Here is a 57,671-nt window from a genome sequence, read left to right as displayed (position 1 = left end):
TTGATGTCAAAGGACACGAAGAAGAACGATAGATCAAAGAGACCAACCGCTGGAAGGTACACCCCTCCTAAGCCAAAGTCCGCTCGAAAGAGTCCGAGATGGTATCTATGGCTTATATTTGCGCCACTATTGTTGGGAGCCCTCCTAATCGTGGTGAACTTTCTCTCCATCCTCCCGGGCGGAGAGTCCACCTGGTATCTCCTAGCCGGGATGGCACTGATGGGCTTGGGGTTTGCTTTTGCCACTAAATATCGGTAATGCCGACCTCTAGCGGCATCAGCGTCATCTGCTAAGTATTCATCACTATCCAAGTCGTTCTACGATGTAGGCGTTGGCCATTCCGCCACCTTCACACATCGTCTGAAGGCCGAATCTCTTTCCTGTTCTCTCTAGCTCGTTGATAAGAGTTGCGAGGAGTTTGGTGCCTGATGCCCCCAGGGGATGGCCTAGCGCAATAGCTCCACCATTCACATTAACTCGAGCCATATCTGGATGTAGCTCTTTCTCCCATGCAAGAACTACGGAGGCGAACGCCTCGTTTATCTCGACTAGGTCGATATCGTCTAGTTGCATCTTTGCCTTTTCAAGGACCTTCTGGGTGGCTGGGATCGGACCGGTCAACATGGTTATAGGATCTACACCAGCCAATGAAAAGGCGTGGAATCTGGCTCGCGGGGTGAGGCCCAGCTGGTTAGCTCTCTCCTCGGTCATAATCAGTGCTGCTGAAGCACCATCTGTTATCTGGGAAGAGTTGCCTGCGGTGACCTTTCCACCTTCTTTGAAAGCTGGCTTTAGTCCTGCAAGAGCTTCCATGGTTGTTCCAGGGCGGATACCCTCATCGAAGGTTAGCATCTCACCGGTCAAATTACCCTCGTCATCTTTTATCTCGATAGGAACGATTTCGCGCTCAAATCGACCTTCTTGTGTAGCCTTTGATGCACGCATCTGGCTTTCATATCCAAATCGATCTAGATCCTCACGGGTTAACCCCCACTGATCAGCGATCAACTCAGCGGATATGCCCTGATTTACAAGCCCTCCTCTGTCTCTATAACGTTCTTGGACTTTAGGCCCAAAGGGTTTTCCGAGACCTGGTACAACCGAGGATCCCATAGGTGTCCTCGTCATTACCTCGACACCAGCTGCAACTACGATCTCGTGCACCCCAGACATAACCGCTTGTGCGGCGAAAGCAACGGCCTGTTGTGACGAGCCACACTGCCTGTCGATAGTAGTGGCACATACAGTCTCTGGAAATCCAGCTGCAAGTACGGCGTTCCTACCGACGTTTATTCCTTGTTCTCCCACCTGCATTACACAGCCCATTATTACGTCTTCGATAAGCGCTGGGTCTAGGTCGTTACGCTTCACGAGGGCTCGGAGTGTCTCTGCTGCTAGATCGGCGGAGTGCCAGTTCCTAAGTGATCCGTTTCTCTTGCCTCCAGGAGTTCTTACAACGTCTACTACTACTGCATCGGCCATGATGTTCTCCTTATCAAGTACCTATTTATCTAGATCAAGCCCTTGTAGCTCTTTGTTCTTAGGCTAAATTATTCCACAGTGTCGAACCAGAAGTAAGTCGCGAAAGGTCGCAACACCCCTTTACCTACCTAGAAAAGGGTCAACGAGTTCAAACGATCGCACGTCGACTAAACCTAGATCGGTCAGTCTCAACTCTGGAATTACCGACAGACCGAGGAAACTAAGGGTCATAAAGGGCTCTTGCACCTCGCTTCCGAGGGTCTTGGATGCAGCCAGCACTTTACTCATCTCCTCTGCAACCTCTGGGGCGGTTTTATCGCTTATTAGCCCTGCAATAGGGAGCGGAAGGAATGCTAGGATCTCACCTCCTTGGACTACAACTTGTCCGCCTCCCTCTTTTGCTAGGAAGTTTACGGCTGTAGCCATGTCTGCGGAGTCGGACTGCGAAAGACCCCCGACCACCATTATGTTGTGTGCGTCATGAGCTACGGTAGAGGCGATCGCCCCTGAAGCAATCCCAAATCCAACCGTGTAGCCTCGACCGAAGCGTCCAGTTTTTCGGTGTCGCTCCACTACTGCGAGACGATTGACGCCCCTTGAGCGAAACTCAGAAGCTGTTATAATCTGCTCTGTGGTTGTTATGGAGCCGTCTTTCACTCCAATAACTCGTACCAGATCTGAGTCGTCGCTGGGTGGGAGCACTAGCTCGTCTCCTGTAACAGGAGACTCTAGGTGTACGGTACTTTTCATCGATTTTGGAGGGTCGAGTCGTTCGAAGAGACCTGGTACGACCTTTCCTTCGAATGCAACTAGTTGTCCAGCGCGATACACGTAGGTAGGCTCCAAAGTTTCGATATCGTTGAAAACCAGTACGTCGGCCTGATAACCAGGGGCTAAGGTTCCCAGTTGATTGAAGCCATGGTACTCAGCAGCGTTGGCTGTGGCCATCAGGAGAGCATCTTCTAAAGTGATGCCACTTTGCAATGCCACGCGTATACAGTCGTTGATGTGTCCTTTCTCAATTAGAACTCGAGGCTCACGATCGTCGGTGCAAAGTGCGCATCTATAGGGTCCAAACTCACGTACCATCCTTGACAGCTCGGCTATGTTGCGTGCTGCAGAACCCTCTCTTAAAAATATCCACATACCTTTTCTACGCTTCTCCAGAGCTTCTTCGTAGGTCGTACACTCGTGATCCGATTCGATACCAGCGCATAGATATGCATCAAGATCTGATCCGCTAACGCCGGGGGAGTGGCCATCTACACGTCTGTCAGCCGCCGCTGCAATCTTTGCAAGTACCTCCTTGTCACCGTGTATCACGCCTGGATAGTTCATCATCTCTGCGACTCCGATGACATGGGGATCCTTGAGCAGTTCGGCTACATCGTTGGCGTCTATCTCTGCTCCGGGGGATTCAAAGTGGGACGCTGGAACGCAAGAGGATGCACAGACCCCAAACGTGAAAGGGAGTTTGGACGAGGCTTCGATGAGCTCCTTTACCCCAACGATTCCTAGAACGTTTGCTAGCTCGTGTGGATCTGCTGCAACTGCGGTGGTGCCGTGAGGGAGGACCGTGGAGACGAAGGTGTCAACCCAAAGTTTTGTGGATTCAAGGTGCATATGAGAGTCGATAAATCCCGGTGTCAGATAACATCCAGTTACATCTACTACCTCTTTAGCGTCCCTGGAACCCCAACCGACTATGACACCGGAAGTGATTGCGAGGTCGAGCTCTATCCACTCTTTGGTAGACGTAGAAAATATCCTCCCTCCTTTCAACAAAAGATCTGCCGGCAGATCTCCACGAGCTACTGCGATTATGTTGGAATTGTTTCTTAGTTTTGCCACACCGAGAAGCTTAGATTCTAAGTAATTTTGTAGGGTCAACTAATCTCTAGTTGGGTGGCCTCGATCTACTTTACATATGATGTCAGATTTCAAGGGTAATAAGGCGCATCTTCCTCGGAAAACCTGCAAGGTCTGTGGACGAGAGATGGTGTATCGAAAGAGATGGAGGGATACATGGAACGAGGTTCTCTACTGCTCGGAACGTTGTCGGCGTGATCGTCGAAAAGGGTTGTGATCTTTACAGTTAGGAGCTTAGAAGTTGACAAAGGTGGGACTTATTGGTCTTGGTCTGATGGGAAAACCGATGGCAAAGAATTTGCTCAAGGCGGGTTTTGATTTGACTGTTATGAGCCGCTCAGAGGGTCCGGTTATCGAGCTTGAGACACTTGGAGCCAAGCGTGCCGAGAGTTATAGCTCTCTTGGTGCTGTATCAGAGTTTGTGGTGACGATGCTTCCAACGCCCGCCGTCACCAAAGAGGTGGTTCTTGGCCCAGGTGGCGTACTAGGGGGGATGAAACCCAACTCGATCCTTATAGATATGGGTACCGAAGATCCTGCTCTAGCTCGTGAGATCTACGAACGTGCCAAAGAAATTGGGGTCTCTGCCCTTGATGCTCCGGTTTCTGGAGGCGATGTAGGGGCTATAGCTGGAACGCTCTCGATAATGGTGGGAGGAGATAGAGACGTCTTTGAGCGCAGTGCAAGTGTTCTAGGGGCCATGGGCACCAACATCTCCTACGTAGGAGGTGCCGGGAGCGGGCAAGCCGTTAAAGCAGTGAATCAAGTTATGGTGGCAGGGATCCTTGCGACTATCGCAGAGGGACTAACACTTCTGGAAAGATCTTCGGTCGATACCGAGGCCGCTCTCGAAGCGCTCATGGCAGGCAGAGCGGGTTCCAACTTACTGAAAGCAAAGGCTCGTCAAATTCTTGATCAAAGTTATGCGCCGGGCTTCAAGGTTGATCTTCACCTAAAAGATCTCGGTATCGTGGAGGCCTATGCGCGCGAGAACTCCGTGGTCATGCCCTTCACCCAGCTAGCTAAGAGCTATCTAGAGGCAGTGTCGTACTCAGGTGGTGGGGAGTTGGATCACTGCGCTTTGGTTGAGGTGGTAAGAGGGTTAGGCGACCTTTCACTAGGCTGACCGGTGTTTCACAAGTCAAGAGGTTATTAGTCTCAACTATAGTGGTCAATGAATTCAGCGAACCGACAGTTGCCTATCTTGGGCCTCGGGGTACCTTTACCGAGGAGGCGCTTTTTAGCCTTGATGATCTAAAAGGTTACAGAGCCGTGCCCTTAGGGAGTTTCAAGGAGGTTCTTGAACGAACGGAGGCTGGGGAGTTCGATCTTGGTTTTTTACCGATTGAAAATTCCATTGAAGGTACAGTCCTTGCGACGTTAGACCCTATGGTATTCGAACATCACCTTCTCATCCAGCGAGAGGTTGAGTTGGAAATTCACCAAAACCTGCTCGTAAAGCCAGGGACTGAAAGAACTGAGATTAAGACGATCATCTCTTACTCTCACGCTACAGCCCAGTGTGCGAATTACATAAAGCATAACTTACCCGGGGTGACAATTAGCACAGCTGACTCTACCGCTCAGGCTGCACAGATTGTAGCTGAGTCCGACGACCACACCCTTGCGGCGATCGGACCGCTTGTTGCGGCCCAGATATATGGACTATGGGTAGAGACTGAGCAGATCGAAGACTTCGCAAATAACAAGACTCGATTTGTGCTTCTCTCAAGGACTGGGGTTCCAGAGATGACCGGGTGCGACAAGACGTCGATCGTCTGCTTTCAGCTTGCGGATCGACCGGGTTCTTTACTTGGAATACTTGAGCACTTTGCTAGACGGTCGATCAACCTCTCAAAGCTGGAGTCTCGACCCGCGAAGTCGGTTATGGGTGAGTACTGCTTTATCATCGACTTTGAGGGTCACATAAGAGACGAGCCAGTGGCGGAGTGCCTAGAGGCCATCTCTGACTCTCAAGCGGGTGTCAAGTTTCTGGGGTCCTATCCAAGAGTGCCGGTTTCTTCTCTAAAGGATATCGAAAAAAATAGCGTTTCTCGGGTAGGATATGTGGGAAAAGGGTGGGTTCGTGAACTGTTGAATCCGCTAGGCTGATCTATCTACTCCATAAGGAGGGGTGGCAGAGCGGACAAATGCGACGGTCTTGAAAACCGTTGGGTCACAAGCCCCGTGGGTTCGAATCCCACCCCCTCCGCCAGATTTATGATGGGTAACTCAACTGCCTCTCCGATGGGTTTTTCGGCATAACGTGTGCTAAGACATGGATGTTTCACTTAGCTGTCATGGTGATTTGCCAAGTGAGATAGGTAGCGACTACCAGGAGAGAGTTGCTACGGAGTTAAGTAAGTGAGGCGATGTGTAGTTAGCACATCGCCTCACCTATATTTCTATGCCGTATAGTGACCTAAATGGTTGCCAGTTCTTCCTCTGTAGGAGCAAGTCTTTCTTGTTGCGTTGGCATATTGAAGTAAGGTCTTCCCTTAGCCCAATATATTGCCATGGGGATAAGACCTAGAGCCATGGCGCCTAAGCCCACGATCAATGTAGTTTGATTCAAACCAGGAATGGTTTTGACGAACATGATCGCCATGAACACGGCTCCAGAAAGGGGCCATAGTCCCATGAATATGAAGTTGCTAATGCTCTTGGTAATCTGCTTGCGATACAAGATGACGACGGATAGTCCTGCAAGGCTGTAATAGATGGCAATTTGAAGACCTATTGCGTTGATTGCGTCGGTAAGGATATTTCCGATCGATCCGATGTAATTAGATCCCACGAACAGCCCAACAGAGATAACTGCAACTACGAACGTTGCTATGTAAGGAGTTCTCCATTTGGGGTGGACCTTGCCAAGAACCTTAGGTAGAGTTCCGTCCCTCCCCATTGAGAACATAGTCCTGGTCACCTGAATTATAGTGGTCTCAAGGGTTGCTACGGTGGAAAGTATAACTGCGACTACGATTAACTTTCCGCCAAGTCCCGGCCAGACGATCTGTCCAAGCACTCCTAGAATATCGCCGGAGTTGTTGTTGATATCCTTGGCGCTAAGGACGAGATTTGATCCAACTGTGAATACCTCAAAGAGAGCAAATACGACTAAGACCCCGATTATTCCTCCTATGCCTGGCGTCACCTTCGAACCCTTGGTCTCCTCGTTCAGGTTTGCAGTTACGTCCCAGCCCCAGTAGTAGAAGGCGGCTACTAATGCGCCAGCGAAGAAACCTGAGGAACCGTGAAATATCCCAGGCGAGAACCAGCTCCATGAAAATGCGTGTGCATTGTGTCCATGGAGAAGCATCAGAGCTGCAAACAGCAGAAGTAGCGCGAGTTCCACGGTGGACATGATGACCTGTAGCTTTGCTGTTATGGTAACTCCAGCAGCCACTGCCCCAACCATAATTAGGAAGAACACCGATCCCAAGATGGTGACGGCCAGCGTGTTGTTGGCGAGAGATGTAGAGAACAGCCCTAGCGTTATGGATCCAGCAGGAAATGAACCAGCGACCATAAAGATCAGGGCCGATACAACTAGAGCCCAGCCCGCAATGTACCCTAGAGCCGGGTGCAAGGCGTTTCGAACCCAGGTGTAGCTAGCACCAGAGTTGGTCTCCACTCTTCCGAGGTAGTTAAAGGCCCAAACGATGCCGAACATTGCGATACCACAGTACAACAGAGCAGCTGGTCCTCCTAGAGCTACCGCTCCAAACAAGGTGGCCGTACTTGCTGCGATTGAGTATGCGGGAGCTACACCGGCTACCCCCATTACCGCAGGGTCGAACAGCGTTAGTACGCCGCGCCTTAGACCATGTTCTTCAGAACCGGCCGCCGTATTTGTGTCAGTCACCGAACCCCCTAAGTCTTACAGATTGACGATTTAAATTATCCTTTTTATCTCTAGCGGCTGTTCGGCTCTTTGAAAGATTGTTTTGTGTTAATTTACAGTAAAGATGAAAGGTGTTTGTTTCCTCAGATGAAATTCAGGGAGCTGGCCGTCTCTAATGCATGAGCAGACGAGGTTCTTGGTCCTCGCCAAGAGTCTGAAACCAGAACTCCTCAGATGCTCCTTGACGCTTTAGCTCCTCTGCCTCTGTTGCAAGGCGTTTCATCGGCGAACGAGACCCCCTTCGGTGAGATACCATGGACACCAGGTAACCCGCTTTCCGGTACTCTCGTGAGGTCACTAGTGCGACGTCGAGTTCGATCTCTGGGTCAAAAATTAGATATAGTCTCTTTGCACCTTTGGGTCGTTCGAGCCTCATCTCATCCATCATGGCGAGAATTCGATCAAAGCCTAAGGAGATTCCGCACGCAGGGGAGTCAAGACCGAATCTTGACAACATATTGTCGTATCGTCCGCCTCCTGCGATCGAACTCTGAGAAGCGGGGTGGGATACCTCAAACACCGTCGAGGTATAGTATCCAAGGCCGCGAACGCAGAGCGGATCAACTATGACTCTCATCCCTTTGACGCTATGGGAGCTATGTTGCAGTATTGTTTGTAGCGAGAACAAAGGGGCCTCCTCTGCTCCGAGGTCTGACATAGCGTCAATGGCTTTATGGGGTGGGATCTGCGTTAGCTTTCCAACGATGCCTTCGGCTATTGGGGAAGATACTCCTCGTAAGTGAAGCTCTTCGACGACCTGTTGAGGGGGAAGTTTATCTAGCTTGTCTAGAGCGATCTGTGCTGACTTTATCAGGTGTTCTTCGATGCCGGCCTTAGCAAGGATCTGATCCAAGGCTCTTCGGTCATTTAGTCTGACTGAAAAGTCTGTTAGTCCTAAGGTGTGGAGAGCGTGTCCGGACGCAGTAATGAGTTCGATCTCTGCTAGCTGGGTGGGATCGCCGATGATGTCGATATCGGCCTGTGTGAACTGGCGGTATCGTCCTTTTTGAGGTCTCTCTGCTCGAAATGAAGGCCCAATCTGTATGGATCTGAAGGGCTTTGGTAGTCTATGCATGTTCTCTGCGTAGAACCTGCACAAAGGAACTGTGAGGTCGAACCTCAACCCTCCGTCACAAAGATCATCAGCTGTGGTGGACTCGTTTATCTCGAGTTTCTCACCACGCTTTAGGAGCCTGTACGTCAGCTTTTCGTTTTCGCCCCCACCTGATCCGAAAAGAACATCTAGTGACTCAACGATGGGAGTTTCGATCTCGAGGTAGCCGTGCGCTCGATAGACAGCCCTTACAATGCCCATAAGCGTGTTGCGTCTCTCGACCTCGCCCGGTAGCACATCTTTCATTCCCCGAAAAGGCTTAGATGATTTCACTTGGTCACCTCCCATACCTCACACTATGATCCTAGACCCAAAAATGACCGATGGCATTGGCCGCAACAAAGCTTTGAGGCTTTGTCAAGAGCCCCTACCTTTCCTAAGCGTCATGAAGCTCAAATGCGCAACTCACTGATTAGGGGTTGAGGTGCCAATGGTACCTGGCGTTGTAGGCTGAAGAGGTGAGAAACCAAGGTTTGAACGTAGAGTCAAGCAAAGAGGTTGTTGCGCGAGTAGATCTCCTGCGAAGCAGGCGAATTGGGATGCCTGAAGCCGTTTACTGCCAGTCCAAAACGGTGCAGGAGATATTGGCGATACTCAAGCATCACAGAGACACATCTAACGAGGCTGTGCTGCTTACGAGGTGCAACAACGACGTTGTTGGAGCAGTTTCAAAGCTTTATGAGTCGATGACGCACCCGCTTTATGTCTTTCCCGGTCTCGAGATCGAAGCAGACTACAGAACCATAGTGGTGGGCACTCCGACGAAGATAGACGCCAAGGTTGGTGTTCTTACCGCCGGTACGTCGGACCTAAGGGTGGCTCACGAGTGTATGGGAACCTTGTTTGCGCTAGGAATCCACGGAGAGATCTACGCCGATGTGGGTGTAGCTCATGTCGATAGAGTCCTGGAGATACTACCCAGACTTGAGGACTTTGACGTGATAGTGGTTGTGGCGGGTATGGAAGGGGCATTGGCGTCGGTGGTTGGTGGACTTGTTTCGCAACCCGTGGTAGCTGTACCGACGTCGGCTGGTTACGGTTCATCCTTTGACGGACTTACTGCGCTGTTGGCTATGACAGCTACCTGTGCTCAAGGAGTCTCTGTTATGGGTATAGACAATGGTTTTGGTGCGGCCTGCGCTGCCTTTAGAGTCGTAAAGAGATATACGTCTCGGGCCAAGAGACTATGAGACTACACTTGGATCTCTCCAACGGCGCTGCCGGTGATATGATTATCGCTGCGCTGTGTGATCTCTTTGAAGACCTAAGAACCCCAGGTGATACTCTGGCGATGATCGCGCAGGCTGTTGGCGCAGACGTGGCGTTTGAGCGGGTCAAACCAGCGTCCCTTTCTGCGATGAGATTCGAGGTAGTAGGCGGAGATCGCCCCATGACCCTTGATGAGATGATCTCTGGTCTTGCTCGGGTTGAGGTGCCAAAAGAAGCAAAGCGGTGGGCTCGGTGGGGGCTCGAGCTTCTTGGTGAGTGCGAGACGAAGGTGCATGGATCCGATGGAGGTGTGCATCTGCATGAACTTGGAACAGCCGACACCTTCGTAGATCTGTTGGGGGCCTTGACGCTCTTGCACACTCTTCGCCCCGAACAACTCTCCAGCAACAGCGCCACCGTTGGGTGCTCTCAGGTAGAGATCGCACACGGAAGATATCCAAATCCGGTGCCTGTTGTTGCCACTCTTCTCATCAGAGCAGGCGTTCCAGTCAAGATGGTGGACGACTCCTTTGAGTACCTAACGCCTACGGCAGCACTTATCTTGGCGGTCTTGGCTAACTTTGGACTATATCGATACCACGATACCCAAGGACTTTTACGTGCTGTTGGCTATGGCGCGGGGCAAAAAGTGAGGGAGGGGGTTTCTGGTGTGCTTTCAGCCTACCTCTTCGAAGATGTAGTAGACTATGAAGCGCTTGATCAGATCTACTCCATATCGGTCCACGTAGATGATCTGACCGGTGAGGAGATAGGACTTCTTACTGATAGAGCAATGGCGTACGGAGCACTTGACTGCTGGGCTGCTCCAGTTTTCGGCAAAAAATCTAGACCAGGGTTTGAGATTACCGTCCTTGTTCGAAGGAACGAACTTGCTTTCTTTAGAGAGTTTCTTCATCGGGAGACTCGTTCGCCAGGCTTACGGATTCTTCCGATCAAAAGGAGCGTAGAACCACACTTTTTTTCTGAGGTTGAGGTCACCGAAGGCGTCAAGGTGCGTATCAAGTCCACGAGGGTTGGGCATAAGGTAGAGTTTGACGACGCAGTTAGAGCCTCTTTGGTTACCGGTGAAAGCGTCTCTGACGTAGTCAAGAAAGCCTCGGCTATCTACATGAAGAAGGAGGAGCACCGTAATGAACTTTAGACAGCTGGGAAACTCTGGCCTGACCGTGTCGGAGGTTGGTCTGGGTTGCAACAACTTTGGTCAAAGATGTGACTTTGAGACCTCTAAAGAGGTAATCTTCGAGGCGCTCGATCAAGGAATAAATTTCTTTGATACCGCCGATATCTACGGTAATAAGGGCGGTTCAGAGTCCTATATGGGAAAGATACTAAAGGGTCGGCGTGATGAGATAGTGCTTGCTACAAAGTTCGGCATGGACATGGGAACGAATGAACGGGCATTGGCTTCGCGTCGGTATCTGCGGTGTGCTATTGAAGCATCGCTCAAGAGACTCCAGACTGACCACATAGATTTGTATCAGTTGCACAGACCAGACCCTCTAACCCCCATAGAAGAGACGCTTGAGGCGTTAGACGATCTTGTAAGAAGCGGGAAGGTACTTTATATCGGCTCGTCCAATCTCAAGGGATGGCAGATCGCAGAGGCTGCCTTTATCGCAAAGGAGCTCGGAACTGCTCACTTTGTGTCTGCTCAAAACCTTTACTCCGTTTTAGAACGAGGTGTAGAAGACGAGGTTTTAGGGGCATGTCAAGCCTTTGGTGTTGGTTTCCTTCCGTTCTTCCCTCTTGCATCTGGCCTTCTAACCGGGAAGTTCAGACGTAACTCCAAACCACCAGAAGGAACGAGACTCTCAGGTAGGCCGGAGATTCTTCAAAACGTTGACTTCGATTTCCTTGAGGCTCTGGAGGCCTTTGCGAGAGATAGGGGGATGCAGCTACTCGATCTGGCCTTTGCGTACCTTCTCTATCGTCCGCAAGTCTCCTCTGTTATCGCAGGTGCCACGTCGAGGGAACAGATAAAGGCGAACGTGGCTACCCAAAGTCATCGGCTTTCAGAAAATGACTACCTAGAGCTTCAGCAGCTATTACACAGTCACGGGTGAACTGCGAAGTTATGTGTGAGTGACGCACAATATGATTGTAAATGTAAAGCAAATTCTCTAGCGATCAGGGGTGAGATCTTGCCACAGCTCGATGCTCAGATAGGGGCTCTTCTCTCGTCACTTCAAGCAGTAGGGACGGTAGATCTTTCAAGTGCAGGTGTTGAAACTGCCCGTTCCAACCTGGAGCTAATGGCGCAGCTGCAGAGTAAAGACCTAACACCAATGGCAAAGGTAGAAGACCGTCTAGTGGACGGAAGGTTTCGAACTATCCCAATTAGGGTATATTGGCCGAAAGCAGCTAGGGATTGTGTGGGTGTTACGGTCTTTTACCATGGCGGCGGCTTTGTCTTGGGTAGCATCTCAACCCACGACCAACTCGCACGTTCACTAGCTCACCACTCCAACTCCGTTGTGATATCTGTTGCCTATGCTCTTGCGCCTGAGAACAAGTTCCCAGCGGCCGTTGAAGATGCTCTTGATGCATTTCGTTATGCGAAGATGGTGAATTGGGAGCTATGTGACAAGGAAAGAGGAGCGGCCGTGCCCGTAGCGGTCGCTGGTGACTCGGCGGGAGCCAACCTTGCGGCGGTTGTGTCGTATTTAAGCCGTAATGATGCACACGGACAGCCTGACTTTGCTCTCTTGGCCTATCCGGTTACCGACGCTGCGCATCAGGATAGTTATCCCTCTTATCTTGAGAACTCGGAGGGGTACTTCCTCACCGCAAAAGACATGCAGTGGTTCGGTGAACTTTACCTGAACAGTCCTGATGAAGCGGAGGACCTTCGATTTTCGATTCTTCTTGCACCTGATCTTGCTCCATATCCCAAGACTTTGATCGTCGTGGCAGGCTTTGATCCATTGCGAGATCAAGGCGTGGCCTTTGCCAAAGCCCTCAAAGACGCAGGGGCGACCGCAGAGCTTTGGCTATACGACTCGATGGTACATGGATTTTTCTCGATGGAAGCTCTTGTGGATAAGGCTAAAGATGCGGTCAAACGTGCAGGCGAGTACCTTGGTCAGGCCCTGTTGAAGGCAACGGCATAGCTTATAAGATCCTCAATGTGTCACGGCGTTCCACTATTTAGAACGCTCGGCTTGCACGGCTATGGCTACAGTTGGATAAGGGTCGAGGTCAACCGGCCTTGAGTCGTGTCTTTGTTGGTCCCCTTTGATAGATCTCTCTCTTTGGTCTCTCAAGTAGGTAAGACATGGGACCTCTTACTGAGAACTTTTCAGTTATATCTGTCGGTGAGGTTCTTTCCTGTGGTGCGGGAGGTGAGAAAGAGGGTTGCGTCTCTTGCGCCAGGATTTTATGAGCGCGCTCATAACCGCAGCGAAGTAGCAGACTCTTTTTGGAGAAGTCGAGGGCCTCTATGCCCGAAGCCTCTGGGCAGTCAAGCACCGTGAGCGATACTGTACTTGGTAAATGAGCTATTTGGTGCCGAAAGTGAGCAGTCTTTGTATGGGTAGAGGATCTAATTAAAGCCTCAAGGGGACGTTTTGGGTCCGGCAGTTGTGCATAAGGTGTTCCGCACAAAAGCATGTATATGTGTGTTGCACCTTGATAGACGGCTCTGTCGATGGGAGTGTCATTTACAATCCCCCCGTCAACAAGTAGCCGATTGTCGAGTCGTAGGGGTGGGAACACGCCGGGTATCGCTGCTGATGCGTATAAGACAGAACGCGGCTCTCCAGAGCCAAACCAGATCTCTTCACCTGTGCTGTAATCGGCCGCAAGAACCTCGAGGGGTATCTTGGTATCGGATATGTCGGAGACATCCAGGTAGGTGTCGATGAGATTTTGCAGACCTTCCCCTGGATAAACTGCTTCAGCCCTCTGGGCGTATCTCCAGGTCGTACCTAGCTTTCTCTTGGGCATTATTGTGTCTTTGTCTAGGGACTCCCAGAGGTTCTCGAGGGATCGAAGCCCGTCCAAAGTGGGGTTGGTGGCGTAGACCGCACCATTTAGAGCTCCTACAGAGACGCCAATTACCATGTCAGCCAGGATGCCCTGTTCGATTAGAGCGATGAGCATTCCCACTTGGCACGCTCCTTTGCCGCCTCCGCCTCCGAGCACAAATATCGTCTTTGACCGCTCCTTATCGATCGAGTCTGTCTCGGATCTGGCCCTTATCGATCGAATTAGTGAGAATCTCTTCATTCACCTGCACCTCTCAACAACTGAATCGGTGGTCGGTACTTTTGCTCTATGAACAATCATAGCGTGCCTCTTGCCTGAGCTTTAGCTCAAGGTTTAGTTGCCTCTATATTTATCGATCACTGTTCGCCATTGCGACGCACTTTATTTACTGGTCTTTCATCGTCTGTAAAAGTTCGGCCTTTAGAACTTCTTTAGCGGTTAGAGCCGTTGCCCCCGGCTCGGACCGTCGAGGCCTTATCAAAGGTTCGAGGCCGAGGTTATGCGCCGAGATATCGGCCGCCAGAGGAGTGCCCCCTCCTCTGGCGGTGCATAATCTATTGATGTAGAACTCTTTTAGGAGGTAGACAGCCTTGGACACCAACGGTGGCGGATCGATACACCCATTTACCAGCGCCGAATCCTTGGTGGGAGGGTCGACAATCTACGAAGGTAACAGGTCGGACTTTTTACAACTCAGTGTTGGTCCAGGGGAGTCTGAAACCACGTGGGAAGATCTTAAAACTACAGTTCAAGGAGAGGGTGACGATGTGGTATCGCTATGTCGATTTGTGCATATCACTGACTTTCAGCTTGCTGATGTAAAGTCCCCCAGCCGTTTCGAGTACGTCAACAGGTACTCAAAAGATAAGCGTTTTTCCGGTTTGATCCCCGGTTATCGGCCTCAAGAGTTTTTGATCTACGCCATGGTCTGTGAACTTGTAAAGACCATCAACTCTTTGCCTCCCTCGGAGCTCTCTGGCAGAGAGGTTGACCTGGTTCTTACTACCGGAGATCTGATCGACAATGCACAAAACAATGAAGTTGGATGGGTTGTCTCCCTACTTAGTGGGGGAACGGCCGACGTTTCGTCAGGCTCAAATCAGCCGGAGTTTGTAAGTTCAAGTTCTTTTGGGGATAGCGAGTATTGGCATCCCGACGGTGGTTTTGATGTGTACAAAGAGCACTTCGGCTTTCCTGTGGTAGAAGGTATGCTAACTGCGGCTATGAGACCTATAGTTAGCGAAGGGCTAAAGGTCCCTTGGCTCGGCTGTAACGGAAACCATGAAATTCTTTCCCAAGGCGTTGGTGAGGTAAGCTCAGCACTTCAGGAGATCACGCAGGGAGGGTCTAAGTCGATGGATATTGGTGGAGGTGAACTGCCCTTAGATCTTTACTCCTACTTTGTGGACGATCCGGCCGGATTCTTCTCAAGTGGACTGCAACGTAGCGTATCTTTCGACCCCAAGCGTCGACACATTACCACCTCAGATCTGGTCAGAATATATATGGAAGCTCCCGGAAGTCCGCCTGGTCATGGGTTTACCCAGTGGAACATCGAAGAAGATGTGGCCTACTTTTCATATGACCTAGGGGATCAGATGCGGGTGGTTACGTTGGATACTGCAGTAAGCGGTGGGGAAGCAGAGGGAGCTATAGATAGGTCGCAGTTTCTTTGGCTTGAGGAGCAGTTGAAGAGCGCATCTTCTAGGTATTTTGTAGACGGTCGGCTCACTGTCAACCCTTTTGGCCATGATCGCTACGTAGTGATCACCTCGCACCATCCGCTAAAGCGGATGGTAAACAGCTTTCGGGATCCCCAAAGGCAAGAGGTGGATAGAGGAGAGATATCGGATCTCTTGCACCGTTATCCAAACGTTATCCTTTGGTTAAGTGGTCATACTCATGTGAACGAGGTTTCTCGCTCGGTCTCACCCTATGACAGGCGATATGGGTTCTACGAAGTAACGACGGTCTCGATCATGGACTGGCCGTGCCAGTTTCGAGTGGTGGAGATTTTGGAGAGGCCAGATGCTCTGGAGGTTCACCTTGAGATGGGAAACGTCGATGTTCCCGCCTTTACCAACGAAGTCGACTCGACGACGGATCTTGCATCGTGGCATAGATGCGTAGCTTACAACGTCGCACGACTTTTGCCGAAGAACTTTGTCGGCACACGACGGGACAGAAACGTCAAACTTGTTCTCGAGAAACGACACTGACTAAGGTATCGGCAGTAGGTGGCTCCAATATCAAAGCTGAGATCTGACCCCTTGTTTAATTTTCGTCCGAGTCAAGTCCAACTACTAGACGGTCAAGTAGCCTAATTAGGCACTCTCTATCTTCGACACTCCAACCTTCAAGTGCTCTTCTGACCGTGTCCTCACGTTTTTTTATTAGCTGGTCCACAATCTCTTCGCCCTTTTTGGTTAGAGATATTATTGCAGCCCTTGCGTCATTTGAATCGGGCTCTTTCTTGACCAACCCAGCGTGTTCTAAGACCTTGATCTGTCGGGAGACCGTCGAAATATCGATCGCAAGCGAACTCGCGATCTCAGAAGACCTCATGGAGTGGCGGTGCTTTAGGAGCACTAGCTCCCAAAAGCCAGCTCCGGTCGCGTAAGTAGGCGTGGCTTCCCCGCCGACCCTGATCTTCCTTAGAGAACGAGCCAATTGGAACAGTCCCTTTTCAAGGTGCTTTACGTGACTCTCCAGATCTTCTTCGTAAACCTTTGACTCATTGCCACTTTGCATTCCATCTTGACCTTTGCGACTAGGGCGGTACATGAAATAAAACTAGTCAGCCGACTGTAGAACCCTTTGGATAAGAGTGTAACCACTAAGGAAACTGTCAGCTTACGTTTTGTGTAATCCTACACGAGACTCGATGGAATGGTTTTGGCTGTATTAGTGCGGTCTCGAGACGACAGTTCCACCATAGCCGTCATGAGAGCCGGCTAATCGGTAGCTGGGGACTCCTAGCAGATTGCGTATGGTTATGGGTGGACGATCCGACGTATACTTTGCATGACTGTTGTATCTGTAAGCCCTATATTAGATGAGTGAGAGAAGTTTATACATCTGTTGCATAGATAAAGAGGAGTCCACGTGCCGTACGACAAAATGCATCGTCTAGATCAAAGTCTCAGAGAGTTAGCGGATCAGGTCGTGAGCTATGCGATGGAGAGAATAGCGATGCAGCCACCTCCGCTTGACGGACCAAAACCCCTCGAAGAGATCCAGGCGATGTATCCGTCAAATATTACCAAAGAAGGCCTCGGTGGCAAGGAGGTGCTAAAGCGCTTTGTTGACTCATACGCTCCTGCAACTCTGTCATCAGACCACCCTAGATTCCTAGCGTTCGTGCCTGTAGCGCCGACCAAGGCATCGATCATGTTTGACCTTATAGTATCGGCCTCGTCGATATGTGGAACTTCATGGCTTGAGGCTGCGGGGGCAGTCTATCTCGAAAATGAAGCCCTAGCTTGGCTGGCCGAGATGGCAGGGATGCCCAAGGGGGCGGGAGGAACCTTCGTCTCAGGGGGTTCAGCGGGTAATCTCTCTGGTCTCCATACTGGTAGGCGTACTCAGGCTGAAAAAAGGGGCGAACGGCCAAATCGCTGGGCGATCCTATGCTCCAAAGAGGCACACTCTTCGATCGTCTCTGCAGCAAATGTGATGGACGTAGATATCTTTGTCACAGGAGGCGACGAACGAGGCCGTCTTACCAGGAATGATCTTGAGCAAAGGTGGGTGACGTTATCTGAAGAAGAGAGAACGCAGGTCTTTGCGGTAGTTGCCACTGCCGGTACTACTAACGCCGGAATCGTAGATGACCTCAGAGGAGCTGCAGATTTCGCCAAAGAGAAGGGACTCTGGTTTCATGTGGACGGTGCTTATGGAGGCGCCGGTCTTTTGTCAGACGAAAAGAGAGACCTTTACCATGGCGTAGAGGATGCGGACTCCTTTGTGGTGGACCCCCACAAGTGGTTGTTTGCTCCCTTTGACTGTGCAGCGCTTATCTATAGAGATCCAATAAAGGCCGTAAAGGCGCACACGCAGGAGGCTGCCTATCTGGATGATATAAATACCATGGAGGAGTGGAATCCAGCCTCTTTTGCATACCATCTAACTCGCAGAACGCGCGGTTTACCGTTTTGGTTCTCTCTTGCGGTCAATGGGACCGACGCATACAAGGAGGCGGTTCAGGCTTCGATCGACCTTGCAAAGTGGACGGCAAAGGAGATCGACGCAAGGGACTATCTAGAGCTAGTTATGGAGCCAGAACTCTCTGTGGTCATGTTCAAGCGTAAGAACTGGGGTCCGCTAGACTACGACTCCTGGTCAAAGGCAGCCCTTCGTGACCAGGTGGGATTTGTCCTTCCAACCACGCACAACGGTGAAAAGGTGTTGCGCTTCTGCTTTGTAAACCCCACGACGACTGAGGCGGACGTATCCGCGATCTTGGATTCGATGGCATGGAAACCCAACTGGACCTAACTGAAAAATGTGTCTTTTGTGATCTTTCGCTGTCGCAAAGCTCAACGTGGATAGATCCAGAGGTTTTGGTAGTGAAAGACAGATATCCGGTCTCCGAGGGGCATCGTTTGGTGATCCCCAAAGCGCATGTGGCAAGCCTCTTAGAGTTAACTCCAAATAGTGTGGGGAGGCTCTTCAACGTTGCCGTGGAGGTAGGGAGATCCCTTGTGGATGATGGAGCAGATGGGTTTAATCTGGGCGTGAACGAGGGTGTTGCGGCGGGACAGAGCGTAATGCACCTTCACATACACGTCATACCCCGTCGTTTTGGAGACGTGTCTGACCCCGTGGGTGGTGTTAGAGGTGTGATTCCGTCAAAACGCAGGTACTAAGGGCTAAGTCATGGTTTATCCAACGGCTTGCCAATGGATAACTCAGTGTGCGAGGTCGAAAGCTCTCGGTCTTTTAGAACCCTATATTGGATCTGCAGCCCGGTCAACTAAGAACAAAACGATAGGGCACTTGGGAGTCCTTAATTCGTGGGTCGAGCCCGGTGCTACCCCCGTGGCGACCAGATAAGTCGGCTTCGGTACAGTATGTGTTTCTAGGTGAGGTCGGCGGGTTGTCTCATAGGCAACCGGCTAACTCGCTCTCACGCCTTTCACCTTGAACACGATCGTGTATGGAAATGAGCTGTTCTTGCATCTTCGTGCCCTCTTCAACCCAGGATGCTTGGGCGTGTACTTCTGGCGTTACCTCATGTAGTTACGTCTTAATTTCCAATATGAGTGGGTTCTTATTAGTAAACCTTCTCCTATAAGGAGACACTGTATAGGAAATGAACAGGTTATCAACTACTCAATTGGTCGTGCCTCGTGATGTTTTTGGTTATTGGGGGTTAGGTCCTAAACCTGCCTATTAGACGATGTTTTGTGTTGGCAGAGGTTCATTAGCCTCAAGCTCCGACTTTATTAAGGTTTGCTGTGAAGTTTATGTGTTCATCTAAAGTTAGTAATGGTTTACCGACTAGTTACTCCTTGGTAGCTTTGCAGAAGTAAGGTACAATTCGCTTATCTGCCACGGTCGGCAGTGATAGTTTATTGTGATGGTTCGAGAAGATCCGAGTGTGGAGGTTGTAGTTGTCTAAGTCAAGTAAGTTGAGCAAGAGGGCGGTGCCCTTTGCTGTGGTTGCAGCAGGCTCCTTGGTTCTGGCGGCCTGTGGAAGTTCGTCCTCGGCTGGTAGCACCTCTTCGGGGTCCTCAGCAGTTAACTACTCAACCTGTGAGTCGCTTTCGGCTTGCGGAGGAATGAGCCAGTTGGTTGCTGCGGCGAAGAAAGAGGGCGTTCTAAACGTAACGGCGCTCCCACCAGGATGGGCGAACTACGGCGAGATCATGTCAGCGTTCAAGGCAAAGTACGGTATCAAGATCAACGATATCAACCCAGACGGATCCTCTGCGGAAGAGATTAACGCGATAAAGCAACTCAAGAACTCTTCTCGGGCCCCTGATGTGATCGACGTAGGCCCGGCGTTTGCTCAGAGCGCTGCAGCTGAAGGGCTTCTAGCTCCTTACAAGGTTGCCACGTGGAACAACATTGCTCCTAACGAAAAGGCTGCAAACGGTGATTGGTACTATGACTACGGTGGTTACATATCTATCGGTTACAATGCGACTGCGATTCATGTCCCGATAACTGGATTCAAGAGCCTGGAGAATCCCGCTTTAAAGGGTGACGTCGCTTTAGACGGTAATCCTGTAGGAGCCGCTGCTGCTTTCAATGCAGTATATGCAGCTGCCCTTGCTAACGGCGGCTCCTTCGCTAACATCAAACCGGGCCTTACCTACTTTGCAAATCTGGCAAAGATGGGTGTCTACGTTCCGGTGCAGTCTTCAGCAGCGGCAATAGAGTCGGGCCAGATCAAAGTCAATATCGACTGGGACTACCTAAACGTTGCCTACGGCAAGTTAGTGGCTCCAAAGATCGACTGGAAGGTCATCGTTCCAAACGATGCGCAAGTAGCCGGATACTATGCACAAGCAATATCCAAGTACGCTCCGGATCCTGCAGCTGCAAGGCTTTGGGAGGAGTTCCTTTACTCACCTACAGGGCAGAACCTGTGGTTGAAGGGCTTTGCAAGGCCGGTGGAGCTGCCTCAGATGATGACTGCTGGTACCGTTAACAAAACCTATCTATCAGCACTTCCTCCAGTATCTGGAACCCCGTCGTTCCCGACCTCTTCAGAGCTAAATACAGCTGAGACCGTGGTGGCGTCAGACTGGGCGAATGCAGTAGGAAGCGCTAAGGGATAGTTAGTTGGCGGTATCTCCTGCAAACAAAACCGATCGTTTCGCAGAAGGGTTCGGGGGTGTAAACGCCTCCGAACCCTTGCTCGAGCCGTCTAAGGGAGGGTTTGTGAGGGTACTTAGGTACGGCACCTGGCGAAGATTTATGGGTGTCATGCCCTTCTTGTTGTACCTCGGTGTCTTCCTTCTAATCCCAGCGTTATCGGTTGTGGTAGACGCGTTCCGGGCGGACAACGGGAGTTTTACACTTTCAAACTTCTCCGTTGGATTCTCCGGCGTCTACTTTGAGTCCTTTAAGAACTCCATTCAGTTATCCTTTTTCTCTGCTGTAATAGCGACTGTAGTTGGACTACTAGTAGCCCTAGCGATAGTGGCGTCTCCTGGAAGAACCTTGCGAGCAGTTGTGACCGCAGGCTCCGGAGTCTTTGCGAACACCGGTGGCGTCCCCTTGGCCTTCTCCTTTATCGCTACCTTGGGCAACTTTGGCCTGGTCACTGAGCTTATGACCAAGATTGGGTTTAACCCTTACAACCATGGGTTCTCCTTGTACTCTGTGCTTGGTCTAACGGTTGTTTATGAGTACTTTCTCATACCTCTTATGGTTCTTATTATGATCCCTCCGATAGACGCTTTGCGCAAAGAATGGGTAGATGCAGCGTCGTCTCTTGGGGCGTCTAGGGTGCAGTTCTGGCGCTATGTGGGTGGACCTTTATTGGCTCCTCCGCTCCTCGCTGGTTTCCTAGTTCTATTTACCGATGCATTTGCTGCCTACGCTACCGCAGCGGCTCTGACCTCCGGAACGATTCCGATCGTTCCTATTCAGATCGGATCGTTGATATCTGGAAATGTCTTAGTAGGCCACGCTCACCTAGGTAACGCTTTGGGGGCTGGCATGATTGGGGTTGTACTAGTAGCGGCGTTGATGTACGGACTAGTTCAAAGAAGGGCTTCAAGATGGCTTCGGTGATAGGTGCGCCGGCACCGAGTACAGGGGGCGGTGGAGGAAACGTCCTAAAGGTTGGTAAGGTTTTTCGATCTGTAGTTCTGGGCGTAGTAGGCCTATTCTTCTTGGTGCCGATAGTGTCTTCGGCTCGCTTCTCCTTTACCGGTACGACGAGAGGGATATCGTTCTCCGCCTACTCCAAATTACTCTCTGATCCGCAGTTTTGGTCTACCTTGTTCTTATCTGCGAAGATCGGTCTAGGAACGGTCTTGTTGACGCTCCTACTTTTGATTCCTACCACCGTTTGGGTACACTGGAAGGCTCCGAAGATACGCAGGGTCATGGAGGCACTGTCGCTTTTGCCCCTCGTGATCCCGTCGGTGGTCATCACCTTGGGCGTGATTACAAGTTTTGGTTCGCTTCCAAACATTATTATGGGCACACCGGTGATACTGGCGCTTGAGTATGTGATATTGGCACTTCCATATACCTACCGGACTTTGGACTCAGCGGTCCAGGCGCTTGACATAAAGACCCTGGTTGAGGCGGGTCAGTCGCTAGGTGCCTCGTTGCGTAAGATCTTGTGGTGGGTTCTCCTTCCGAATCTCCGTTCGGGTGTTCTTGGAGTGGTAGTGTTAGCCTTTGCCTTCTGTTTAGGAGAGTTTGCAGTTGCATCGCTCCTTAGCTTTACGACCTTTGCTGTGTATCTGGTTCAGATAGGACAGACGCAGGCATCCGAGGCGATCGCCTTTTCCCTAATAGCACTCCTTTTTACTTGGATTCCTCTCTCGGTGGTCACGGTGGTGTTTTCGAGGCGATCGGGTCGAAGAAAAAAGGGTGGGGCGCTGTTGGCTGCAGCCCAGCTGACCTCAGAGGTAGTCGATCTTGCTGAGTAGATATCTTGATTCGTTAGTTTGTTTGTGTAAGGGTGTGTTATCGTGATGGAGTCCTCAAAGACCGCTGTGAAAGCTGAAGTCGGGCAAGGCGATGGAAAAGGACAGGGCGTATCTGTCAGGCTCTCTAATGTAAAAAGGGCATACGGATCGGTTCTTGCTTTAGCTGGTCTTAGCCTTGAGGCTGAGCCAGGCGAGTTTGTAGTGATGTTAGGTCCTTCAGGATGCGGAAAGACGACGGCTTTACGTGCCTTGGCGGGACTCGAACCTATCGACTCAGGGTCTGTGTATGTAGGCGGTAAGGACGTGACGAGACTTCCGGCGTCTAAGCGATCGATAGGGATGGTGTTCCAAAGCTATTCGCTCTTTCCAAACATGACCTCACTGTCGAATGTGGAGTTTGGTCTAAAGGTGAGAGGTATCTCTGCGACCGAGCGGCGAAGAAGGGCTCATGAGATGCTAGAGATGGTAGGACTTATTGAGCAGGCCGATAGGTATCCGCATCAGATGTCTGGAGGTCAGCAGCAGCGGGTAGCCCTCGCAAGGGCGCTGGCAATTAAGCCGGAGGTACTCTTACTGGACGAGCCGCTCTCTGCCCTTGACGCAAAGGTCCGTGCCAACCTTAGAGAGCAGATCAAACAACTTCAAAGGGAGGTGGGTATTACGACTTTCTTCGTGACTCACGACCAAGAAGAGGCACTTTCTTTGGCTGATCGAATCGCAGTTATGAACAACGGTAATCTGGAGCAGTTTGGAACGCCTACTGAGGTGTACTCTGCACCCGCTACCGACTTTGTTGCAAGCTTCGTGGGGAACGTCAACGTCTTCGAGGGGACGCTTCTAGACAAAGAGACTGCAGTTGTCCCCGGGGTTGGAAACTTTCCCTACCGTCAGAGCGAAGAGACCCCAACCCCTGGCGGATCTGCGGAGATACTCGTGCGTCCGGAGGCTATGACTATAAGGGCGGATTCAGACGGGGAGTATCTAGTTACCGATGTCACCTTCTTGGGGTCCAACGTAAAGATAAAGGTGGAAAGAGGGGATACTTCTTTCATAGTTATTCAAGGATCCTCCGATCTAGATATCGTCTCTTTGGGATCCAAGGTTTCCTTGGAGGCGAAAGGCTCGGCCATCTTGGTGAGGCGAAAGGCTCACCTCTAGACAAGCGATGCATGGGGGAGTCTTAGAGATGTTTGCCAAGGGTATCTAGAACCCATTTTCCACCCTCGATGTGCATGTAGATCCGTGTTGCGTCGTCGTTTGAGGCGTATATCTCATGAGTACTTACGCCATGGCACCCCCTTATTGGCTTCATGGTGGTGCCTTTTAGTACTATTGGGTTTCCTGAGTTATCGTTATGGTAAAGGAAGCTTATGGTGTCGATCTTTTTATTGAGCTCCGCTAGCTTCGAGCTCTTTCGTGCAAACTCCTCAGCTTGTTCCTTGAATTTTGGTCCGTATACAATACCTGAGATAGGAGGGTCTAGCAGCTTTTCTTCGTATATGTCGTGGTGGTATGTTTGCCATAGTGCCTCACCCCAGTCGGACAACATGTAAACGTTGTCAGCGACCTTGAGCGCTGCAAAGGCGAGGTCCTCATGTATCGTATTGCAGATTTCACTGTTCAATAAGCGGAACTCATTTAGGTTTGCTCGAACAAACTCAGCTGGGTCAAATCTGGTTGGCAACAGGGGAAGCCAAAGAATTGAGCTATTCCCCTCGAAGAGGTTGAAACACTTTACTTTATAGGCTGCTGCAAAGGATGGTATGGTTATAAGCAGGGACTTGAATCCTCCGGTGAGGTTGATCACGACCTCACTTCGGCGGTGGTTTGCCTCCTCCTGATATTTGATCAGCATGCTTAGCAACTCTGCTGCTGCATCACGGAAATCGCGAAAGTTAGCGGTGGAGAGCTTCGAGACCTTCTTGACGACGATGTTTTCGTAACCCCGGTGTAAGAGAGCCTGTTTTACTAGCTCTGTCGCCTCACTACCCAGCCAGGTATCTGTTGATATAAGGACGTGTCTATCTGATTTGGGTGAATCGTTTTTTTCTTGATAGTAGAGATGCAGGCTGTTGATCTCAGCGGAGGCTTGGTCGTCTGTGGCTAGCTCGCTGATCGATTTTCCCATCAATGCAAGCATCTCCTCGATCTCGATACTTGCTTGTTTGTCTACCTCTTGTTTGTCCCGTTTATTAGCGTTTTCGGTGAGTGGAAGAACAAGCTTCTGTGCTTTGGCATAGTTGGTTAGTATGCTAATTCCACAGGTCGTAATTACCGTATCCATGGGAATACGATAGCAAACAACACATACATAGGTGCCCAGATGTGGCTAGAGACTGTAGTGTTGTTGAGCTACATGGGATGATGGTCTCGATGATGATATCGATCTGGTCAGGAGATAGTTGGTAGGTGGCAAGGCGCCGATCTGACCCTAGCTTAGAGACAGAGACGGTCTACTTTGCAAAGGGCAGTACTTTAGGGCAACAGTATGAAGCTGTGCTGTTGGATCAAGAGCCGTACGTAAAACCTCAAGGAGAGAGCTTAGAGCTATCTCAGGGACAGTCTTCGGAGTTGCGGGAGCTTTTAATTGATTGGCTGATACCTATCGTTCAAAGGTCACAAAACTACTCTTTGGCTTTCGATAGGGACTTTATAGACACCTACCTAAATGCTGTAGTATCGCTCCTTCAGGCTGAGGAGGTAGGTGCTAAAGACGGAAGGGTAAGTCTTTACAATGGCGAGGTATTTTCCTTAGTCAACATCGTCCGCAAAAAAAACGAACATGTTATAGACAGCGGTGTTGTGACACTATGGTTCCAAAGAACCGGTTACATCCACTACCTCCTTACTAACTGGATGTTCATGAAGAAGGACTCCGACCTTGTTCCTCGTCGAATAAGGGAGTGGCTTGTGCAAGAAGGTGCACGTTCTTTGCAAGACTCTGTCTTTGCCAACTCTTTAGCCGTTCATGTGAACTTGGCGGGCGAGGTGGCCCCAGGGAGACTCTTCTTCGCTGCAGCGAGACGCAGCCGAAGGCTACCTCTTTACCCAAGCCTACTTTCGCACAGTGCAGGGGGCGACCTAAGTGTTGAGGACTTTGCTAGTGGAGATCCACTGCGCTTTGCTATGGCGCGTGAGTTGGTAGAAGAACTCGGGGTTGAAGTAAACCCGTTAGAGATCAGACTAGGTCTACTTACAAGAAACCAGGGTCAGCGACAGCCCATAGCGGTGGGTGCATTCCTTACTGAAAAGCTGCAAGAAAAGGTCGCAAGTTTCAGCCCCTCCGAAGAGACCGAAGCTCTTCAGCTGACTAGCTTAGAAGGGCTGGATGAGGGCGATCTCCATCGAGAGCGAAGGTGGGAAAGTTGGCATCCAGATACCGCAGTCGATCTTTTTGGAACACTTTTCGCTCTGGGGTTATCTTCCAGCACTCACAACACTTCTTAGCAGCACGCAGCGGTTGTAGGTAGTTGGCTTTGTTGCGGAGAACAACTCTGATCGTGGCTAATACTCACCTGAGATTACATTTAGGAGAGGCTCGTGCGAGATGAACCTTGCAAGATTCTCCATGACGAGTTGATGGGCTCTTTTGTAAAACGCTGTGGAGTTACCACCAATATGCGGCGTGACGATGCAGTTATCCATTGTCCAAAGGGGATGATCTGGTGGAAGCGGTTCTGGATCAACGACGTCGATAGCGGCGAAGATCTTCCCAACCTTCAACGCGTTTAGAAGATCCTTCGTATCGACCACAGGACCTCGGGCGACGTTTACGAGAACACTTCCAGGTTTCATCGCCTCAAACATGGCGGCGTTATAAAATCCTTCGGTCTCTGGCGTCAGCGGTACTAAAAGAAAGACAACATCTGCATCTGGAAGAAGTTTCAAAAGATCTGTCACCTCGTGCGTTCCCTGTCTTGCCCTGCGCGTCACCCTTGTTATCTCTACCTCAAAGGGCAAGAGACGTCGCTCTAGTGCAGCACCTATGGATCCGTATCCGACTATGAGAACCTTGGAGTCCGCCAGTGAAGGGTAGGTCTTGGGCTGCCAGACTCCACGCATCTGCTTCTTATGAAATCCGTCAAGGCCACGCCGTGCATTTAGAGCCAGTGCGACGGCAAGCTCGGCGGTTGAAGCGTCGTGTACCCCCTTGGCGTTACACAGCGTTGCACTTTGTGGAATGAGAGATCGTACTCCATCGACTCCAGCTGTGAGAAGTTGAACGACCTCGATCTGCGGCATCTGGTTAGAGATCATGATTGAGCTTCGCCCCGACATGTATCCAGGAACGTAAAACCTGCAGTGGTCTTTGGTCTTAGGTAGTGTGTTTCTGCCTGTTTGTTCCCATATCTCGATCTCTAGATCTGGGAACTCTTCTTTGATCGAAGATAGAAGTGGAGGTATGACTACGGACACAGAAGGTATCCTACTTGGGATCTTTGTCTATATCGAAAGCTTCAGCTAAATCAGTCCAAGCATCGTTGCGCACGCTGGCCACTGTCCCCAGCCAGAACGTTGCTCTAAGATAGAAGCTGCTTGGTCCTGCACGCTGGGTGGGGCCTGATAGGGAAGACCGGAAAACCCCAGCGCCCACCACGTGGATGCTGAGAACTGATAGGCACCGTAGTAGCCGTTACCCGTGTTGTCCTGGTAGTTGCCGCCCGATTCGCACCCTCGCAGAGCCGCTAATGTAGCGCTGTCAAGCGGTGCAGGAATAGATCCCCAACCGCTCCCTACGCCTGCCGCTGCTATGACGCTTTTCAGACCGTTTCCACTTGGAAGCCCTTGGCTCGAGGAGCTTTGTGGAGGGGTACTGTACTGCTGTGCTAGCTGCGCCTGGAGGGCTTGTTGAACGAGACTTTGTATCTGTCCTTTGATCGAAGACAAGGTGTTTTGCTCCTTTGTGATCTCGGACTCGATGTAGGACTTGTTAGCCTCTACTGTGTTGAGAGCGTTCTGTGCCTGGCTCAGATTAGCCTGAAGAACCGTCTCAGCCGTTTGAACTTTGGACTGTGCTATCTTCACTTGCGTTAGGTAGTCCGAGATGTTGGTTGTCGCCACGTTAGCAAAGTCTGTCTTCAACATAGCGTTCTGAATTGAGGAACTAAAGATGTCTACCGTAGACTGCACACCGCTTTCGTTGACGAATTCGTTGATAGCTGCGTTGCTTAGTGCGCTCATCGCTTGACGCAACACCGCCTGGTCGCTTCCGAGCTGGGTCTTTGACTGTGACACGGCATCTTGAGCCTGAGCCAAAGTCTCTTGGGCAGCCGCCTGTTGTACCGCCAGGTTGTGAAGTTCAGAGCTCTGGGCCAAGATGGTGGCTGAGAGCTGATCTGCTTCTTGTTGTAGTGCACTTTCGCTAGGCGACGCAGAAGCAACTTTCGACGTAGCGTAGGTTACTCCAGCAAAGAACACAGCTGTCGCTAAGGCGGCGGCGGCTATCTTCCTCAGAAGTGAGAGAATGAACTGTCTCTGGAAGTCATGGAGCAGATTGTACCCAGGTGTAGTCATAGTTTGCATTCGCCCAAGACAGCTTTATCGCACACGGCCTGTTTCCTCCTTGAGAATCCTTCAGAGGCCGCCTTACCTTGGCTACGAGCTATAAACGTCCTAGACTTATTGAAGTATATATCTCCATGACGACGAATGAGGGTCGAAGAAGGCACTAATTGCCTATAAGAATGGTGCATTTAGTTATTCGCAGAGCGAATAACACCACCTTGTTCATATCGAACCCGACGTGTAGAAGGTAGAGCGACAAGGATGAGAAATAAAGTTAGCAGAGCCACGCCGCCGAAGATCAATACCTGGGACTCTCCAAATACTCCAGCTGCCGCACCACCGAACGCTTCACCTAGTGGCAGTAATGCGGTAGAGCCCATCCAGTCATAAGAGCTAACTTTGGAGATCTGCTCAAGTGGGTAGCTCCTCTGCAAGAGGGTCTCCCACACTGAGCCAAAGTACCCAAGTGTTACTCCAGAGACAGCAACGCTTAGAAGTATGTAGATTAAATCGACGTGTAGTGCGAGTAGAAAAAAACTGGGTACACCTAAAAGCATGAGAGTATCGGCTCTAAACAACGGGTGCCTGGGTGGGCGACGCATCGCTAGTAAGGAACCTATGAGAGCCCCAACGCCTTCTGCCGCAACGATATACCCCCATGAAGCGGCTCCTCCTAGGTCTCGGGCAGCGATTACGGGACCTACAACAAATAAAGGACCAAATGTGGTCAGATGAGCGACGCCGAAGATAACGATGGTCCAAAAAGCCCACGACTTCGACCGGATGGCGATGTAACCCTCCTTTATCTCCCTTAGAAAAGACACGCGCTTTTTGTCTCGTGTCACAGCTTCGTCGATGTCTTTTCTCGATTGAGACACCCTTGCAAGAAAGAACGATGACGTGATGTAAGCAGCACAGGCCATGAGGGCGCCTTCAGCCGGTCCCATCGTTGCGACTATCAGTCCCGCCAGAGCGGGTCCAACCAGATTTCCAAGTGATGTGGATGCTCCTACAAGACTGTTCGCTCGATGCAGTTGTTCTGCTGGAGTTACCTCTGGAACCATACCTGCGATCGTTGGTACAAAGAACGCTCGCGCAGACCCCCACAGGACAGAGAGCAGTGTAAGTATGAGAACAGAGTCCATATGAAGCGCTATTACAAGAGTTATTGACAGGGAGATCAGGGACCGAATACCGTCTGACATGAGAGCGATGAGTCGCCTCCTGTGACGATCTGCCACTACTCCTCCCACTAACAAAAGAAGAACAAATGGGAGATCGGACGCAGCGACTACGACCCCGACGTCAAGAGCGCTCCCGTGACGGTCGAGCACCGCAAAGGTCAAAGCGATCGGTAACGCAGTTGAGCCGACCATTGAAGATACGCGTGATAACAGCAGCGCCTTAGTGTCTTTGTTTAGAGATTTAAACATGGAGGTTCTTTCGAACTTGACTTTGTGTGAATAAATTCTCTTCGATAAAGGAAGGCTCGAGGGAAGAGTTGACCTCGGAGAGACTTAGTTGATAAAGCTAAATGGTAAGCGTCTTCATGGTAAAGATCATCTTATTGGCTGAGGTTAGGGCGTAAAGCTGGACGATCATAGAAAGTTCGAATTAGACCTAAGTTTTGCCTAAGCGCACGGCGGTAGGCCACTACCCTTGCAGGTACTATCAAGGTGGTGGATTCCAATGAGTTTCTGAAGTCGGTTGCCAACGCATTTCATGTTAGGGTGCCTTCGGATGAAGAGATCGAGGACGTATTGCGTATCGCCTCCGTGGCTGCTCACTCAAGCGAGCGAAAGATGGCTCCGATCGTCTGTTGGCTCTCTGCATTAGCAGGTCTTTCTCCCGAGGAAGCGCTGGAGATCGTGGCTTCTGTAGCTAGTCAAACATAACTGAGAGTTCTTCGGAGGATGGCTTGGAGAGGCGCATCGGAGGACTTCTACTTAGTGGAGGTCGTAGCGCACGGATGGGTGCAGCTAAGGCGAACCTAGCAACTCCAGGAGGTCTGACTATGGCGTTGGTGGCGGCTCGAGCCCTGACGCAGATCTCGTTAGTAACTGCAGAGGTAGGGGGTTGCTATACTAACCTACCCCATCTTGAAGACCAAGAGAGCTTTGGTGGTCCGCTCAGGGCGACCGTAGAAGGTATCAGATGGATTGCAGAGAGATACGAGTTGGATGGAGTCTTTGTGCTCGCCTGCGATCTTCCACTGATTGATTGTTCGACCTTGATAACGATCCTTGAACTCGGCGACGGCAAGAGCGTTGTTCCTGTCGTGGACGGCCGTAAGCAATACAGCTGTACTTTCATCTCCAAGGTGGGGATCGAAGCAGCGTTGAACTTTGACCTTGAGAGAGGTAAGAGGTGGTCTTTGCTGTACGATAGCCTTCCTGATCTGTGCCTTTTGGAGGCGTCGGGGGAGAGTGGACTAGATGCGAAAAAGCTCACCGACGTCGATACTACTTTGGAGTACCTACAGCTACTTGAGGCTTGGGGGAGGGATAGTAGTTGAAGTTAGCCTGAGATAACGGCTAGATTGACCTCTATAGCTATAAGTGCGTGAAGTAGTGTACATATTGGATCTGGGTTGGGAGTGTACGTGGCAAAAGATATTACCGTAACCGTTGACGGAGTAGAGTTTACCGCCAATGAGGGGGAGAACTTAGTAAGCTTCCTACGACGAATTGACGTCTACCTACCTAGTATCTGCTTCAACGATATCCTTGGACCTATAAAAACTTGCGACACCTGTTTCGTCGTCATCGACGATCAGTTGCAAAGAGCTTGTGATTATCGGCTTTGTGGGTCGGAGAGAATAAAGGTAAATGACAGTCACGCCGCTGAGGCTCGAGAGGAGGGGATGCAGCGGATACTTGAGAATCACGACCTTTACTGCACGGTCTGTGAGAACAACAACGGTAACTGCATCGTGCACAACACCTTTTCAGCTATGGAGATATCGGAGCTAGAGTATCCTCACAGAACAAAGGGCTTTGAGGTAGATTCCAGCCATCCGTTTTACAGATACGATCCCGATCAGTGTATTCTCTGTGGCCGATGTGTGGAAGCATGTCAAAACCTCCAAGTAAACGAGACGCTCAGCATCGATTGGAGCCAGTCGCAGCCACGGGTGCTTTGGGACGGTGGAGTCCCCGCTGGCTCATCGAGCTGTGTGGGGTGCGGACACTGTGTAACCGTCTGTCCGTGCAACGCCTTGATGGAGAAGTCCATGCTTGGGGAGGCTGGCCTACTTACTTCTATCTCGGCCGAGGTTAAAAAACCTCTCATCTCTTTGACCAAGGCCCTCGAACCCGCCGTTGGGATCAGTGCGATACTTTCTTTGTCGGAGGCCGAGGCGCGTCTAAGAGAGCATCAGATTCGTCGCACGAAGACGGTCTGCACCTACTGCGGCGTTGGATGTTCCTTCGAGATGTGGACCAAAGGAAGAAAAATCCTAAAGGTGGAACCTACCCCCGAGGGTCCAGCAAATCAGATATCAACCTGTGTCAAAGGTAAGTTTGGCTGGGACTATGTGAACTCCGAGGAACGTCTTACCCAACCTCTTATTCGGCGCGGAGACCACTTTGTCGAAGCGTCCTGGGAGGAAGCTTTAGGTTTTGTAGCAAAGAAGATAGCTGAGATAAAAGACCATAGTGGTCCGGACGCACTGGGCTTTATCTCTTCGTCGAAGTGCACCAACGAGGAGAGCTACCTCATGCAGAAACTGGCGCGCCAGGTGGTTGGAACCAACAACGTGGACAACTGTTCCCGTTACTGCCAGTCGCCGGCCACTATGGGTCTGTTTCGCACGGTTGGGGTAGGCGGCGACTCGGGTTCGATCTCAGATATAGCATCTGCCGATATGGTGCTGATCATCGGCTCGAACACTGCGGAGAGCCATCCGGTTATCGCTACCCGTGTAAAGCGAGCCCATAAGCTCTTTGGACAGAAGCTTGCAGTTGTAGACCTGCGTAGACACGAGATGGCTGAAAGGGCAGATCTATTCATCTCGCCCAAGCCGGGCACCGACCTGGTCTTACTGTCGGCTGTAACGAAGTATCTGATCGACAACGACCTTTACGCAAAGAGCTTTGTCGAGGAGAACACCTTAGGGTTCGATCAGTACGTAAAATCACTAGAACCCTTTTCCCTCGACTACGCCTCCGAAGTCTGTGGCCTAGACATAAGCAGCATCATATCCCTTGCCGAGATGATCTCTTCTTCAAGCTCCCTAGCTGTTTTATGGGCTATGGGTGTTACACAGCATCAAAGGGGGTCAGACACCTCTACGGCAATCTCAAACTTGTTGCTAGTTACAGGGAACTATGCAAAGAAAGGGTGTGGTGCATATCCCCTTAGGGGCCACAATAACGTCCAAGGCGCGTCAGACTTCGGCTCGATGCCTAACAACCTTCCGGGCTATCAGTCAGTAGACGACCAGGAGGTTAGGGAGAGGTTCGAAGCAGCGTGGGGCGTTGAGCTGCCCAAGACTAAGGGGTTGGACAACCACGAGATGGTTGATGCGATCTACGAAGGAAAGCTAAGGGGTCTTTACCTTATCGGCGAGGACATGGGACTAGTCGACTCTAACGCTTCGTTCGTACATGGAGCCTTTGAGAAGCTCGATCTATTTGTGGTTCAAGACATCTTTTTCTCCGATACTGCTGCATATGCTGATGTGATCCTTCCAGCCTCACCTTCTTTGGAAAAAGAAGGAACCTTTACCAACACCGAGAGACGAATTCAAAAGATCAACCAGGTACTTTCTCCTCTGGGCCAGAGCCGTCCGGATTGGCAGATCATATGTGATCTCGCAAGTGCCTTAGGTGCTAAGTGGAACTACGAAACTCCCGCTGAGATCATGGACGAAGCTGCGATGCTTACTCCTATCTTTGCGGGAGTCTCCTACGACCATCTTGAGGGGTTTTCGTCACTACAGTGGCCTGTGGCCAAAGACGGAACCGATACTCCGGTTCTGTTTCTGGATGGTTTTGGATTCGAAGACAAAAAGGCCAGGCTTTGGCCTCTTGTCTATGAAGGTGTTAGCGAAGAGCCAGACGACGAGTACGATCTGCACCTAAACAACGGGCGACTTCTTGAGCATTTTCATGAAGGCAACATGACCTATAAGACGCAGGGTATTAAAGAACGAACTCCCTCTACCTTCGTTGAGGTCTCGACTGAACTGGCAAAGGAGAGGGGAGTCAAAGACGGTTCTTTAGTGAGGCTTGTCTCCAGGAGAGGAGCCGTGAAAGTAAGGGCTGTCGTCACCGACAGAGTGCAGGGAAAACAACTCTATATGCCCATGAACTCCTCCTCGAACGAACAAGCTATCAACGTCCTTACCTCTTCCCATACTGACGTTGCTACCCATACACCCGCATACAAGGAGCTTGCGGTGAAGATGGAGGTGCTCGAGAAGGAGGGAAGATCCCCGCTACCACGAAATAACTTTAGATACGGTAAGCGGACTCCCTACCCTGGCGTGATGGTGGAGAAAAAGTGGCTACGAAGTGACTACGTTGCTCCACCTGTTAGACGTAAGAAAGAGGTTAGATAGTGGGAAAGGCACTTCAGTACCGGTCTCCTAGAACCCATATAGAGCCAGACGCTCACATGAAGCTAGAGCTGATCCTGCAGCGGTTGTCGGAGTCTGGCGCTTTGGACAAAATACTTTTGTTGCTCGAGCGGTCTTCAGTGGCTTCGGCCTATCTGTTAGAGAGAGCCGATACCGACTCTGGACGGGAGCGGGTAACCAACGTCGCGCAGCTACTTGGTGCTTTAGGTAGCATTGATGCAGTAAGGCTTAAGAAGGTGACTTCGATGTTGCTTGGCTCTGTAGGAGAGAGAAGGACACAAGTGGTTCCTCCTCTACGAGTGACATTGAAGAGGCTTTTGTCTCCGGAGGTAAAAAGAGGAGTAGCTTTATTAGTAGATCTCTTAGCTGTTCTGGGTGATGCTAGTCAGAGTCCAGATGTTTGAGCGCCGCTCAGGACCGAAGTCGAAACGTCTCGTTCGAGTTTACAACGGCTCGTTTTCGCAGCGCTACGATGACGTCGTAGGTGAAGAACCGCTTGAGATCTTCATAGCCTACAAAGACCTCTCCAGTCGTTTTACAGTTACTATGCGGACACCGGGGAACGACTTTGAACTTGTAGCAGGATTACTCTTTTCCGAAGGTTATGTCTCCGAGAGGCGCGACATTGTTGATCTGCGCTACAGCTGTCAGGGGAGCAATGGACAGGACTACAACGTGTTGATAGCCCAGGTCCGAACTCTTCGTAGAGAGATCGTGGGGCCTCTTAGAACCATGGTATCTTCTAGCGCTTGCGGAGTGTGTGGAACCTATTCGGTGACGGACTTAGTGAAACGGTGCACAAAGATCGTAAGAACCGATATCGTAGAGGCTACGCAGATCTTTGAGATGTTGGAGTTGATGCGTAGTCAACAGCGTTTCTTCGATGCAACCGGTGCTGTTCATGCTGCTGCGATATTCGATGTAGAAGGCAGGGTACTTATCGTAAGAGAAGATGTCGGCAGACACAACGCCGTCGATAAGGCGATAGGGCATCTGCTTCTAAACGATCTCCTCAGAAAGGCATCTGTGATGGTCGTCTCCGGAAGAGCAGGATTTGAGATAGTTCAAAAGGCGGTAGCAGCGGAGATACCAACCGTCGTCTGCGTGTCGGCTCCTACCACGCTTGCAATCGATATGGCCTCGGAGATGGGAGTAACCTTACTGGGATTTGCCAGGGGAGGGTCTTTCAACATCTACAGCCACCCCCGCCGTATTAGTGCTAATCCATCTGTAGCTAAGCCATGACAGATCCTATGGCGACGTCTTTGAACTTCAAAGTGGATTAGGAGGGCGACTTTGAGTCCCTGGAGTCATGGCGCCTCTACGGTAAGTTGGGAGACGCCTTGTCTCAAAAACAAGCAAATCCAGTTTGCATATGCATCTCTGCGCCATGCGAACTGGATCTGATTCCAACTCGACCCCCAGGATCCTTTCCGTGACTTGTAGCCAGGATTAAGATACCTGTAGGGATCTGATTATCACTTACAAATTAGGTATCAGATTACTCTGACGTTCTTCGCTTCATCGCCCTTGTTGCCAGGTGCGATATCAAACTCCACCTCTTGACCTACCTCAAGAGTCTTGTAACCGGTGCCAACTATGTTGGTGTGGTGTACAAACACGTCGGACTCACCGTCTCTGCTAATGAATCCGTATCCTTTGTCGGAGTTGAAGAACTTAACTGCTCCCTTTGCCACTTTTTATATCTCTTCTCTTTCAATTTGTAGCTCTACTTGTTGAGCTACGACTTATACACTACAGTATCCGCTAAAAAACTCGGCAGAGCGAAGAGGGTAGTGGAGATAACTTCGCAAACCTCCAGATATAGGCGGGACAACAGTTAGATGGGGTGGTGAGTCTGCTGTAGTAGCGTAGACATTTTTTCCTCGAACTCCTCCTTGGAGATTAGGCCCTCGGCGAATCGTCGCTTCAAAATATCCTCGGGGTGCTCATATCCAGTGAGCTCGGAGGTCGTTGTTCCAACACGGTTTTGCGCAAAGTGCCGATAAAGCAGTATCCCAAAGAGTACTGCGGCGCTTATAACTAATAAATTCAGCACCATGGGTATTAGTAGATAGATGCCGCTATGAAACCCTTGGAACTCTCCAAAGTGACGAAATGGCATTTAGCTTTCTCCTGTCTTTGTATTAAATCTTTGAGAAAATAACTAGCGGACGACTCTGAGAAATACCGTTGAGAACGCTTAGAGTATCGCGCTATAGCACGATATATCGGGAGAGAAGGCGTCTAACGTCGAAGTCAGTTGAAGAGCAGAGTGTATGGTCTGCGTTTTTGTTAGGTCGCTGTAATCTCGGTCTCAGGTAGTCGATGTAGACATGCTCCCTATAGTTTCAAAGACATAACCTCGGCTGGTCTAGATGGTCATCTAAAACCTTACAAAAACATGTCTTAGTAGGTCGTCTCTAAGACAAAAGACGATCACAAGTACGTACTTTGGGACTACGGCCTCTACGGATATCCCTGAGATCTTCTAGAGGCTTTAGGTCTGCGATAAGGACCTGCGGCGTATCTCGATCTACATAGAGAGTTAGTCGGAGATCGATAAGCCCGTAGGAGGTATGTGAGAAGTACAGAAACAGATCTGCCGCGAGACATGGTACTGCTTTAGAAAGAGCTGATGAAAAGCCTCCCCTCTTGTCCTTATCGGTTTACCGTAGACATGTCGGGGTATCGATCCCCAGCGATGGCTCCTTTATGAAAGATTGAGTCGATCTCCTGAAGATCCTTCTCGCCAAGTCGCACGTTGGCTGCCTCTACGTTCTCTGCAAGTCTGTCTATTGAACGGGTTCCAGGAATGGTAACGAGGTTTTGTGCACGACCAAGGACCCAAGCGATTGCTATCTGGGCAGGGGTGACCCCTTTCTCGGTTGCGAGTCTCTCGATATGCTTTACTAGTTCAAGGTTCCTTTGAAAGTTGTCACCTTGAAATCTTGGATGCCGTCGCCTAGCGTCGTTCTCAGCAAGATCATTGGGTGATTTTATGTTTCCGGTCAAGAATCCCCGACCGAGAGGGGAGTACGCAACAAATCCAATGCCGAGCTCTTCTGTCAGCGATAAAACCTCGTCTTCAGGATCTCTTGACCACAAAGAGTACTCGCTTTGAAGTGCTGAGATCGGATGTACCTTGTGGGCTCGTCGAATCGTGGAGGCAGATGCCTCGGACAGGCCTAGATATCTAACCTTCCCTTCATGGACGAGCTCCGCCATGGCTCCCACGGTCTCTTCGATCGGAACCGTCGTGTCGACTCTGTGCTGATAATAAAGGTCGATCGTCTCGATCCCAAGCCTCTTTAGCGATGCTTCGCAGGCCTCTTTGACGTACTTGGGGTCTCCTCGAACGCCGAGGAACTCCCCGCTTGGCTTCCTTACGTTTCCGAACTTGGTGGCAACTATGACATCTTCTCGGTGTCCGGCGATCGCCTTGCCTAAAAGCACCTCGTTGTGGAAAGGTCCATACATATCTGCGGTGTCAAAGTGGTTGACCCCCATCTCGATCGCCTTATGCACGACCTCGATGTTGGTCTTTTCGTCAGATGGTCCATAGGCGTCGCTCATTCCCATGCAGCCGAGTCCGACTGTGGTCACGCTAAGTCCCTGTGTCCCAATGCTTCTCTTCTCCAATGGCCTGCCCTCTTCAGATAGTTGTATGTTGAAACTATGTTACCCACTTTAAAGTTACCTTTTGCTAAGACGACTCTCCTAGAGTTCCTCGGAGAGGAGAGGGTGAAATCGTCTAAGTCTCAAAGCACGCATCTGGCTTCTAATCGCTAGAAGCCGTGGTAATGCTTCTTGTGAGCGTCATTTGGTTTTCCAAGCAGATGGAGACACGACCTTGCGGAGGGTGTAACATTGAAGTCGGTCAGTCTCGTTCCTTGTTGGTGTTTGTACGGCTTTAAACTATCCATGGTAGTTTGGTGGTCTTTGAGGCGATGGTGGAGGGTTGGGTTATGGCGACTGCCGTGGAGGGATCTCCCGATAACGTTCAAGCTGACGCAGGAACTCTTCCTACAGTGATGGGTAAGGTTAGACGTCCAGATCCACTGCGGATAGAGGTAGCGCGGACCCTGAAGTCCTTCATCATCGGCGGAAACCTACCCTTTGGGACCCATCCTGTAGAGACTGAGCTAGCTCAATCCCTAGGTGTTAGCCGTCTCCCAGTAAGAGAGGCTCTGCAGCTTTTAGCACAGGACGGCTGGGTTGATCTAAGGAAAGGGTTTGGAGCCTTTGTTCATACTCCAAGCGCTAAAGAGGTGGATGAAGTCTTTTCCGTGAGGACGGTGCTAGAGGCGGAGGCTGCCCGTCAGGCTGCTGTAGTGATTGCAGAGGGACGTGCAGACAAACAGGAGATTGTCAGGCTGAAAGACGTCTTCGAGGAGGGTGTAAAAGAGATGGAGGTCGGGCATAAAGCAGCGATAGGAGACAAAAACTCTGAGTTGCACTTTGCGATCGTCGATCTCACGGGAAACAGTGTTCTTGGATCTATGGTCTCCTTAATAGAAGAGAGGGTGAGATGGTACTTTGGCGCTATTGCTCTCAGACGCGCACCTGCTTCCTGGGAGGAGCACGCACAGGTTATTGATGCGATCTTGGCAGGAGACTCTTCTCGGGCGCACGATCTGATGGCGCAACACTGCGAGCGTAGCCGCATTGGACTCTTGGATATGTCTATGTCCGGCTTTGCAAAGGACGATTAGTGGATCACCTCGTAAGCGAGCTAAGTGATCCTCCGCAGGGGACTCGTTCTAACTGCTTACGCAAACTCCGTCTTTGTAGACCTTTTTAATTTTTGACTTTATCCCTTGCAAGGTACTGCCTAAAGGGCCCTCTAGAACCACAAGATCGGCTCGTTTACCAGGTTCGATCGTACCCAGCTGCTCATCCCAACCTAACAGCTTCGCTGCCGAGGACGTGGTAGCGGCCAATACGTCGTAGATAGGCATACCTCCCTGTTCCATTAGGTATAGCTCTTCAAGGTTGTTTCCGTGCGGTCCTACGCCTGAGTCGGTTCCCATGGCAATCTTTACACCCGCTTTGACCGCTTGTGTGAAGGATTCCTTATGAACCTCCATAACCTCCTTGGCCTTTTGAACCGAGCTTTCGGGAACCGAGAGACCCATCTCGGCTGCATCGATAACGGCCTTTGGTGCAACCAAGGTTGGCACCAGCCAGGTTCCTTTGTCTAGCATCATCTCGATCGCTTCAGCGTCGAGGAATATTCCGTGTTCGATCGAACGGATACCTGCACGTATTGCACTTTTGATGCCGTCTGTGGCCTGAGCATGGGCCATAACGAACATACCGAGTGCTGTTGCCTCGATGACGATCGCATCGAGCTCGTCGTCTCTGAAGTGTGCATGTCGAGGGTTGTCTCGTGGGGATAGCACTCCGCCAGAGGTGAACACCTTGATTACGTTTGCGCCCGCTCTAGCAAGTTCTCTAACCTTTTTCCTTGCTTCGACGGGACCGTCGACTATACCTGCTGGACGTCCCGGATGCGGAATTGAATGAGGTATCACACAGCCCGATGGCATCCAGCCGTCACCGTGCCCTCCGGTTTGGCTCAGGGCGGTTACCGAGATCTGCAATCTAGGTCCCTTTATCAGTCCGTCCTCCACGGCCCGTTGAACGCCGAGGTCTGCACCTGATGCATCTCTGACGGTAGTTATCCCACAGGCCAATGTTGCCATAAGGTTCTGTTCTGCCTGGTAGAACTGGTAGGAAAAGGGAGACTGAATGTGTCTCATAAAGTCGATTCCCGATGAGGTAACGTGAACGTGGCAGTCAAATAGACCAGGTAGAACAGTCGATCCAGTGAGATCCACCACCTCGTCTCCATCCAGGGATGTTCCGATCTCTAGGAATCTACCGTCTTCGATCGTTATGTCGCATCGCCTAGGTGCCGAACCCGTACCGTCGAACACCTCAGCTCCTGTAAATATAATGCGCTTGGACATTACCGTCATCTCCTCGATGCTTCCTTGGTCTTCGATATGGTTATGCGCCAAGCATACATCTTGAATGGCGTTGAATGTGGACACTGAAGCTACTTACGATACGGGACACGGTTCTCCTTTAGAACAAGAAGAATATAGGTATGGGAGAAACGCCAAGAACAGAAAACTAGGAGTGAGAAGACTCGTCGACATTTTCGGGTGACGAATTCAAAAAAGACGCAGTGAGACTCGTCGAGAGCGGAAACCTGCCCTTGAGGCAAGTTGCCGAGGATCTTGGTATCTCGAAGGCCACGCTGTCGAACTGGGTGGACAAAGCCCGCAAGGAGCGACGAGTTGCAGGGGTAACACCGGATCTTGCGACAGAGAACCGTAGGCTTCGCCAACATGAACGAGCAGCTAGTAAGTGGTGTAAAGAAATCTCAAAACGATTTTCTGCCCATCTTTAGGTGAAGGAGACCGGCGGGAACTGATCTATCAGTTCATCGATGCCCAGAAGGCCGAATTCCTAGTCTCAGTGCTCTGTCCAAGTCTGTAAGGTCTCATGCTCTGGCTACTACCGCTGGAACACCGAGGGGCGCCAACTCTACGAGGTGGCCTCTAAGGCCCATGAAATCCTCAAGAGGCAAGCATGTTGTAGAGACCTTTCGGGCAAATCGGAGCATCTATGGGGCTCCGAGGCTCACACGTAAGCTCTGGAGTCGCTGCATCGAGGTCTCGGTGGCTACCGTCGGTCGCGTTATGGACGAACTCGGTGTCCAGGGAGCTTGTGGTCGTACCAATACCATCGAAGACGAGACCTGATCGTCATGCCAGAAATAGCGTTTATCTCGTGAAACGGAACTTAACCGTTGACGCGACTGACAAGCGCAGGGTTTCAGATTTGACCTACATCGGTACAAAGGAAGGATGGCTCTATCTGGTCATCATCATGGATGCGTGTTCGAGGAGAATACTTGGCTACAAGATGAGCGACACGATGGACACCCAACTGTTCACTCGTGCCCTTAACCAGGCAAAAACCGTTTGGGGCACAGCGGTGTTGCGGACAACGATCTTCCACAGTGATCACGGTTCCAATACACAAGTGACGACTTCGCAAGAGATGTTGAAGATCTAGGGCATGCATCAATCGATGGGAACGGTCGGGGATAGTTTTGACAATGCTATGGCGTAAGTCTTTGTGGGTGTCACTCAAAAAAGAGCTCGTCTACCGAACCGACTTTAGCACACGAGAGGAACCATGTTCCGAGATCTTTGATTGGATCTAAGTGGTACAACCACAAGAGGCTTCACGCGAGCATCTACTATCTATCACCGATTCAGTTCGAACAAGTCGCTAAGCTACAGGCTGCATAGCTAAGGGGAGTTCGTGTTTCATTTGGTGAGGAGGTCCGAAATCTCCTCAGTGATCATTGATCACTAATAATTGATAATTCGAATAGCACGATCACGAGGTTCTAATGAGCATATCCTTACTGCCGCCACTCGAACTCCACCTCCAAAGACTAGGAGTCTCCACTATTACCGGGACGCATCACTTTGAGCGGTCCCATGTCCTTAGATGATCTCCATTTCGACTGATGTAACCTCTCAACCCCTTTGTTTGCTTGAACTCTCTCCGTTCTATCTGTCTTCGATAGGTGTTTTTTGGTGGTAAAGCCAACGATGATGGCAATGTGCCCAACTGGCAACTGTAATTTCTGGTATCGTTTGAAGTGAAAAGTGTATGCAGAATACAACTTTACCGTGTTCTGGGGGTCCTAAGAGACCGAACAGGCGGAGCTGACCGGGTTAAAGTGGTGCTCTTTGGGCATACAGATGGAGATGGAGAGGTGCGGTGATGGGAAAAACTCTAAAGGAACAGGCTCAATCGATAGACGGCGAGCTCAAGGAACTAAGGCACAGTCTCCACCAGGAGCCAGAGTTAGGTCTTGATCTGCCGCTAACGCAAAAGAAGGTGATCGAGTCACTTAGTGGACTGGGTCTGTCCATATCGGAAGGAGAGGGACTCACATCGGTCACGGCCGTTCTGCGTGGTAGCGAGGGAGGTCCTACAGTACTTCTGAGGGGTGACATGGATGCACTGCCTCTTACGGAGCACCTTGATCTGCCTTACAGATCAACACGTGATGGGGTAATGCACGCCTGCGGGCACGATCTTCACACCTCTATGCTCGTAGGCGCAGCTCACCTGCTGGCTAGCCGTAAGGACGCACTAAAGGGCAATGTGGTGTTTATGTTTCAGCCAGGGGAAGAGGGTTTCGACGGTGCGGGCGAGATGATAAAAGAGGGAGTCCTACGAGCAAGTGGTGAGCTCCCAAGTGCAGCGTATGCGATACATGTTATGTCCTCTACGTGGAGGTCAGGTACCTTTGCATCGAGGCCAGGAGCGATGATGGCAGCATCAGACGGGCTTGCGGTAAAGGTGATTGGCGCTGGGGGTCACGGCTCTGCACCGCACCTTGCAAAAGATCCGATACCTGCAGCCTGTGAGATGGTTGGCGCTCTTCAGACCTATCTAACTCGCTCCATCGACGCATTTGAACCCGTCGTTGTAACCGTGGGATCTTTTCACGCAGGTACCAAACGAAACATCATTCCAGAGTCAGCTACCTTTGAAGCGACGATTCGTACCTTCTCCCCCAAGGTTCGGGAGCAGGTAGCAGTGGAGTCGGTGCGCCTGTGTAAGAGTATCGGTCACGCATATGGACTTGAGGTGGAGGCGGAGTTTAGGACTGAATATCCCGTTACCATCAACGATGAAAATGAGGTCGGCTTTGTCTCCAAGGTGGTTGACGAGGTCTTTGGGGCAGAACGACTCGTAAAGATGACCAATCCTGTTACAGGCGCAGAAGACTTCTCAAGAGTCCTAAATCATGTGCCAGGTGCGATGATCTTTCTAGGTGCATGCCCAGATGACTCGAACTACACATCTGCTCCGAACAACCACTCTCCCTATGCAAGCTTTAGCGATGATGTGCTTTCGGACGGAGCGGCTTTGTATGCGGAGCTTGCCGTTAGACGTCTGGAAGAGCTTTCAATTTAGCAAGGTAAGGACGTCTAGCTTGCCGCTTTGTAGATAGATAGGCGGTCTTTAAGTTTTAGCGACAAGTCACAGGAGAGAGAGTTGGAAAAAAGAGGATTTGAGCCAGAAGATATCGAACTACTCAGAAAGGCCGCTGATCCTCAAGTGTCAGCAGACGGCCAGAAGGTGGTCTTTAATGTTGTGGATCCTAGGCTCAAAGAAAATCGATACGCAAGCACAATCTGGCTCTATCAGCCTTACCTCATCGATAGACCCCTTCGACAGCTTTTAGAAGGTGAGAATCTCTCACTTGCTCGCTGGTCCCCTGACTCTAAGAGCGTTGCCTTCGTTGAGTCAGAAGGTAAGGTCTCTAACGTCTTTATCTATCCAGCGGACGGCTTTGGCGAGAGGATCAAAGTAGCCAGCTTCGCTGGGAAGATTACCGAACTGGTTTGGTCTGCGAACTCTAAGAATCTGGCTTTTGTGGCGAGAGAGACTGACCCTTTACAGTACGGCACGCAAGAAAATCCCTTGGACGACAAAGCGATGCCAGCTCGAAAAGTTACAGAACTTAGGTATCGGTTAAACGGTGTTGGTTGGACCTTTGACAGGCCGTCAAAGATTTTTCTTATTGATCTGAAAAAGGGTGGTAGGGTAAGCACACTGGTTGAAGGATCCTACGACGCATCTGGAATCTCTTTCTCCCCAGATGGCTCCAAGATTTGCTTTGTCTCTGCCCGACATGAGGGACGAGACATTGATCTATGTAACGATGTATGGATCTTCTCTTTGATAGATGGAGTCCTTACTCGTCTAACTACCACTGATAGAGCCTTTGCTTTGCCTTCTTGGTCCTTCGATGGTGAAAGGATCGCTTGTTTTTACAACCCTACGCCAGCCTCTAGCCCCAGACATCTCCAAGTTGCAGTCATAGACGTGGACACAGGTCTTGTGAAAACGCTGAGTTCAGAGCTGGACAGAAACTGCTCGCCCTTTGGAAGCTCCAGGCCACCTCTTTGGCGCGGTGACACTTTGATCTTTGGGGTCGAAGATCACGGTAACATATCCCTTTATCAGGTCTCGGCTGTCTCGGATGAACCTCCCCAGCTGTTGTTGGGAGGAAATAGGTGGATCTCCGACTGGACCGCCTCTAAAGATGCCCTGTACTTTATATCTACGTCTTCTGTGACCTTGGAAGAGCTGCACATGGCAGAGTTCCAAGTAACAGACTCAGGGCTGTTGGAGGTCTCGTCCGAGTCTAAGATCACAGACTTTACAGCCGATCTGTTGGGCGAGATCGATCTCGTTGTACCACAGGAGTTCTATGCAAGGTCGAAAGATGGGACCGAGGTGCAGTGTTGGGCTATGCCCCCTAAGGGTGCGGTGCCTGGTGAGCGCTACCCGGTGGTGCTGAACGTGCACGGCGGACCCTTTACCCAGTACGGTAACCACCTCTTCGATGAGTTTCAGCTTCAGAGTGCTCGTGGATTCGGTGTGCTTTACTGTAACCCTCGGGGAAGTTTGGGCTATAGCGAAGCCTGGGGGCGTAGTATAAGGTGGCCCGAGTGTGAAGAGGACCCAGGTTCTGGATGGGGTGGTGTTGACTTCGAGGACGTCATGGCGTGTGTAGAGCATGCGCTGGAGAACTTCTCATGGGTCGACAAAGACCGCCTTGGTGTCGCCGGTGGTTCTTACGGTGGTTATATGACCTCTTGGGTAATCGGCCACAGTTCAATCTTCAAAGCCGCCTGCTCTGAGAGGGCGTGTAATAACTTACTAACTATGGAACACAGCGCCGACATAGCTGGATTCATAAAGAGCTATGTGGGTGTCAGCTATCTAGACGATCCCTCCCTCTACTTGCGCAACTCGCCTGTGTCTTACATCAAGGAGATAGAGACTCCACTTTTGATAGTCCACTCTGAGGAGGATTTGAGGTGTCCAATCAACCAGGCCGAGGAGTTGTTTGTGGGGCTAAAGCTGTTAGGTCGTAGCGTCGAGATGGTGCGGTTTCCTGGCGAGAATCATGAGCTGTCCCGTTCAGGGTCCCCAAAGCATCGCGTAGAGCGGGCAAAGCTGTTTCTTGGGTGGTTTGAGGACCGTCTCAACCAAGACAAACAAACCCTGTAGGAGCGGTCCAAAGACGAACACGCCTTAGTGATTCGAGACGTATCCAAGGTTTTTAAGGCAGAACTCTTAGCTAATTCTTATCTTTATCTACGATTCTAAAGATCGCTTTTCGTGATCCTATCTATCAAAAGTGCAGTTAGAGGTAGAAAATAGCCGACAGACTCGCTTTGGTTTCACTCCGGTGACCATCTGGGAAACTTTTTGTTTACTTTTCATTTACAGACGATGCGAACACGGCGATCCTCTTATGTGTTATAGTCAAGTTCGTGAGTGTATACAGAATAACAGACAGCCTTCGCCGTCGAACCTCCAAGGTCGGCCCGATAGGTGTAGCATTGGCAGCGGCCGTGACGCTTGCTAGTTGTGGCTCAGGGTCATCCACGGCGACAACTCAAGCTTCGACGGGTTCGTCTGCAGGTACAGCGGGTTCAGTACCCGGACTGTACGGCACGTTGCCCCCTGTGGGGCTTCCTGCTAAGTCAGGCGGTGTAATAACCTTTGGACAGCTGTCGGGTACAAACCCGAACTACATCTTTCCAATTGTTCCAGCCGCAAACAGCTCGGTCTATAACCTTTATGAGTTTGAGAACTATCTCTTTGTTCCTCTTTATTGGGGTACGGTAGGCACGATCCCAGAGATCAACCCGACGGTAAGCCTTGCCAACATGCCTACCTACTCTAACGGCGGCAAGACCGTGACGTTCTCGATAAAGCCAGGATACTCGTGGTCAAATGGGGCTCCGGTGGACGCAAACGACGTCATTTTCTTTATCGATGAATTGAAGGCGGCGGTCAAAGAGAGCGCTGCCAACTTTGGAAACTACACCCCTGGTTTCTTTCCAGATAACGTGGTCTCAGCCACCGCCACTGGCAAGTACACCGTTACGCTGCAGCTTACCAGGAGCTATAATACGAGCTTCTTCACCGATAACGAGCTAGGTCTTATAACTCCAATGCCATCTACGGCTTGGAACATAGCCTCGGCGAACGGACCGCACCTTGACTACACCGTGCCGGCGAACGCAACGGCTATCTACAACTACCTTTCTCAGCAGGCGAACGACCTGTCTACCTATGCAACCAATCCGCTTTGGCAGGTTGTTGATGGCCCTATGCGCCTTACGTCGTTCACACCTTCCACTGGAGCGTTTACTATGGTGCCAAACCCTCACTTTGGTGGACACAAGGTGCAGTTCTCCGAGTTGCAAGGAGTAACGTTTACGAGCGTCCAGGCTGAGTTCAACCAGTTAATCGCTGGCAACCTGACGGTGGGAGGAGTAGACTTCTCAGTTCTACCCCAGGTGTCCAGGATTGAGTCTAAGTACAACGTCTACGGTCTCCCTGACTTTGGGTTCCAAGCGGCGTTCTATAACTTTACAGACACCACTGGAAACTGGAGTAGCGAGATATCTCAGCTGTACCTGCGCCAGGCGCTAGCTCACCTAGAGGACCAAACCGCATACATAAAAGGTCTGTATAAAGGTGCTGCGGTTCCTGACTATGGTCCGATCGGAGTGTCTCCTCCTAGCCCTTACACCCCGGCCAACGCTAAGAACAACCCGTATCCCTACAGTATCTCTGCGGCTGCAAATCTGCTAAAGAGCCACGGGTGGAAGGTTGTTCCTAACGGAACGACTGAGTGTGTAAAGCCTGGCACGGCTTCTGGCGACTGTGGAGCTGGTATACCGCTTCATGCCACGATCTCTCCGACGATGTTCTATACCAACTCGCCGCCGATACTTGGTGAGCAGGCTCAGGCGTTCGCCGCCGCTGCGAAACAGGTCGGGATAAACATTCAGCTAAACGCCAAGACCTTCAACTTCCTTGTGTCCAACTACTCAGTTGCTGGCGCTCCAGCCAACAACAACAAGTGGGCCATCAATGACTTTGGAGGGTTCAGCGCAGCTGACTATCCGACAACTAACAACATCTTCAACACAGGTGGGTCGTTCAACTTCGGTGGCTACTCAGATGCAACGGCAAACAAGTTGATCAGTAACTCGGTGTATGGGTCTAATCCCAACGCTGTATCGCAGGAGGCCTCTTACCTCACGGAGCAGCAGCCAGCACTCTTTACACCGGCGTCTGACTTCATCTACGCTGTGAGCAAGAGTCTGAGTGCTACCAACGAGAACTCCTTCTCAGCCCTTACCCAGTTCCAGCCTCTACCTCAGTACTGGTACTTTACCAAGTAGGCAGGCTGCCTTAGGGTGAATCTAAAGTAAGGACTCGGCCCGGGCTCTAGAGCTCGGGCCGAGGCGTCTAAAGAAAAGAAAGGAAGCATGTCTTGGCCGGATATCTCTTCCGTCGCTTTGTAACTTCCCTTGTAGTAGTTCTTGGAATCTCAATGGTCGCCTTTGCCATGCTGCACCTAATATCTAGCTCTCCTGGAAGGGCGGTGTTGGGTCTTCACGCCTCTCCCAAGGCGGTTGCGGCTTTCAATAAGGCAAACGGTTACGACGATCCGATCGTTATCCAGTATTGGCACTATCTTCTCCAGCTTCTTCACGGAAATCTGGGATACTCGTACAAGTTGAACCAACCGGTTACTTCGGTTCTAGGGGAAAACGTTCTGCGCAGTCTGTATCTATCGGGAGTGTCCTTGGTGCTTGCGATCCTTATAGCGATTCCGTTGGGCATCTATCAGGCTGTAAGGCGGAATCACCTTGGAGACTATATCGTCACCTCTGGAGCCTTCACTCTTTACTCCATGCCCTCTTTCTTCCTCGGTCTGCTCCTTATACAAGCGTTCGCTCTAAGTCTGAAGATCTTTCCTCCAGAGGCTTCGCAGTCCGTCTCAGTCATAGGAGTTATCGAAGACCCAAGAGCGATGTTCCTCCCGATCCTAAATCTCGTTGCGATTCAGGTAGCGGGGTACTCTCAGTACATGCGCTCCTCTGCGTTAGACGGACTTGGGCAGGACTATATAAGGCTTGCTCGAGCGAAGGGTCTGTCGCAAAAGGCGGTACTTACAGGGCACCTCCTTAGAAACTCGATACTGCCTATGATCACTCTGATAGGACTTTCCGTCCCCGCTCTCCTTGCTGGAAACCTCCTCATCGAGACGCTGTTTAACTATCCAGGACTGGGTCTTATGTTCTACAACGCTTTGCAGAATGAGGACTATCCGATACTGCTCTCTTATACCTTGATCGCAGGTGTCCTGACCGTGGCGGGAAACTTCATAGCCGATGTGGCGATCACGATCGCAGATCCGAGAGTGAGGCTGTCATGATGGAGGAGAGAGAGACCGAAGGCGTGGAAGAGTCACCACTAAACTTAGGCGGTGGGATCGGTCCCTTTGAACCAGGGATTACCGATCCATTGGACGGCGGTGAAGTGGATGACACCGTTACGAGCGGCTGGCGGCTGGCGGTTAGATCCTTTGCAGAGAACAAGCTGGCGATTGTGGGGCTTGGGATACTGATTTTCTTTGTGCTTTTTTGTTACGTGGGTCCTCACGTGTACCACTCGAATCAGATCTCGGGAAATGTACTCAACTCTGATCTACCTCCGGGTTCGGGTCATCCACTTGGAACGGACAACAACGGCTATGACGAGCTCGGCCGACTGATGGTGGGGGGTCAAGCGGCGCTAGAGATCGGGTTTTTTGCTGCCATTATTGCAACAGTAATTGGGAGCCTTTATGGTGCCATCTCGGGGCTGATTGGGGGTCTACTAGACGGCGTTATGATGCGCATAGTCGACGTGATTCTCTCCATTCCCTACCTTCTGATCGTTCTTATTGTGGCGACCCGCTATAGCGGGACGGTGTTGAGCCTTAGCTTGATCCTAGGTCTTTTTGCGTGGCTCGTTCCCGCAAGGCTGATAAGAGGAGAGGTGCTCTCCTTGCGGGTTAGAGACTTTGTCTCCGCTGCAAAGGTCATGGGTAGTGGTCGAACCCGGCTGATCTTTAGGCACTTATTGCCTAACGCTTTGTCGGTAGTGATCGTCAACATTACCTTTCAGGTGGCGGATGCAATTATCGCGATCGCCTTGCTTGGATTTTTGGGCTTTGGCCTCCAGTATCCGCATGTGGATTGGGGGGATATGCTCTCAACTGCAAATACGGCGTTAGGCAACGGATATTGGTGGTTAGTTTACCCAGTTGGTATAAGCCTAATTCTGGTCGTGATGGCGTGTAACTTCATAGGAAACGCCTTGAGAGATTCTGTCGATGTCAGATTGCGCCGCCGCTAGGGCGTAGAAGGGGTTATTGCTTCGTGACAAGAGTTCTTGAGATAGAGGATCTCTCCACACACATCCAGCTTTCCCGAAGTGTCGTTCAGGCGGTAGGTAATGTCAACCTCCACATAGACGCAGGAGAGACCTTGGGGTTGGTGGGAGAGTCTGGATGTGGTAAGTCCATAACAGGTCTGTCCATCATGGGTCTTTTGCCTCCAGGTGGCAAGGTCGTTGGTGGCTCGATAAAGCTTGAGGGCAGAGAGCTGGTCGGTCTGCCAGACGCCGAGATGCGTAAGATTCGTGGTAATGATATCGCCATGATCTTTCAAGACTCTTCGAGTTCCCTAAATCCGACCAAGACGATTGGAGAACAGGTGGCTGAGCCTGTACTGCTCCACCGAGGTGGCTCGAAGAAAGAGGCGGTAGACAGGGCTATAGAGGTCCTTGATTTGGTTGGTATACCAGGAGCTAAGGAGCGTCTATCTGACTACCCACATCAACTATCTGGTGGTCTACGGCAGAGAGTTATGATTGCAATAGCTCTGTCGTGTGATCCGAAGGTTCTGATAGCGGATGAGCCTACGACCGCTTTGGACGTAACGATTCAGGCACAGATTCTAAAGCTCCTAGACGACCTAAAAGAGCGCTTTGGAATGTCCATTCTTCTTATCACTCACGACATGGGAGTCGTAGCAGGAAGAGCTGACCGGGTAAACGTTATGTACGCTGGGAGGATGGTTGAGGCGACTGGGACCAAAGAGATATTCTCAAATATGCGCCATCCTTACACCCAGGCTTTGCTGGCATCGATACCCCGTATGGATCAGGACAATACAAAGACCTTGTTTTCTATCCCGGGCATACCCCCCGACCTCACCAACCCTCCGCCGGGATGCCGTTTCGCTCCAAGGTGCGCATACACGAAGAGCGACTGCCAAGAGAGCGAGCCGTCTCTCTCTGGATCGGAGGATCACGTCGTAGCCTGTTTCCACCCCGTTATGGACGGTCCGTTAAAGCCAGAGAAGATGGTAACTCTTTCTCATGGAGTACGAGAAAGAGCGGGAGAAGGGGAGACCCCGCTTCTTGAGGTTATAGATCTCGAAAAGACCTTCCCCGTGACCTCAGGAGCAATCCTAAAGAGAAAGGTCGGAAAGGTTCATGCGGTCTCCGGTGTCTCATTGACGGTGAGGCGGGGGGAGATCTTTGGTCTGGTGGGAGAGTCTGGATGTGGTAAGTCCACCTTAGGTCGGATGATAGTGGGCCTGGAACGGCCCGATTCAGGTAAGGTTCTTCTAAATGGTGAGGATATATTTTCTCTACGAGGTCGGACGCTAGCCAAAAAACGCCGAGATCTTCAGATGATGTTTCAGGATCCATATGGTTCATTGGATCCGAGGATGCGGGTCGCCGCTATCTTGCGAGAGCCCCTTAGCATCCAAGGTGTAGAAAGTGCCAAGGATCAAGAAGCTCGGTCGATAGCTCTAATGCGAGAGGTGGGTCTGCCCTCCAAGGCTCTAGAGCGTTTTCCCCATGAGTTCTCCGGTGGGCAACGTCAAAGGATCGGCTTGGCAAGGGCTCTTACCCTAAACCCCAAGCTGATCGTTGCTGATGAACCAGTTAGTGCCTTGGACGTATCGATACGGTCTCAGGTTCTAAATTTAATGAAGAGACTCCAGGTCTCCCATGACATGGCCTATCTGGTGATATCACACGATCTTGCTGTGGTGAAGTACCTAGCGGATCGTATAGGCGTTATGTACTTAGGAAAACTGGTGGAGTTGGCACGAGGAGATGATCTCTACTCTCGGGCTGCTCACCCCTATACACAAGGTCTGATAGACACTATCCCTCTTCCGGACCCAGAGATCGAGCGGGACAAGAAGAAGCGGGTGATATCGGGTGAGCTCCCGAGCCCAATAGCGCCCCCTTCAGGATGCAGGTTTAGAACGCGTTGCCCAAGGGCTCAGGAGATCTGCGCCATAGAAGAGCCCAAGCTTAGGACCTTTGGTGATCAGCACTACGCAGCTTGCCACTTTCCGCTTGTAGAACCGCTGGAAGAGGCAGCTAGTGCATCGGGTCAAACAAAGATCTAGACGCCAGGGCGGATCAAGTTAGATAAGCAAGGTCGAGTTTTTTAGAAGTAGATGGCTTCGTTTGAGGAGTTCTTAGCAAGAGGATGTGAATTGTATGCGTGGTTTTGAACCGAGTGACGTATGGTCGATAAAGGGATTGAGTGATCTCGATCTCTCTCCCGATGGCAAGAGGCTCGCCCACGTAGTGTCGGTGCCTGATAAAGGGACTGACTCCATGTCAAGTACTATATGGACACTTGGGATAGAGGGGGGCTCAAGACAGTTCAGCTACGGTGAAAAAGATTCTTTTCCGAGATGGTCGCCTGATGGAAGATACCTGGCTTTCCTTAGAACCAAAGAGGGTAAGGGTCAGATTATGGTCGCTTCCTTGGACGGGGGAGAACCGCTGGAGCTTACGAGTGAGCCTTTAGGTGTAAGTTACTTCGCATGGTCACCTGACGGATCGGCGCTCGCTTACGTGGCAAAGACGAAAGATGGAGAAGACGGAGCTGGCGAGGCACAGCAACAAAGTTCGATACAACGCTCAAAACCCACTGTCTGGGACGACCTTTACAACCGCTTCGACGGTATCGGCCGGTTCGACGATGGTCGTTCACACATCTTTATTACCAAGCTTCAAACTCCGAAGGACAAACGTCAGCTTACGAAAGGAGACTTCGACGACTTTGAGCCTATCTGGTCTCCGGACGGTAAGAAGATAGCCTTTACATCCGACCGAACGGATCAAAGGGGAATGTATCAACGGAGGGATCTTTGGATCGTGGACGTAGAAGGAGATAACGAGCCTATACGTCTTACAAACGAGGTAGGGACTGCAGCCTCGCCTCAGTTCTCTCCGGATGGAAGCCTCATATCCTTTGTGGGTCACGAGAACGATCCGGGTGACTCCTCCAAGAACTCTGAACTAAGGGTGGTTTTATCTGACGGTTCCGGCAAGCCGAGATCTTTGACCGGGTCTTTGGATCGTCCTGTTTGGGGGGTTCAGGCCACGCTGGGAAAGCCGTATGTATGGAGCGACGACGGTTCCGACACCATCTACTTTCTAGCGAACGACGGTGGAAGGCAAGGGATATTCTCTGTCTCGGTCAGAGAGGATCAGCCACAAAAACTTGAGCTTGTTTTCATAGATGACTTCCAGATCATGAACGTGGTAGGTTCGAAGGAGCATCTGTTCTTTCTCGGAGTCTGGGCAGCCTCTTATGCTGAGGTAAAGAGGATTGGTAAAGACGGCTCGGGACTCAAGACGATCTCCACCTTCAACGCAACGTTGTCTGAAGAGGTAGAGCTAAGAAAGCTCGAGCAGATCTGCTATACAACAGAAGATGGCTTTGAAATCCGTTCTTTTGTTATCTATCCCAAGGAGTTCCGTGAGGGAACTCCACAAAAGACGGTACTTGAGATCCATGGTGGCCCTCATGGGTGGCATCCTCAGGCGTCGATGATGCCGTTGTATCAGTCTCTGGCAGCCCAGGGCTATGTGGTGGTTCTTCCAAACCCAAGAGGGAGTCACGGCTTTGGGGAGAGGTTCTCTACGGCGTGCGTCAAAGATTGGGGAGGTAGAGACTTCCAAGATCTCATGGGGGTACTTGATCTTTTGATCGAAAAAGGGGTCTCCGATCCGAAGCGTCTCTATGTAGCTGGATATTCTTACGGTGGGTACATGACCTCATGGACCATCGGCCATACCTCAAGGTTTAGAGCTGCCTGCATATCGGCTCCAGTCACCAACTTAGTCTCCATGTATGGAACTACAGACATCCCGTACTTCAATGCCTATGAGTCTGGCGGAACACCATGGGAGGATCCAAAGTACTACCTTGAGCACTCCCCAGTTACCTATCTACCACAGGTCACTACACCTGCCCAGATCTTGCACTGGGAAGGAGACCTTAGGTGTCCAATTGGGCAGGGAGAGGAGATATTTCAAGGACTACGGGCTCTTGGCAAGGAGGCACGGATGGTAAGGTACCCCGGCGGTTTTCATATCCTTCGTACCCCGTCTCAGATGCAGGACTACGTCGAGCGCCACCTCAGCTGGTTCGATGGACATAACTAGTTCATATGTCCTTGGAGCGATACTGTTTTAGATCTGTGGAAAGGGCGTGAGCGCAACTAGAGAATCATCTCCACCCATGTGGATAGGGAGCTTCTTGACCCTTAGAGGTACAACAGCGTGTTTGAGATAGGAAGGACGAAGCGGTGACAACTATGGAAGAGCTTCCCAGAGCACTAGCTATTCGGAACGCCCGTGTGGTTCCGATAACGGGTGACGTTATTGAGAACGGGACGGTAGTTATATCGGAGGGAGTCATAGAGCAGATCTTGGACTCAAGTAAAGAGATCCCAAAGGGATACCACGAGCTAGACGCCTCTGGAAAATGGATCTTACCTGGATTTATCGATGCACATACGCATGTGGGCATTCACGAGGAGGCCAACGGCTGGGCTGGCAACGATACCAACGAGATGACAGATCCTAATACCGCACATGTACGGGCTATCGACGCAGTCAACCCTAGCGACATCGCATTTCGAGAGGCGATCGAAGGAGGGGTGTTGATCGTCAACGTCAATCCTGGCTCGGGTAATCCTATAGGTGGACAGGCCGTTACTCTTCGTTGTTTTGGAAGCGTGATAGACGAGATGGTTATGAAGAGTCCAAGCGGTATGAAGTCAGCACTCGGAGAAAATCCCAAGCGGGTCTATGGTGATAAGAAACAGATGCCAAGTACGCGTCTAGGAACGGCAGCCGTTATACGAAGTGCGCTGGTACAGGCGCAGAACTACATGAAAAAGTTGGATAATCAAGCCGATGGAGAGGGCTTTGTTGAGAGGGACCTAAAGCTTGAGGCACTGGCAAAGGTGCTATCTCGTGAGATTCCCTGGAGACAGCACTCTCATAGAGCCGATGACATTATGACTGCTCTTCGCATAGCGGAAGAGTTCGGATACGATCTGGTCATAGATCACGGAACAGAAGCTCATTTAGTAGCCGATCGACTGGCTGCAAAGGACATTCCAGTCATAATCGGACCTCTCTTTACCGCCCGCTCAAAGGTTGAACTGCTAAATAGGTCGCTCAAAAACCCTGCAAGGCTTGTGGAAAAGGGAGTTCGTATCTCCATAACCACGGATCACCCTGTCGTGCCGATACACTTTCTGATCTATCAAGCGGCGCTTGCGGTCAAGGAGGGCCTCGATCAAGAGACGGCGCTCGCTTCTGTGACGATAAATCCGGCTCGCATCCTGGGTATCGACGACAGGGTCGGATCTCTGGAGGTCGGGAAAGACGCAGATCTTTGTGTATGGTCTGGTAACCCTTTGGACTTTATGTCAAGGGTAGAACTTGCCTTTTCAAAGGGAAGACACATATACAGCTACGACTATCAGACCTCTCAGGGCGTCTTTGTGGAACCTTAGCCAGCAAGGGAACTGTTCGTTGGATGAGATTGAGACAGGGGGTTCCCAATGGGCCGTGTGATAGTGGATTCCACTCCACTTACTGCGACTGATGTCTTTACCACGCGGAAGAAACCGATATGTACCGTAAGGTCCGGAGACGAACTTTTGGTAAGTACTCTGGATGCCTCGGGGTCGCTTAGGCGTCACAGCTTTCCAGGTGAGAAGGTTGAAACTTTATTACCAGATAGAAGAGGTCACTGTCTTGTAGGACCGATCGAGGTTATCGGAGCAGAGGTGGGGACCGTTTTGGCGGTCTCGTTTCTCGCCCTCACCCCAAGTTCGTGGGGCTGGACAGCGGCCGGAGTGCTGGACAACGAACTCAATCGTCGACTTCAGGTGTTAAAAGAGGGACCGAGGTGGCTTCTTTGGTCGATCGACACAGGGACTCAATTGGCTACCAACCAGTTCCGTATCTCAAGGAAGATAGCCCCATTTCTTGGTGTGGTCGGTATGCCGCCAGACTCTGAGGAAGAGTACTCGACGATACCACCAAGAACAAAGGGAGCAGGGAACATCGACTGTAAGGAGCTGGTTGCTGGCTCCACCTTATACATTCCGGTGACCGTTCCCGGTGCAATGTTGTGCCTGGGTGACGGTCATGCGGCTCAAGGTGATGGAGAGGTGAGTGGGACGGCCATAGAGTGTGCGATGACCAGTCACATAAAGATTGAGGTCCTAAAAGAAGCCCCTATCGACGCTGTGCACGCAGTAACCCCCAAGGGAAGGTTGACCTTCGGTTTCGACCCAGACCTAAACGTGGCTATGGCCGACGCCCTTTACCATATGGTGACGTGGATGCAAGAGATCTACTCGCTTAGCCGTGCAGAAGCGTTGGCACTTGGAAGCTCGTGCGTCGATCTGAGGATAACTCAAGTGGCGAACGTAAGCTTTGGCGTGCATGCGTTGTTAGACGAAAGTCCGCTCTTGTTGAGATAGATGCGTTAAGGTGCGCTGATGGGAGTTTCTCTGCTAGTTACAGCTGGATGGGTGTTTGGGTTACAAAGACAGTGAAGAGTTGCGTCGTTTCAAAGAGATAATATTGACGAACTGCAGGTCAAGGCAATTGTCTGCATTTAGAACAAAGGATTTAGGAGCACTTTTTGGTGTTTGGAACTATCATGTTGAACAGTTGATGCGCCTAGGGTATCTGCTATGTACATTCCTCGCCACTTCCAGCCTCGTTCGCAACAAGAGACCCTAGACGTGCTAAGAAACAGTGGAGCAAGTGACCTCATATCCTACTCCGACAACGAGTTTCAACTCTCCACCCTCCCATTTGTGGTAGATGAGGAGGGTGACGTGTTGCGACTTCTTGGACACCTTGCTAGAGCGAATCCGCACTGGAGATGCCTTGATGGATCAGATGCCTTTGTGTTGGTGCATGGCCCTAGCGCATACGTCTCGCCAAGTGTATACCCCTCCAAGGTAGAACATCAAAAGGTTGTGCCAACGTGGAACTATGTAAAGGTGGCACTTAGGGGAACGGTGCAGATACACGAGGAACCTTCTTGGATAGAGACCGTGGTAACGAGACTTACCGAGAAGTTCGAGGTGATCTCAAAGAACCCGTGGAATGTCTCAGATGCCCCACGTGACTTTATAGACTCCCAGCTTAGAGCGGTCGTGGGTGTTGAGTTTCTAGTACGAGAGACTGATGCCAAGTTCAAGCTGAGCCAAAACAGAGATCTAAGAGACGCAAAGGCTGTCAGAGATGACATGGCAAGAAGAGCAGAGATCGAGATGTATGAGGCTATGGGCTATTTGAAAGATCTGTAAGTTCGATGCCTTAGCTGTTCACGTAGTCATTAACAGTTCTTAACAGCCCATCAACATGTCGTTAAAGGAGATTGGGCGACTGATTTAGAGAGCTAGTTTGCTGCTATGGCAACGGATCTGAAGTTCGAAGCGTTCTCTTTCAGGCAAAGCCCCTCAGAGACCCAACCAGGAATACCAGGGAGATCGAGGCGTCTTAGTGACCGATACTTTGGGTTAGGCGTCCCTTGCTGGTGTTAGGAGCGAAGGATACTTGCTCCGGTAAATAGAGGCTAAATCGAAGGCACTGCTTGAGATCGAGGAGTACTTACGCACCCAAAGCCTTGGTGCTTCTGACAGCAACCAAGATAGAAGCGACTCTACACTAAAGGTCTTGATTCCTCTTGGGAACGACGAAACCCTCTCTTCAGCGGCACTTTGGAGCTGTCGGGGAACTTAGCAAGTCGTCAGCTATCACCGTACACGTAGTGCATTTGCGCCTGTGGGATCAGGCAAGAGGTGCAAGGTTTTATCTTGAAGAGGAGTCAGAAGCTCTCGAGTTGGTTGATAAAGCATCAAGGTGGCTTGCGGCCTTTGATATTGCGGCGACCGGATCGGTGCTGTCTGCTCTAAGGTGGCTCTGCGCAGAGACGGTGATTCGATATGCTGAAGTGTTGCACGTCGGGGTTGTGGTAGTGGGATCCAGGAGAAGGACCATGGCATCTCAAGCCCTACTGGGTTCGACCACCTATCAGATAGAAAAAATGTCGTCGTTGCGAGTGATGGTTGTGCATCCGGCCTGAGATTGAGCTGCTGGCCTTTCAGCTACACGGCCTTCTTTAGAGACGACCGACGATGAAACAGCGTGAACACTATGCGCACAAGTGCCGAGGTAAGGGAGAAGTAAGCTAAGGAGACCGCAATGAAACCTAGAGCTGTTCCTTGCCCGACAATCACTCTCGTGGTCATGCCGACAACCACAATGGTAAAGACTATTGTTACCCCTCCTAGCGGGGAGGAGAACGAGATCTTTGAAAGCGAAAGCACTCCCCACGCTACAGCCATTCCTAGTAAGAAGGGCCATGACGTTCGAAAGACGCCGCCAAGGTTATCGGCGTGACCGTGAGCTGAACGACCGATTATCACAAATGACAGTACTGCAGCTATATCAAGCAGATAAAAAGGCAGGCGCTTCATGTCACTAGTCTAAGTCCCAGATCTGCAGTAATTACTACGAAAGACAATCTCGCTATACCACTTCTTTGGACGTGAGGTACGGCCTATCCAGCAAACTTCACGAATCTTCGATCAAAGCCCGACCTCCCTAGCCTACTTTGGTAGCCGTAGGTCCCTCTCTCTAAGGAGTATCTGGGCGCAAGCTCATGAATCACACATCAAAGCATTACCTAGGCTGTGTGTTTTCTTTACGTTGTCATTACCTTGGTGCCTTAGCTTATTAGACATAGAGAAACAACAGGCAAAGGAGAGACAGATGTCCTGGATACTAAAGAACTTGGTACTGATGGTAATGGTTACGGGGATGATCTTTACGATCCTCTCAGTAGGGGTGTATCTGCAGTACCGCAAGGAAGACCCATCGGGAAACCGTCCCGACTTTCTAACCAGAGAGGTTCCGGAACCCCTCGTACAAAGTCTTAGAGGTAATGAGACAGACTCCGAAAGAGAACTCATCAAGACCGCAAGCTAAAGACCGATCTACTTATCTCATACGTCAACCAACAAGAGGGAGGCGGGC

General features: G+C 50.9%; 53 protein-coding genes, 1 tRNA gene and 1 pseudogene. 39 read left to right on the top strand and 16 right to left on the bottom strand.

Features of this window, described 5'->3' with window-relative positions; all coding sequences use genetic code 11:
* Positions 1–3: 3 nt before the first annotated feature.
* Complete coding sequence (locus BUA24_RS13330) at positions 4–258, top strand: cell division protein CrgA (RefSeq protein ID WP_072789251.1); 255 nt, start codon at positions 4–6, stop codon at positions 256–258.
* Positions 259–303: 45 nt separating this feature from the next.
* Here the strand turns inward: BUA24_RS13330 and BUA24_RS04630 are convergent, their stop codons facing one another.
* Together BUA24_RS04630 and ade are read right to left on the bottom strand one after the other, a co-directional pair.
* Complete coding sequence (locus tag BUA24_RS04630; protein WP_072789249.1) at positions 304–1,482, bottom strand: thiolase family protein; 1,179 nt, start codon at positions 1,480–1,482, stop codon at positions 304–306.
* Positions 1,483–1,602: 120 nt separating this feature from the next.
* Positions 1,603–3,333, bottom strand: coding sequence for an adenine deaminase (gene ade, locus BUA24_RS04625; RefSeq protein ID WP_072789247.1), 1,731 nt, complete (start codon positions 3,331–3,333; stop codon positions 1,603–1,605).
* Between the two features lie 76 nt (positions 3,334–3,409).
* Here ade and BUA24_RS13325 point away from each other — a divergent pair, with 76 nt between their 5' ends.
* The 4 genes from BUA24_RS13325 to BUA24_RS04605 all read left to right on the top strand — a co-directional run bounded on the left by BUA24_RS13325 (position 3,410) and on the right by BUA24_RS04605 (position 5,566).
* Positions 3,410–3,568: a DUF2256 domain-containing protein gene (locus BUA24_RS13325; RefSeq protein ID WP_072789244.1), complete on the top strand. Its 159-nt coding sequence runs from the start codon at positions 3,410–3,412 to the stop codon at positions 3,566–3,568.
* A 33-nt stretch (positions 3,569–3,601) separates the two neighbouring features.
* A complete protein-coding gene (locus BUA24_RS04615) occupies positions 3,602–4,477 on the top strand; it encodes an NAD(P)-dependent oxidoreductase (RefSeq protein WP_245790301.1) in 876 nt (291 codons plus the stop codon).
* A gap of 41 nt (positions 4,478–4,518) precedes the next feature.
* Complete coding sequence (gene pheA / locus BUA24_RS04610) at positions 4,519–5,463, top strand: prephenate dehydratase (RefSeq protein WP_072789238.1); 945 nt, start codon at positions 4,519–4,521, stop codon at positions 5,461–5,463.
* A 16-nt stretch (positions 5,464–5,479) separates the two neighbouring features.
* Positions 5,480–5,566, top strand: a tRNA-Ser gene (locus BUA24_RS04605).
* A gap of 207 nt (positions 5,567–5,773) precedes the next feature.
* Here the strand turns inward: BUA24_RS04605 and BUA24_RS04600 are convergent.
* On the bottom strand, positions 5,774–7,216 hold the full coding sequence (locus BUA24_RS04600; RefSeq protein WP_072789234.1) for an APC family permease: 1,443 nt from the start codon (positions 7,214–7,216) through the stop codon (positions 5,774–5,776).
* A gap of 151 nt (positions 7,217–7,367) precedes the next feature.
* A complete protein-coding gene (locus BUA24_RS04595) occupies positions 7,368–8,642 on the bottom strand; it encodes a histidine--tRNA ligase (RefSeq protein ID WP_178138701.1) in 1,275 nt (424 codons plus the stop codon).
* 185 nt (positions 8,643–8,827) lie between these two features.
* On the opposite strand from BUA24_RS04595, the gene larB reads away from it, so the two are divergent.
* The 4 genes from larB (at position 8,828) to BUA24_RS04575 (ending at position 12,709) form a co-directional block, all read left to right on the top strand.
* Entirely contained in the window at positions 8,828–9,559 is a 732-nt protein-coding gene (larB, locus tag BUA24_RS04590) for a nickel pincer cofactor biosynthesis protein LarB (RefSeq protein WP_084660193.1), read from the top strand.
* A complete protein-coding gene (gene larC / locus BUA24_RS04585) occupies positions 9,556–10,740 on the top strand; it encodes a nickel pincer cofactor biosynthesis protein LarC (RefSeq protein ID WP_072789211.1) in 1,185 nt (394 codons plus the stop codon). The genes larB and larC overlap by 4 nt, the downstream gene beginning before the upstream one ends.
* Positions 10,730–11,662, top strand: coding sequence for an aldo/keto reductase (locus BUA24_RS04580; RefSeq protein ID WP_072789209.1), 933 nt, complete (start codon positions 10,730–10,732; stop codon positions 11,660–11,662). Before larC ends, BUA24_RS04580 begins: the two co-directional genes overlap by 11 nt.
* Before the next feature lie 78 nt (positions 11,663–11,740).
* Positions 11,741–12,709 (top strand): alpha/beta hydrolase, encoded by a 969-nt coding sequence (locus BUA24_RS04575; protein ID WP_072789206.1) that lies wholly within the window; start codon positions 11,741–11,743, stop codon positions 12,707–12,709.
* Positions 12,710–12,797: 88 nt separating this feature from the next.
* On the opposite strand, the gene BUA24_RS04570 is transcribed toward BUA24_RS04575, so the two are convergent.
* Together BUA24_RS04570 and BUA24_RS04565 are read right to left on the bottom strand one after the other, a co-directional pair.
* Positions 12,798–13,826 carry a patatin-like phospholipase family protein gene (locus BUA24_RS04570; RefSeq protein WP_072789204.1) on the bottom strand — a complete coding sequence of 343 codons (1,029 nt, stop codon included), beginning with the start codon at positions 13,824–13,826 and terminating at the stop codon, positions 12,798–12,800.
* Between the two features lie 145 nt (positions 13,827–13,971).
* The gene (locus tag BUA24_RS04565; RefSeq protein ID WP_072789201.1) at positions 13,972–14,184 is read right to left on the bottom strand and encodes a hypothetical protein; all 213 of its coding nucleotides are present in this window, start codon (positions 14,182–14,184) and stop codon (positions 13,972–13,974) included.
* On the opposite strand from BUA24_RS04565, the gene BUA24_RS04560 reads away from it, so the two are divergent.
* Positions 14,177–15,805 (top strand): metallophosphoesterase family protein, encoded by a 1,629-nt coding sequence (locus BUA24_RS04560; protein ID WP_072789198.1) that lies wholly within the window; start codon positions 14,177–14,179, stop codon positions 15,803–15,805. The genes BUA24_RS04565 and BUA24_RS04560 overlap by 8 nt on opposite strands.
* Positions 15,806–15,860: 55 nt before the next feature.
* On the opposite strand, the gene BUA24_RS04555 is transcribed toward BUA24_RS04560, so the two are convergent.
* Positions 15,861–16,370 carry a MarR family winged helix-turn-helix transcriptional regulator gene (locus tag BUA24_RS04555; RefSeq protein ID WP_084660192.1) on the bottom strand — a complete coding sequence of 170 codons (510 nt, stop codon included), beginning with the start codon at positions 16,368–16,370 and terminating at the stop codon, positions 15,861–15,863.
* A 321-nt stretch (positions 16,371–16,691) separates the two neighbouring features.
* On the opposite strand from BUA24_RS04555, the gene BUA24_RS04550 reads away from it, so the two are divergent.
* The 6 genes from BUA24_RS04550 (at position 16,692) to BUA24_RS04525 (ending at position 23,365) form a co-directional block, all read left to right on the top strand.
* Complete coding sequence (locus BUA24_RS04550; RefSeq protein ID WP_245790295.1) at positions 16,692–18,083, top strand: pyridoxal phosphate-dependent decarboxylase family protein; 1,392 nt, start codon at positions 16,692–16,694, stop codon at positions 18,081–18,083.
* Positions 18,062–18,454, top strand: a complete 393-nt coding sequence (locus tag BUA24_RS04545) for an HIT family protein (protein ID WP_072789193.1) — start codon at positions 18,062–18,064, stop codon at positions 18,452–18,454. Before BUA24_RS04550 ends, BUA24_RS04545 begins: the two co-directional genes overlap by 22 nt.
* Before the next feature lie 747 nt (positions 18,455–19,201).
* Entirely contained in the window at positions 19,202–20,374 is a 1,173-nt protein-coding gene (locus tag BUA24_RS04540) for an ABC transporter substrate-binding protein (protein WP_072789191.1), read from the top strand.
* Positions 20,375–20,378: 4 nt separating this feature from the next.
* Complete coding sequence (locus BUA24_RS04535) at positions 20,379–21,335, top strand: ABC transporter permease (RefSeq protein ID WP_218587408.1); 957 nt, start codon at positions 20,379–20,381, stop codon at positions 21,333–21,335.
* Positions 21,323–22,207 carry an ABC transporter permease gene (locus tag BUA24_RS04530; protein WP_084660191.1) on the top strand — a complete coding sequence of 295 codons (885 nt, stop codon included), beginning with the start codon at positions 21,323–21,325 and terminating at the stop codon, positions 22,205–22,207. The genes BUA24_RS04535 and BUA24_RS04530 overlap by 13 nt, the downstream gene beginning before the upstream one ends.
* Positions 22,208–22,252: 45 nt before the next feature.
* Positions 22,253–23,365: an ABC transporter ATP-binding protein gene (locus BUA24_RS04525; RefSeq protein ID WP_072789188.1), complete on the top strand. Its 1,113-nt coding sequence runs from the start codon at positions 22,253–22,255 to the stop codon at positions 23,363–23,365.
* Between the two features lie 22 nt (positions 23,366–23,387).
* Here the strand turns inward: BUA24_RS04525 and BUA24_RS04520 are convergent, their stop codons facing one another.
* Positions 23,388–24,491 carry a putative CRISPR-associated protein gene (locus BUA24_RS04520; RefSeq protein ID WP_072789186.1) on the bottom strand — a complete coding sequence of 368 codons (1,104 nt, stop codon included), beginning with the start codon at positions 24,489–24,491 and terminating at the stop codon, positions 23,388–23,390.
* Positions 24,492–24,616: 125 nt separating this feature from the next.
* Between BUA24_RS04520 and BUA24_RS04515 the strand changes: the two genes are divergently transcribed.
* Complete coding sequence (locus tag BUA24_RS04515; RefSeq protein WP_072789184.1) at positions 24,617–25,654, top strand: NUDIX hydrolase; 1,038 nt, start codon at positions 24,617–24,619, stop codon at positions 25,652–25,654.
* A 57-nt stretch (positions 25,655–25,711) separates the two neighbouring features.
* Here BUA24_RS04515 and BUA24_RS04510 read toward each other — a convergent pair whose 3' ends face one another.
* The 3 genes from BUA24_RS04510 to BUA24_RS04500 all read right to left on the bottom strand — a co-directional run bounded on the left by BUA24_RS04510 (position 25,712) and on the right by BUA24_RS04500 (position 29,145).
* Positions 25,712–26,623: a 2-hydroxyacid dehydrogenase gene (locus tag BUA24_RS04510; RefSeq protein WP_084660190.1), complete on the bottom strand. Its 912-nt coding sequence runs from the start codon at positions 26,621–26,623 to the stop codon at positions 25,712–25,714.
* A 45-nt stretch (positions 26,624–26,668) separates the two neighbouring features.
* The gene (locus BUA24_RS13140) at positions 26,669–27,721 is read right to left on the bottom strand and encodes a transglycosylase family protein (RefSeq protein ID WP_272867283.1); all 1,053 of its coding nucleotides are present in this window, start codon (positions 27,719–27,721) and stop codon (positions 26,669–26,671) included.
* 179 nt (positions 27,722–27,900) lie between these two features.
* Positions 27,901–29,145, bottom strand: coding sequence for an MFS transporter (locus tag BUA24_RS04500; protein ID WP_072789159.1), 1,245 nt, complete (start codon positions 29,143–29,145; stop codon positions 27,901–27,903).
* A 246-nt stretch (positions 29,146–29,391) separates the two neighbouring features.
* On the opposite strand from BUA24_RS04500, the gene BUA24_RS04495 reads away from it, so the two are divergent.
* The 5 genes from BUA24_RS04495 to fdhD all read left to right on the top strand — a co-directional run bounded on the left by BUA24_RS04495 (position 29,392) and on the right by fdhD (position 34,538).
* The gene (locus BUA24_RS04495; RefSeq protein ID WP_072789158.1) at positions 29,392–29,607 is read left to right on the top strand and encodes a DUF6457 domain-containing protein; all 216 of its coding nucleotides are present in this window, start codon (positions 29,392–29,394) and stop codon (positions 29,605–29,607) included.
* Positions 29,608–29,630: 23 nt separating this feature from the next.
* The gene (mobA, locus tag BUA24_RS04490) at positions 29,631–30,227 is read left to right on the top strand and encodes a molybdenum cofactor guanylyltransferase (protein WP_072789155.1); all 597 of its coding nucleotides are present in this window, start codon (positions 29,631–29,633) and stop codon (positions 30,225–30,227) included.
* 87 nt (positions 30,228–30,314) lie between these two features.
* Positions 30,315–33,275, top strand: a complete 2,961-nt coding sequence (gene fdhF, locus BUA24_RS04485; protein WP_143146387.1) for a formate dehydrogenase subunit alpha — start codon at positions 30,315–30,317, stop codon at positions 33,273–33,275.
* Entirely contained in the window at positions 33,275–33,697 is a 423-nt protein-coding gene (locus BUA24_RS04480; protein ID WP_072789151.1) for a helical membrane plugin domain-containing protein, read from the top strand. The genes fdhF and BUA24_RS04480 overlap by 1 nt, the downstream gene beginning before the upstream one ends.
* On the top strand, positions 33,690–34,538 hold the full coding sequence (gene fdhD, locus BUA24_RS04475; protein ID WP_084660200.1) for a formate dehydrogenase accessory sulfurtransferase FdhD: 849 nt from the start codon (positions 33,690–33,692) through the stop codon (positions 34,536–34,538). The genes BUA24_RS04480 and fdhD overlap by 8 nt, the downstream gene beginning before the upstream one ends.
* Positions 34,539–34,789: 251 nt before the next feature.
* Here fdhD and BUA24_RS04470 read toward each other — a convergent pair whose 3' ends face one another.
* The 3 genes from BUA24_RS04470 to BUA24_RS04460 form a co-directional block, all read right to left on the bottom strand.
* Positions 34,790–34,990: a cold-shock protein gene (locus tag BUA24_RS04470; protein ID WP_072789148.1), complete on the bottom strand. Its 201-nt coding sequence runs from the start codon at positions 34,988–34,990 to the stop codon at positions 34,790–34,792.
* A 143-nt stretch (positions 34,991–35,133) separates the two neighbouring features.
* A complete protein-coding gene (locus BUA24_RS04465) occupies positions 35,134–35,418 on the bottom strand; it encodes an SHOCT domain-containing protein (protein WP_072789145.1) in 285 nt (94 codons plus the stop codon).
* Between the two features lie 536 nt (positions 35,419–35,954).
* Positions 35,955–36,935 carry an aldo/keto reductase gene (locus BUA24_RS04460; RefSeq protein WP_072789142.1) on the bottom strand — a complete coding sequence of 327 codons (981 nt, stop codon included), beginning with the start codon at positions 36,933–36,935 and terminating at the stop codon, positions 35,955–35,957.
* Positions 36,936–37,228: 293 nt separating this feature from the next.
* On the opposite strand from BUA24_RS04460, the gene BUA24_RS04455 reads away from it, so the two are divergent.
* Positions 37,229–38,008: a GntR family transcriptional regulator gene (locus tag BUA24_RS04455; RefSeq protein WP_084660189.1), complete on the top strand. Its 780-nt coding sequence runs from the start codon at positions 37,229–37,231 to the stop codon at positions 38,006–38,008.
* A gap of 48 nt (positions 38,009–38,056) precedes the next feature.
* Here the strand turns inward: BUA24_RS04455 and BUA24_RS04450 are convergent, their stop codons facing one another.
* A complete protein-coding gene (locus BUA24_RS04450; protein WP_084660199.1) occupies positions 38,057–39,277 on the bottom strand; it encodes a metal-dependent hydrolase family protein in 1,221 nt (406 codons plus the stop codon).
* 203 nt (positions 39,278–39,480) lie between these two features.
* Here BUA24_RS04450 and BUA24_RS13320 point away from each other — a divergent pair.
* The 15 genes and pseudogenes from BUA24_RS13320 to BUA24_RS04380 form a co-directional block, all read left to right on the top strand.
* Positions 39,481–39,714 (top strand): annotated as a pseudogene (locus tag BUA24_RS13320) (transposase); the annotation flags it as partial.
* A 160-nt stretch (positions 39,715–39,874) separates the two neighbouring features.
* Positions 39,875–40,069, top strand: a complete 195-nt coding sequence (locus BUA24_RS04440) for a helix-turn-helix domain-containing protein (RefSeq protein ID WP_072789138.1) — start codon at positions 39,875–39,877, stop codon at positions 40,067–40,069.
* 28 nt (positions 40,070–40,097) lie between these two features.
* Complete coding sequence (locus BUA24_RS12430; protein ID WP_072789136.1) at positions 40,098–40,385, top strand: DDE-type integrase/transposase/recombinase; 288 nt, start codon at positions 40,098–40,100, stop codon at positions 40,383–40,385.
* Between the two features lie 137 nt (positions 40,386–40,522).
* Entirely contained in the window at positions 40,523–40,624 is a 102-nt protein-coding gene (locus BUA24_RS13560; RefSeq protein ID WP_473234719.1) for an IS3 family transposase, read from the top strand.
* Between the two features lie 484 nt (positions 40,625–41,108).
* Complete coding sequence (locus tag BUA24_RS04430) at positions 41,109–42,314, top strand: M20 metallopeptidase family protein (protein ID WP_072789134.1); 1,206 nt, start codon at positions 41,109–41,111, stop codon at positions 42,312–42,314.
* An 81-nt stretch (positions 42,315–42,395) separates the two neighbouring features.
* Positions 42,396–44,423 carry a S9 family peptidase gene (locus tag BUA24_RS04425; RefSeq protein ID WP_072789132.1) on the top strand — a complete coding sequence of 676 codons (2,028 nt, stop codon included), beginning with the start codon at positions 42,396–42,398 and terminating at the stop codon, positions 44,421–44,423.
* A 266-nt stretch (positions 44,424–44,689) separates the two neighbouring features.
* On the top strand, positions 44,690–46,618 hold the full coding sequence (locus tag BUA24_RS04420; protein ID WP_143146385.1) for an ABC transporter substrate-binding protein: 1,929 nt from the start codon (positions 44,690–44,692) through the stop codon (positions 46,616–46,618).
* 92 nt (positions 46,619–46,710) lie between these two features.
* Positions 46,711–47,658 (top strand): ABC transporter permease, encoded by a 948-nt coding sequence (locus tag BUA24_RS04415; protein ID WP_084660187.1) that lies wholly within the window; start codon positions 46,711–46,713, stop codon positions 47,656–47,658.
* Positions 47,658–48,623 carry an ABC transporter permease gene (locus BUA24_RS04410; RefSeq protein ID WP_084660186.1) on the top strand — a complete coding sequence of 322 codons (966 nt, stop codon included), beginning with the start codon at positions 47,658–47,660 and terminating at the stop codon, positions 48,621–48,623. The genes BUA24_RS04415 and BUA24_RS04410 overlap by 1 nt, the downstream gene beginning before the upstream one ends.
* A 23-nt stretch (positions 48,624–48,646) precedes the next feature.
* On the top strand, positions 48,647–50,701 hold the full coding sequence (locus BUA24_RS04405; protein WP_072789128.1) for an ABC transporter ATP-binding protein: 2,055 nt from the start codon (positions 48,647–48,649) through the stop codon (positions 50,699–50,701).
* Positions 50,702–50,795: 94 nt separating this feature from the next.
* On the top strand, positions 50,796–52,757 hold the full coding sequence (locus BUA24_RS04400) for a S9 family peptidase (RefSeq protein ID WP_072789126.1): 1,962 nt from the start codon (positions 50,796–50,798) through the stop codon (positions 52,755–52,757).
* Positions 52,758–52,909: 152 nt separating this feature from the next.
* Positions 52,910–54,121: an amidohydrolase gene (locus tag BUA24_RS04395; RefSeq protein WP_072789124.1), complete on the top strand. Its 1,212-nt coding sequence runs from the start codon at positions 52,910–52,912 to the stop codon at positions 54,119–54,121.
* Between the two features lie 48 nt (positions 54,122–54,169).
* Complete coding sequence (locus BUA24_RS04390) at positions 54,170–55,099, top strand: acetamidase/formamidase family protein (protein ID WP_072789122.1); 930 nt, start codon at positions 54,170–54,172, stop codon at positions 55,097–55,099.
* Positions 55,100–55,315: 216 nt separating this feature from the next.
* Positions 55,316–55,939 carry an FMN-binding negative transcriptional regulator gene (locus BUA24_RS04385; RefSeq protein ID WP_072789120.1) on the top strand — a complete coding sequence of 208 codons (624 nt, stop codon included), beginning with the start codon at positions 55,316–55,318 and terminating at the stop codon, positions 55,937–55,939.
* A gap of 380 nt (positions 55,940–56,319) precedes the next feature.
* Entirely contained in the window at positions 56,320–56,718 is a 399-nt protein-coding gene (locus tag BUA24_RS04380; RefSeq protein WP_072789118.1) for a universal stress protein, read from the top strand.
* Positions 56,719–56,740: 22 nt separating this feature from the next.
* Here BUA24_RS04380 and BUA24_RS04375 read toward each other — a convergent pair whose 3' ends face one another.
* Positions 56,741–57,112, bottom strand: coding sequence for a DUF3054 domain-containing protein (locus BUA24_RS04375; protein WP_072789117.1), 372 nt, complete (start codon positions 57,110–57,112; stop codon positions 56,741–56,743).
* Positions 57,113–57,407: 295 nt separating this feature from the next.
* On the opposite strand from BUA24_RS04375, the gene BUA24_RS04370 reads away from it, so the two are divergent.
* Positions 57,408–57,623, top strand: a complete 216-nt coding sequence (locus BUA24_RS04370; RefSeq protein WP_072789115.1) for a hypothetical protein — start codon at positions 57,408–57,410, stop codon at positions 57,621–57,623.
* The last annotated feature ends 48 nt before the right edge of the window (positions 57,624–57,671 follow it).

This window comes from Ferrithrix thermotolerans DSM 19514, assembly GCF_900128965.1.
Classification (GTDB): Bacteria; Actinomycetota; Acidimicrobiia; order Acidimicrobiales; family Acidimicrobiaceae; genus Ferrithrix; species Ferrithrix thermotolerans.
This window is presented reverse-complemented; position numbering and strand designations above follow the sequence as displayed.

Excerpts from the sequence above, each read along its gene's own strand:
- BUA24_RS13330 (WP_072789251.1), top strand. The coding sequence starts at position 4 with ATGTCAAAGGACACGAAGAAGAACGATAGATCAAAGAGACCAACCGCT.
- BUA24_RS04630 (WP_072789249.1), bottom strand. The coding sequence starts at position 1,482 with ATGGCCGATGCAGTAGTAGTAGACGTTGTAAGAACTCCTGGAGGCAAG.
- BUA24_RS13325 (WP_072789244.1), top strand. The coding sequence starts at position 3,410 with ATGATGTCAGATTTCAAGGGTAATAAGGCGCATCTTCCTCGGAAAACC.
- larC (WP_072789211.1), top strand. The coding sequence starts at position 9,556 with ATGAGACTACACTTGGATCTCTCCAACGGCGCTGCCGGTGATATGATT.
- BUA24_RS04580 (WP_072789209.1), top strand. The coding sequence starts at position 10,730 with ATGAACTTTAGACAGCTGGGAAACTCTGGCCTGACCGTGTCGGAGGTT.
- BUA24_RS04570 (WP_072789204.1), bottom strand. The coding sequence starts at position 13,826 with ATGAAGAGATTCTCACTAATTCGATCGATAAGGGCCAGATCCGAGACA.
- BUA24_RS04555 (WP_084660192.1), bottom strand. The coding sequence starts at position 16,370 with ATGTACCGCCCTAGTCGCAAAGGTCAAGATGGAATGCAAAGTGGCAAT.
- BUA24_RS04545 (WP_072789193.1), top strand. The coding sequence starts at position 18,062 with ATGGAAACCCAACTGGACCTAACTGAAAAATGTGTCTTTTGTGATCTT.
- BUA24_RS04530 (WP_084660191.1), top strand. The coding sequence starts at position 21,323 with ATGGCTTCGGTGATAGGTGCGCCGGCACCGAGTACAGGGGGCGGTGGA.
- BUA24_RS04525 (WP_072789188.1), top strand. The coding sequence starts at position 22,253 with ATGGAGTCCTCAAAGACCGCTGTGAAAGCTGAAGTCGGGCAAGGCGAT.
- BUA24_RS04520 (WP_072789186.1), bottom strand. The coding sequence starts at position 24,491 with ATGGATACGGTAATTACGACCTGTGGAATTAGCATACTAACCAACTAT.
- BUA24_RS13140 (WP_272867283.1), bottom strand. The coding sequence starts at position 27,721 with ATGACTACACCTGGGTACAATCTGCTCCATGACTTCCAGAGACAGTTC.
- BUA24_RS04500 (WP_072789159.1), bottom strand. The coding sequence starts at position 29,145 with ATGTTTAAATCTCTAAACAAAGACACTAAGGCGCTGCTGTTATCACGC.
- fdhD (WP_084660200.1), top strand. The coding sequence starts at position 33,690 with ATGTTTGAGCGCCGCTCAGGACCGAAGTCGAAACGTCTCGTTCGAGTT.
- BUA24_RS04465 (WP_072789145.1), bottom strand. The coding sequence starts at position 35,418 with ATGCCATTTCGTCACTTTGGAGAGTTCCAAGGGTTTCATAGCGGCATC.
- BUA24_RS04450 (WP_084660199.1), bottom strand. The coding sequence starts at position 39,277 with ATGACGGTAATGTCCAAGCGCATTATATTTACAGGAGCTGAGGTGTTC.
- BUA24_RS04440 (WP_072789138.1), top strand. The coding sequence starts at position 39,875 with ATGAAATCCTCAAGAGGCAAGCATGTTGTAGAGACCTTTCGGGCAAAT.
- BUA24_RS04430 (WP_072789134.1), top strand. The coding sequence starts at position 41,109 with ATGGGAAAAACTCTAAAGGAACAGGCTCAATCGATAGACGGCGAGCTC.
- BUA24_RS04410 (WP_084660186.1), top strand. The coding sequence starts at position 47,658 with ATGGAGGAGAGAGAGACCGAAGGCGTGGAAGAGTCACCACTAAACTTA.
- BUA24_RS04400 (WP_072789126.1), top strand. The coding sequence starts at position 50,796 with ATGCGTGGTTTTGAACCGAGTGACGTATGGTCGATAAAGGGATTGAGT.
- BUA24_RS04395 (WP_072789124.1), top strand. The coding sequence starts at position 52,910 with ATGGAAGAGCTTCCCAGAGCACTAGCTATTCGGAACGCCCGTGTGGTT.
- BUA24_RS04390 (WP_072789122.1), top strand. The coding sequence starts at position 54,170 with ATGGGCCGTGTGATAGTGGATTCCACTCCACTTACTGCGACTGATGTC.
- BUA24_RS04385 (WP_072789120.1), top strand. The coding sequence starts at position 55,316 with ATGTACATTCCTCGCCACTTCCAGCCTCGTTCGCAACAAGAGACCCTA.
- BUA24_RS04375 (WP_072789117.1), bottom strand. The coding sequence starts at position 57,112 with ATGAAGCGCCTGCCTTTTTATCTGCTTGATATAGCTGCAGTACTGTCA.
- BUA24_RS04370 (WP_072789115.1), top strand. The coding sequence starts at position 57,408 with ATGTCCTGGATACTAAAGAACTTGGTACTGATGGTAATGGTTACGGGG.